Here is a 57,671-nt window from a genome sequence, read left to right as displayed (position 1 = left end):
GATAAGACGTCTCGGACGGGGTCATTCGCGGGAGCATCGCAGCCAGATCTTCAGGACGTAGGAGGGATTGTTGAACTCGTCCCAGCCGTTGCGAGGTCAACCGATCAGACAAGATTGCGGTCACTTTTTCCCTGAGTTGTGGGTTCCCCACAGACGCTGTTAACAACTCTTCTCCAGATCTCTGATAAAGAGTGACCGCATGAAGTTCTACGGGAGTGACGGTCCACCAACGCGGAAGCGTGGCGCCTACCAAAAGCTCTGGCACTAAGTCCTTCCAGATTAGAGCTTGAACGTTTTCTGGAGAAAGAAAGTCCTGCTCTGTTGTTGCGAGTGCGTAAGAGAGATCTACCAGCGATCCGACTAGATAGGCTCCGCCGCCAGCGGGCGCTCCGATGCCCAACAACATAGGGGCGCTCCAGAGGCGGTTCGGACTCTGGATTGAAAGGCCAAGAAAGTCATGCGATCGAACAAAGAGCGGATTATGGTGAAGCATTTGCGCGCCGGGAGGTTCATAGTAGGCATAGTTCAAACCGACCAGCGTGTCCCGCAGAAATGGAGTGAGCTGGCCACGAGCTGTTTCAAGCTGTGCGGGCGAAGCATGCTCCTTGATGACTTTCGTCAAATCTGTTCGTACCTGCAGTTCCGCGTGATGAGCAGTGTAGTTTGGAGGTGCCCAACTGATTTTCTCGCTATTAGTAAAGATAGGGCGCGGCAGGTCGAATTCGTGGAGCTCGGCTGCAAGTGGAAGCAGGGCGTCACCATTGCCTTTCCCATCAGCAACTTGTTTGAGGCCATCACTAAGGGAAAATAGCGTGTCAAGGGAAACCAGACGCTGGTCTTCCAAAACCGAGTTGATCCTCGCGGCTAAGGCGGCGTGTTCGCGTTGACCGTCCGGGGTTGCCTGATGCGGGCCTGCAAGTAGCTCAACGAGCTGTTCTTGGGAGAAGTCCGCCTTCGCCCCGGCGGCCTGCAGAAGTTCCTGAAGGGATTTTCGCGTGTCATCGAACAGTTGGGTGGAGGAAGAGATCGTAGCGAACGGTTCGATTACTTTTTGCCACGACGTATTCAGTTCGCTCTCTGGAATTTGTCCTTGGCGGGCTAAGATCTGCCAAAGTCCAACGTTCGCCTGAAAAGCTCCGAGGGCATTACCGCGCAGAGTTTGGTTGGAAATCTTGTCGATCACGTCCGCTGCATTCACGAAGAGGCCGATGCCTGCATCGTTCAAAGCTGGAAACTCGGCGAAAACCAGATACCAGCTGTTGAGCTTTGAAAACCGATCGGCGAGCTGTCTCACTGTTTCGGGCGAAAGACGATTGTCTGGCCGTCGTCCGCGGTCTAATTCACTCATCGTGAGATAAATTTGGAGCGGTCCGCTATCGCTGTCCATCGAGGAAAGGGCGGTCATCGTTTCAAGCAACTGTTCCGGACGATCCCAGCTCCGGGCACGTTTGACCCAATTGTGAACAATTTTAGAGTCGGACTTTTGGAGGAGAATCTCCTTCCATACCTCTAGGTTTCCCGGCACGTGAGGTTCACCGTTGGACTCCCATTGAACGCGGTTGAATAGCACAAGAAGACCGGGCGCCCTGGGAAAGACTCCCTTGACGGCATTAGTGCCAGAAGCTGCTTTCCAAAAGACGTTGTAAAGCTCTTTCAGTCGTGGAGGTTCCGTAAGATGCATTTGCTGAGTCTGACTAACTCGCGACAAGGCATCGAAGTAGGCGGCGAGCCAGCCGTTATCCCTCACAAGCAAGTTAGTGACGAAATCACCAGGCGACTCTGGACTAGCGCCAACTAGTTCCTTCCAACCAGCTTGTGCACCTGCTCCACCGGGGACTGTGACCTGTCCAGAGCGAATAGATATCTGGCTCCCATAAAAGTCCAAAACGCTGGCAGAGGGAAGCAGTTTCCTAAGTCCTGGCGAGTCTTTTAATGCGCTGCTTGTCTGTTCGTCCGTTTTAGCTAGTGCCCAATAGAGCCGGGCTACGGAAGGATCACCCAACAGCGCATCTACGAGACTTCCCGACCTAGCCCTAGAGTTTTGGCTGAGCCCAACCCAATCGCCTTCATGGAACAGGGCTGGAACCCGAGATGCCGGATACGGGTACGTGAAGGGAATCCCCTTCTGGAGATCTTCCTCGAGCTCGACCAGAGGAAAGCCTGAATCGATCGTAAGAAAGGCTCTCTCCGGGTTTGCGGTCTCTAACGTGAAGTTTTTCTGGCCACACCCCTCTCGCAGTCGGTAACCGAGAATTTGAACCAGAGTACCCGCGTCGTCACAGCCGGCTACTCGAATCGTGCTGCTTGAGCCGGCCAGAACTTGAAGTTCTCTCGCCTGGGCCACGTAGCGATCAACCAATATCAGGAATTCGGTTGGAGTATTTTGCTGATAGCCACGAAGGTAGACGTTTCGAGCTAACAAGGGCAGCACATCATCTTTGGAGACCTTTTGACTGACGCCGGCCATTCGGAGAAAAGATCGGAGAGGACCGGGGATGATTACACTATCCTTTTGGATCGCCGTGGAGTTTGTCGCGAGAGGCTGGGAGTTCGCCGAGGCAGGCAATAAAGCGCCCTTGGCCACATTGCAAGGGAGGATCATGTAACAAATACAAAGATATAGCCCGGCCGCTAGAGGAACGTGTGACAGACAGAACGGAGACTTCATCACTGGACACCTTCTAAGAACCGTGAAGATCTATGGCGCCGATCACTGCGAATGCAAAGCCCAGTCAAGTAAAGGAACTGACATGAGTTGATAGCTGAGAACCGGGAATCTACCACGAACCGCGCATGATTCGCAAATACGCGAGTTGGCGGCACTTGTCTTCTCCGGATCGGAGCAGTCACCCTATCCGGTTGTGCCTCAACACCTTTGATCGCGAAGATTTATGGCTTGCGGTGTTTGGAGGGTACTCTACAACTCCCCGCAGACATTTGCCAGAGTGGAACACATAAATTTCCAAAAAATCTGGTCCGAGTCGCCGCTCCGCTAAGTCTGTTGGCCGGCTAGGGTTGTGTTCTCTCGCAAGGCATTGGGCACTGCTTCATTAGTTACCTGCAACCGCTCGCCACGGTGACGAACGGTTGCAGACAGTCTTGACCATCCTTAGACACGCTTATAGTCGGCCTTTTACCCGACTACTCGCTAACAGAGACTGTCAGAGGTTTTGCGATTTGGATCGTCATCTTCTGTTGGGTGTCTTGCGACGAGTCGCCTAACGTGAGATCGTATGCTCCCGCATCTGCCCGCCAGCTTGAAGTTTTGACGTCGAAGTAACTGAAGCTGCGAGGTTCAAGACTAAACGAGACATGTTTGGTCTCCCCTGGTTGCAGAACGACCCGTTCAAATCCCCTTAGTTCTTTTACAGGACGGTCGACGGTGGGCGAGACTTGTCCAACGTAAAGCTGGGCCACGGTTGCTCCTGAACGATTTCCTGTGTTTGTGACATCGCACGTTACAGTAATGTGGCCATCGATCAGCGGCGTGGTCTTTAGTTTGCTGAACGAGAAGGTCGTATAGGAGAGGCCGAATCCAAAAGGATATTGGAGCTCTACGTGGTTATGCTCGTAACCGCGATAACCCACGAAGATTCCCTCTCGGTAGACGATCTTATTTGTGCCGGGGTCCGGATAGTAGCTCGAGTAACTCGGATTATCCGTAATCCTCTTTTCCCAGCTAATGGGCAGGTGGCCGGACGGATTGTCTTGCCCAAAGAGAAGTCGGGCCGCTGCGGTGCCACCCTCTTCCCCGGCGTACCAAGTCTCGAAGATTCCCTGAACCTTATCTTTCCAGTTCGAAACATCGACGCTGCCGCCAGAGGTGATGAAGACGATTGTCTTCTTCCCGACGGCTGCGATTTGTTGGATAAGCTGCTCCTGGCCGACGGGAAGCTCGAAGGTGCGATCTCCTCCTTCAGATTCGGACGATGCGTTGAAACCAACCGCAAGGATGACCGTGTCCGCGTGAGAGGCCATCTCGAGGGCATCCTTCTCTACGACCGTGCTAAGAGGAGCGATGCCGACGCGCATGCCGGAGACGGATCCGATCTGCTGAGAAAGCTGTTCCAGAACCACTTTGTGTGGAGCGGGGGGCAAGTCCAAAGTGGTCTGGTTGAGGATGTACTTTGGGACTACGGAGCTATCGAAGACGACTACATCATCGACCAGGAGTCGATATTTCCCGTCGGTCTGGACAAAGATAGCAAACTTGTCGGCATCGGTAGGTGTGTAATACCCGGTCCAGCGGCTGCTTGTGGTGTTTCGTACGTAAGGGGAGGCGCTCCTGTGCGAAGTGAGGGCGTTCAGCTCCTGCTCTTCGGGCTCTCGGCGCGTGGAACCGGCGGTGAGCATCGCCGTTTCCGTAACCGTGCCCGTAACTTCTCCTTCAAGATTCGCCTTTGCGAAGGTGATGTGCGTGACCCCTGGAGTTGTGCCCTGCGCATCGGTCGTAAAGCGCGTCAGACGAGACATCTGGTTAACGCTACGGAGACCACGAGCGTACAGAACTTTGGTTTGGAGCCCGACGTAGTTACTGACGCCGACCAAGAGATTCGTATTTGCAAAACTGACGACCTCGCCGCTGCCGCCTCCGGTAGTGATGGTCTGGTTTGCTGTCGGTCCAATGACTGCGATCGTCTTGAGAGTATTTTTGTCGAGAGGAAGAGCGTTGTCGTTCTTAAGCAGGACAGCACCTTCAAGCGCACCCTGCAACGACGCTGCGCGGCCGTCGAGATTGTAGCGCGGTATGTTGGTGTCCAGTTGTGGTCTATCGAGCCAGCCAAAGTCGATCGCAACGCGTAGAATTCGACGCACCTTCTCATCGATCTCGGCCTCGGTAATGGCGCCGTCTTTCAGTAGCGGGAGCAATTTATCTTTGGAGTAGTAGACGCCAAAGGGCATCTCGAGATCGAGACCACCTTTGACGTCCGCCGCACTATCGTAGGTTGAGACCCAGTCCGACATGATGACGCCGGGAAAGTGCCATTGATCTTTCGCAACGTCGATGTTAAGACGCCGGTTCTGCGTCATGTGTTCACCATTTGTGATGTTGTAGGAGTCCATGATAGCGCCGACCTTTGCGGTCTTAACGGCAGCCTCAAAGACGGGCATGTAAATCTCCCGTAAGGTCCGTTCGTCGATGACTGAGTCTGAATCGTGGCGTAGATACTCGGAGTTGTTGCCTAGATAGTGTTTGACGGTTGCTGAAACACCCTCCTGCTGCACGCCCTGGATATAACCGACGGCAATTGCGCTGGCGAGGAAAGGATCTTCGCCAAAGTATTCGAAGTTGCGGCCGTTCATCGGAGCCCGATAGATGTTTACGCCCGGGCCCAGGAGAAATGCCGCGCCACGAGAGCGTGAATCGCGGCCGAGTTGCTGGCCGATGCTCACGGCAAGCGTCCTGTCCCACGAAGCTGCGAGACCGATGCCTGCGGCATAAGCAATCGTTGGTGCTGGAATATGCGCGCCCACAGGACCGTCCGCCATTTGGAAGTAGGGAATGCCTAACCGCGGCACAGCATGAGTTCGGAAGGGGGTGTCGCCGCCGATTAGATCGATCTTTTCATCGAGCGTCATCTTCGCAAGAAGATCGTTCACGCGTTTGTCCACAGCTTGGGGGTTGTTGCCAACGAACTGTGCGAGGCCAGGGATACTCGTCAGAAGTAGCGCGCCGACCACGATGGCGCGGTATGTCAGAGCAGGACATTTTCGCATGAACATTTAGAAGAACTCCGGTCTAAGTGATAGTTACCCGCAGAATCTTAAGAATTCCTACAGGAAGGGAAACATCTGATATTTCCTCCTGAGAAGTATATCGATAGGTGCTTCGGTCGAAATTCGCTGCGCACTATCCAAAGAACCAATCTGAGTTCACCTTTGCCGTATTGATCTTCGCGCGCCCTTAAAGTCGCCTTAGAAACTAAGTCTTCTGCTCAAATTTAGCTTTAGCCCGAGTTGAATCTAAGACAGGTCGCAGGTCTTCTTAGATTCCGGCACATGAGTATTTGTGAACCAATCGGGGCCGAATGCTACCATCCGGCTATGTCCACGAATGAAGCGGTCGCATTGGTCGAGGCTCGGGGCTTGGTGAAGGAGTATGGGAGGGGACACCGAGTAGTGGACGACGTTTCGTTTGTGATCAGGCAGGGAGAGACTTTGGGATTGGTTGGTGAATCCGGTTCAGGAAAGAGCACTGTCGCACGCCTTTTGTTACGGCTGGTAGAACCTACTGCTGGTGAGGTGTGGTATAGAGAGCAGGATTTACTGTCCGCGACTTCACGCGAGACGCGAGGAATGCGGCGACGCATGCAGATTGTATTTCAGGACCCCTACGCGGCGTTGAATCCACGGATGCGGGTGAAGCAGATTCTCGCCGAGCCATTTGAGATTCATAGGGAGAAACCACTTGAAGGTCTGGCTTCGCGCTTGAAAGAGATGTTGTGGACGGTTGGTTTGGACGAGTCGGCGCTTGAACGGTTTCCCCATGAATTCAGTGGCGGGCAGCGACAGAGAATTAATATTGCGCGTGCGTTGGCGCTCAGACCCGAGTTTGTGGTGTTGGATGAGCCGGTGAGTGCGCTGGATGTAAGCGTGGGAGCTCAAGTTGTGAATTTGCTGCGGGACTTACAAAGAGAATATGGACTGACCTATTTATTCATCTCGCATTCCATGCCCCTGGTGCGATATTTATGCGACAGGGTGGCGGTAATGCAGCGCGGGCGCCTGGTGGAGTTGGGGGTGTGCGAACAGGTTTGCGATACGCCGCGACACGAATATACGCGTCGGCTGATTGCGGCGACTCCGGAGATGCCAACAGCAGTGTGAAACCACCGTGAAACCTAAGAGATGTCTGACTACAACTCAGACGGTCGACCCGGACTCGATACAATGGAAGATGGATGATCTCGAGTCTTGGTTCACATTGGAATTACGTTTGGCTCGTCACGGCGTCTTTTATCGCTGGTGTGATGAATGCGATGGCGGGAGGCGGATCGTTTGTATCCTTTCCGGCTATGCTGGCAATCGGAGTGGCCCCTATTCAGGCAAATGCGACAAATACGGTCGCGCTATGGCCCGGACAACTAACCTCGGTCGCCGCATTACGCGAAGATCTAAAACGGGATCTTTTGCCGGTTGTATGTGCGGCTTCGGTTCTCGGCGGTGTAAGCGGCGCTGTTGTACTGCTCCATACTAGGCAAATAACGTTTCTACATATGGTGCCGTGGCTTCTGCTGGTCGCTTCCCTGTTGTTTGGAATCAGCGGTCCGGTGTCGCAATGGCTGCGGAAACGATCAACTGAGCCTCATGTCAAGAGAGCACCTGCTCTGGCGCCGTTGTTTTTTGTTCTACTGCCAGTGTGCTTTTACATCGGCTACTTTGGTGCTGGAGCTGGCTTTTTGATTATGAGCGCGCTGGCGTTGTTTGGAGTAGAGGAGATGAACGCACTGAACTCGCTCAAGGTGCTTGCCGCGTGTTTGTCTAACTTCTGCGCCGTGGTCACGTTTTTATTCAGCGGCGCAATAATCTGGCGTTACTGCCTAATCTCAATGATATTCGCCGGCGTTGGCGGATATGTTGGGGCACAATATGCCCGGCGAATGAATCCGAATGTGCTACGTACCATCGTTGTGATTACCGGATGCGTGATGGCTGCTTATTTCTTCTGGAGAGTTGGCCGATGGACGGCGTAAGGGTGAAGGTATCTGAAGACGTAGTGACGATATGGGAACCGCAGAGGGAGAACGCGCTATGAGTCATGAGGGAATTCGTATTGTCAGCGCGGAGCGGGCGCGCCGGGAAGACGCGGAGCACGAAGAGATGCCTACAAGCTCGGTAAGTCCAAAAAAGGTACGGGTGAAGAAGACCGACGGGACTGGCGTCGAGATCGAGTGGCATGACGGGCACAAGAGCGTGTGGAACTTCGTGTGGTTGCGGAATGCGTGTCCATGCGCTACATGCCACGAGGACCGTGAGAAGACGGGCAGGCTGCCGGGGGAGGCGAGGGCAAAAGATCAGACTTTACTGAAAATGTATGAGGCTCCAGCGAGACCGTTGGAGGTGACGCCGGTAGGTAAGTATGCGCTACGGTTCAAGTGGAACGATGGACACGAAAGTGGAATTTACTCCTGGGAGTATCTCCGGCGGGTGTGTCGTTGCGATATCTGCATGACGAAGCAAAAATTGGAAGACGGTGCATGAGATTTCCAACGCAGATAGAGCAGTTGCGGATCCTGCGTAATGGATGCGTGCTATTCAACCAAATCGGATCGCATTGCGAGGCTGGGCTCGTCCTATGGACCGGAATTGTGGCTAGTTTGAAATGCGAATGCGCATCATCGTTAGCGTCATACTATATCAATTGTGCGATTCTGCCGTAGAAGCTCTTCGGTCGTCCAACTTTAGCATCACAAGCGCCTCATCAACTGTATCTGCGACAAGAAGGAGCTCGCGGTTCTTCGGCTTGAGCATCCCTTCTTCTACGCAGTGGTCAAGGAAGGTGAGAAGCTTGTCGTAGAAACCATGTGTATTCAGTAAGAGAATGGGCTTCGTGTGGAGCTTGAGGGTGTGCCAAGCGAGGACTTCGAAGAGTTCCTCGAATGTGCCGAAGCCTCCCGGCAACGCGATGAACGCGTCGGCTTTTTCTCCGATGAGCGCCTTTCGCGTGTGCATGGTGCTCGTGACGTGAAGTTCGGTGATGCCATGATGTGCCACTTCGAGATCTACCAGAACCTCAGGAATGACGCCTATCACTCTGCCGTCAGCGATTAAGGCCGCCTCGGCAACGGCCTGCATTAGACCGACATTGGCGCCTCCATAGATGACGCCGATATTGCGGATGGCGAGTGCGTGACCCAGATTCTCGGCGGCGGTTCGATAGACAGTATGAAGACCATTGGAGGACGCACAGAAGACTGCGACGTTGCGAATCATACGATGAGGATATCAAGGGGTGTAGCGCTGTAGATCCCTATGACGGACGTGAACGACGTTAATTGGGAGCCGTCGGCCGACCGGGATCTTGCGTGAACGCGGTCGGCCTTCAAGGGCAATGGTCTAAGACTTCTTAGCGGATTGCGATTGTAGCGCCGCTATGGTCCTTAATTACTTCTTCAATAAGCGATCCTACCGCATGGTTTGGAGTAGCACTGTTGGCGACGATGCGTGTTCCTACTGGAACCTCGAGGTTAACTAGCTTGCCGGGCTCAAGCGTCATAGGCTTATCGCCGACCAGGATCTGCAAAGAAGAAGCGGTGTCGTTGCGAAGGTTCAGTTTAACGTTATTGGTCTTCGTCTTGCCAAACATCGCATGAACAGGAGATGAGATGCTTGCAGGAGCAGCGTATATGGCCGGAACTGCAAGGAGAGAGGTAGCGACGACTGCGACGGTCAAGAGGTTGTGACGTTTCATACTACGCTCCGTTACTTCAAGATTTCGACTGAAGTTCTCTGCCATGGATCAGGGAGCCCGTCGTGAATTGAGTTACGCAAGTTGGACGAAGCTAGTTCCCCAAAAAATCATTTTGATCTGCGAATTAATGTTGCAGTCTTAATCAAAATTTGGCGCTGTCCATGAGTGGACAAGCTGTTCGCAAATGAACAATAAAAGCAGGGGTTTTGGCCATTTTCTAGAACGCGCGGAGAGCCTGTCTCGGAAGAGCTTAAAATAGATATTGGAGTGTATGAAGTTGAGTCGACTTTTAGAAAATATGAATCCTCAGCAACAGGAGGGAATCCGGTCCGTGGATGGACCTGTGCTTTTGTTGGCGGGCGCCGGATCTGGCAAGACCCGCGTCATTACGCATCGCATCGCTTATCTCATTCAGGAGCGCGGTGTGCCCGCTGATGCCATTCTCGCTGTGACTTTCACGAATAAGGCCGCCAAAGAGATGGCTGAGCGAGTGGACAAGATCTTGGGCCACGGCAGCCTCACGAAACCGATGCTGGCTACGTTTCACAGCTTCTGTGTGCGTGTATTACGACGGGACATAGAAGCGCTGCGCGTGGGAGCGGTTGGTCTGACCAAAACCTTTGCGATCTACGATGAGACCGATCAGCAGGCAGTCGTAAAGCAAGCATTGAAGCGTCTGGCGATTGATGACAAGTCCCTAAAGCCGAGAGTGGCGCTTGGGCGAATTTCGTGGGCAAAGAATCACATGATCGACCCGCAGGAGTATTTCCTTGCGAGCACCAATCCCATGGAAGAGAAGATCGCTCACATCTTTGAGATTTATAAGAAGGAATTATTTAAAGCGAATGCGCTGGACTTTGACGATCTACTCCTGGAAACCGTCCGGCTCCTGAAGTCGTCTGGAGAGACGAGAGAAAGGTATAACCGCCGCTACAAATACCTTTTGATCGATGAGTATCAGGACACGAACCGACCACAATATGAGCTGATGAAGCTACTGGCTGGTCCTGACGCAAACGTCTGTGTGGTGGGCGATGAGGACCAGTCAATCTACAGCTGGCGTGGCGCAGACATAAAAAACATCTTGGAGTTTGAGAAGGATTTTCCTGAGACAAAGACGATACGACTTGAACAGAACTATCGTTCAACGCAGGTAATTTTGGAAGGCGCGGGCGCAGTTGTGGCGCAGAATACGCAGCGCAAAGGTAAAAATCTCTTCACCACGCGAGAGGGTGGCAGTCTGATTGGCTACTACGAAGCTCCTGATGGTGAGAATGAAGCGCTGTTTATTGCCGATCGAGTCCAGCGATATCTGAGGGAAGCCGGCGGACAGGTCGATTTGCCAAGATGTGCGGTCTTATATCGAACGAACTCTCAGTCGCGCCTCGTTGAAGAGGCATTGCGACGTTACCAGATTCAGTACCACATGGTGGGAGGATTCAGCTTTTATGACCGCGCCGAGGTGAAGGACATTCTGAGCTACATGAAGCTGGTGCAGAATGTGCACGACTCAGTCGCGCTGGCGCGAGTTGTGAACTCTCCGCCTCGCGGAATTGGCAAAACGACCATGGAGACGTTAGAGAGAATGGCCCTATCGAGCGGGATGAGCACTTGGGACGCGATAGGGCACACCATTGAAGATAAGCTGCTACCTGCGCGCGCGTTGCAGTCCTTGAGTGGATTCAGACGTCTGATTGAGGATGCACGGGCAATGTTGGGGCCCGATTTTGCGGAGAAGCTAGCTTCGGATCTCGCGCCGGCCAATGACGCTTCCCTGCTCTCGGAGACAGTTGAAGACGCCGAAGCAGATGTTTCTTTTGGTTTTGGAGAAGAGAATTCCGGATTTGAACCCGAGGACACGAGAGCGAATAGTTTCGATACTAGCTTCAACTTCGGGTTCGACTTTGGCCCTAGCGAAGAGATTTCCACGATTGCAGCCGAAAACTCTTCAGACTCGAACGCTGCCCACGGAATCGACTCAGCGAGTTTTAATCCATTCGCGCCCGTAGTCCTCAAACGATCCGCAAGTACGACAGTGGAGAGGGCCGCAGAGATCAAAATGGCGGACGAAAAGCCAGCGTTTCGTAAACCGGGTGATGCAGCGACCCTACCAGAACTCATCAAGTTCCTGAACGACCGAAGTGGATACATTCGAGCGCTCGAAGAAGAAGCTACCCCAGAGTCCTTTTCGCGAATCGAGAATTTGAAGGAACTCGCAAACGCAGCGCAGGATGCACAGGAGCGCGGCGAGACGCTACATGAGTTTTTGGATCACGCAGCGTTGGTGAGTGATGCAGATAGCTACAGTGAAGAGGCGAGAGTAACGCTAATGACTTTGCACGCGGCCAAAGGTTTGGAGTTTCCGCTGGTTTTTTTGACCGGTATGGAAGAGGGGCTTTTCCCGCACTCCCGGACTCTGACGGATCCAACTGGGCTCGAGGAAGAACGTCGGCTTTGCTATGTCGGAATGACGAGGGCGATGGATACGCTGATCATGACCCGAGCTAGATATAGACGACGATATGGAAGCGATATGCCGGAAGCGAGCATCGCTTCACGATTTCTGGAAGAGATTCCGAGCAAACTTGTGGAGGATTTGGGAAGTCCGCCCGCGCGACCACAGTTTTCCGGATCGGATTATGGTTCAGCTTACGGTGGCGCGTATGCGACTCCCTACCCCAAGGCGAACAAGTTCGGCCGTCCTAACGGCGAAGAGAACGAGCGGCATTACAGCTATGAAGATGAGGACCAAAGCGGTGAGCGAGCCCGGACGCAGGCTTCTGGGCTTCCTGGAGTGAACAACCGGGCGAGATACAGCGATAGAACCGCGGCCCCAGGGCAGTCGATGGACAACATTGCCAGCTTCTTCGCCGCACGCGGAAAGAAGATCTCGCGTCCGAAGTTAGAGGTTCAGGAACAGACTGGAAAGACTGGATTGAAGCAGGGTTCGCGGGTCAGGCATCCCAAATACGGCGAAGGAATTGTGTTTCGTCGCGAAGGCGATGGGGATGACGCGAAGATTACAGTACAATTTCAACAGCACGGCGTAAAGAAGCTGGTGGAGAAGTTTGCCCAGCTGGAGCGCCTCTAAAGTTTCGAAAATCGCAGTTAGAGAAAGATTGGCAAAGATACATGGCAAATACCAAGAACATCACGGACACACAAGAGCGCAAGAAGGTAAAGCGCGCAGCACGTAAAGCCGCACCAGCAAAAGGTCCGCGCACCGGTGCCCGTGGCGAGAACAAGCAGAAGGTCAAGAAGGCAGCTCGTGGTCAGAGCAAGCGGTAACTGATTTCTTCTTGGAGCCGCCCGGAGGCGCCGTTTCTGCCCCACCCGGAAGATCAGTACTTCTTAAATCGCATTGTGTAGTCGGAAACGCCCCGCACCAATCATCCGTAACCAGGAGCGAGCGCGCTGGCCAGGCAAATCTTTGCAACCAAGTCGATCGACAAACTGATCTCAGAATCGGAGAGGCCGGAGCACGCGTTGAAGAAAACGCTTGGTCCGGTCTCATTGACTGCACTGGGTATTGGGGCGGTCATCGGTTCAGGCATTTTTACAGTAGTAGGGACCGCAATTGCGGGTGAGAAGTTTGTCACCACTTCGGTTCTGCGAGCGCCGGTATTGGACTATCTGATTCACCACTCAGCGCTGGCGGGGCGGCCCGGCGCAGGGCCTGCACTTGCGATCTCGCTGGTGCTGGTTGCGATCGTCTGCGGTCTCACTGGACTCTGCTATGCGGAGTTAGCGTCTATGATCCCGATCGCGGGATCGGCTTACACGTATACCTATGCAACGTTGGGTGAGCTTGTCGCTTGGATCATCGGATGGGATCTGATTCTGGAGTATGCGGGCAGTAACATGGCCGTGTCTGTTGGGTTCGCCGCGCATATGGTGGATCTGCTGGACTGGTTTGGTTTCCATCCGGCGCTGCGTTGGATCTCTCCTGCCTTTCTTCCTGGTGGATTGCAGGACCTTCAGGGCCACGACTTGTATCCACCGGGCTGGCACTTCGGCTTCGACTGGCCGGCGTTTCTGGTGGTCATGCTGCTCACTGTCGTGTTGGTGCGCGGGATTCGCGAGTCGGCGAGGACCAATAACATCATGGTGCTCCTGAAGCTCGCAGCGATTCTGCTGTTCATCTTCGCTGGCGCTCACTTCATCAAACCGACGCTCTATCATCCTTACTCGCCAAACGGCTGGTCGGGAATTCTGACAGGTGGTTCGATCATCTTCTTTACGTACATCGGATTCGATTCGGTGTCGACCGCGGCAGAAGAGTGCAGAGATCCCCAGAAGGATGTTCCGATCGGAATCATTGCGACGCTGGTGGTCTGCACGATTCTGTATATCGGGGTGGCGACGATTCTGACTGGGTTGGTGCCGTGGCAGAGCATGGTGGATGATGCAGCTCCAGTGGTGAATGCGCTGAAGAAGCTGTCGTTGCAGCCCGGAGGACATAGTCTGCACTGGGTGCGGCTGGCGGTTCTGCTGGGCGCGATGATGGGAATGATCTCGTCGATCCTGGTGTTTCAGCTGGGGCAGTCTCGGGTTTGGTTCGCCATGTCGCGTGATCGGCTGCTGCCTGGGATCTTCGGGAAGGTGCATTCGCGGTTCCGGACTCCAGCGGTTGCGACTTGGGTCGCTGGAATCGTGGTCGGAGTTCCTGCGGGGTTGTTCGATATCGGGACGCTGACGGATCTGTCGAACATCGGGACGCTGTTCGCGTTTGCTCTGGTTTCGATTGGGGTGATTATCCTGCGGTATCGAGAACCGGAGAGAAGAAGGCGCTTTCGGGTTCCGTTTGGGCCTGTGATTCCGGTGCTTTCGGTGGTGTTCTGCGTGCTGCTGATGATGGGATTGCCGATAATCACATGGATGCGGTTCTTCGTGTGGCTTGGAATTGGGTTGTTGATCTACTTCTTCTACAGCCGAAAGCGGAGTGAGTTTTACGTACCGAAAGTTTAGCTGGGTCTGCGCAACGAGACTTGTAACAAGTCTAGGATAGATAGATGGCGCGCAAACAGACGAAACAAGACGCTGAATTAGACGTAGTTGAATGGCTGCGAAAGCTGCCGAAGGTCGAGCTGCATCTGCATCTCGAAGGAACGATTCAGCTCGATACGTTGCTGGAGTTGAGCAAGCGGCATGATGCGGAACCGTTGACGGTTGAGGAAGCTAAGAAGCTCTATATTTACGAGAATTTTCTTGGATTCATGGACTCGTTCAAGGCGGTTTCGGCTCGTTTGAAGAGGCCGGCGGACTATGAGCTGATTACTTACAACATGATTCGGGACCTGGCGGCGCAGGGGGTGGTGCATGCCGAGGTGTATATCTCGTTCGGGATTATCTATTACTGGAAGAATCAGGAAGTCGAACCGTACGCCGAGGCGATGGAGCGCGGGCGGGTGCGGGGCGAGAAGGATTTCGGGACGACCGTCTATTGGCTGATCGATGCGGTGCGGCACTTTGGGGCGGAGGAGGCGGTGAAGGTGTTTCGGAAGGCGGCTGAGTTGCGGAAGCTGTATCCGAGCATTGTTGGGATTGGTATCGGTGGGGATGAGGCGCGGGGGAGTGCAGATATTTTCAAGGAGTCGTATGCGGAGGCAAAGGCGGCGGGGTTGCGGCTGACGGCTCACGCGGGCGAGACGATCGGGCCGGAGAGTATCTGGGCGGCGATCAACATCGGAGCGGAGCGGGTTGGGCATGCTCTTTCGGCTCAGCATGACGCGGAGTTGCTCGAGGTGCTGGCAGAGAGACAGATTCCGCTGGAGCTGAATGTGACCAGCAACATTCGGACTGGCTGTTGCAAAAGCTTTGACGAACATCCGGTGAAGGACTACTTCGAATCGGGTCTGATGGTGACGATCAACTCGGACGATCCTCCGATGTTCGGGAGCAATCTGCTGGAGGAGTACGTGCTGGTGCAGAGCCGGTTCGAGTTTTCGCTGGAGCAGATGCGAGAGCTGGCGGCGAATGCGGTGGAGGCGAGCTTTCTGCCACCAGAGCGGAAGTTGGATCTGCTGCGTCGTGTGGAACAGTACGGGCACTGATTTCCGGGAACTACCCCCCCCCCCCTGGTATGCCTCGTCTAAAGTCTTTAGATTAAACGACTTAGCGGGTACCATTCCCCGCAAAAACGTCATTCCAAAGGGGTTACGTCCAAATTCGTCCAAGCAAAGGGGTTACGGGTGGTTTGCTCCTTTCAAAATAAGAGAGCCCCGGTTTAGACCGGGGCTCTCTTTGTGCACTGTATTCATTATAGCGGTTGGGGCATAACTGATACGCCACGCGAATCTGCTGGATTGGCGCTGGTTTGGGGACTTTGGGGCTTGACAAGATCTTAGACATCGATGAAAAACATCAACTCGTCGTCGGTTCTCATCGTCCTCAATCAGGTGATGTCGTTCAGTTCCCGAGCAAACGGCAGAACGCTTGGCAGGTTCCACAAGCGCGTTTTGGCCGACCCACAGGCTAGTGAGTTTCATGTCTTCGGAGCTAACGAATTGTTCGACGAATGCCGATGAAAATGCCCTCTCGAGGCTGCTGAAGGTAAATAAGCGTATAACTGGTCCACCTGCACATTTTGAATTGTGTTCGAGGAGCGTAGCGACTTGGACATGCAGAGATTGCGGCAGGAGACTCAAGCCGACCACGATAACGTCGAGGGCGCCGTTCCCCTGATGCACGAAGGGTTGAACACAGCCGAGTATGTTGAGTGTCTCCAACGTATTTACGGAGTAGTCGCAGCGTGGGAGGAGCGAGCTGCCGAAGTCGCACCCGATTGGCTCCAGTCGATACTGCTGGTACGGCAGAGATCCTCTCTCCTCCGGCGAGACCTGGCATGGTTCGGCGCAGGTGAGAAAGATGAGCGGCGGCCTACGCTGCCGGAGATGAACGATCTTCCCAGCCTCTTCGGAACCATGTATGTCATGGAAGGATCAACTTTGGGTGGACAGTTTATCGCTCGCCACGTCGAAGCGGCACTTCATCTCACCGAAGGCCGGGGTAACTCTTATTTTCGCGGTCACGGCGTTCAAACCGGGCCATTGTGGAAGGAGTTCTGTGACATGTTGAAGCTACGAATAACGGACGAACAGACAGGCGCCGTGGTGATTTCCGCGAAGGCAATGTTTAGCACTTTTGGAACGTGGATGCATAGGAAATCGGCAGTGGATGGAAGCTAGCCTTTTAGGCGACGTAGTGATTCCCGACGGCATCGGTCGGAGTGGTCAGAGCTGCGCAGACGAGGCAATCCGTATCCCGGGGAGTATTCAGCGTCATGGCTTTCTCCTCTTGCTGGATGATCTCGATGAACGTGTCGTAGGTGCGAGTAAAAACACCGAGGAGTTCCTCGAAGTTCCACTAGCACTGATCCTTGGCGCGCTGCTCCAAACCGTACTCGAGCGCGAGATTCTGGGAGCTCTGAACGCCCTGATTCGCTCCAGCAATGACACAGGTCTCCTAACCTACCTGGGCTCGTTTCAAATGCGTGGAAGATTCTTCAGCGTCGTGGCCCATCGTGTCAACGGCGAGCGAATCCTTGAATTTGAAGTGACGGACCGGCTTGTCAATCCTGAGATGACCAATCAGGTTTTCACAAACTTTGTCAGCAAGCTCAGTAACCTTCGCAGCGAAACAGAGCTTTGCCAGGCGATCACAGCACAGATCAAGGACCTGACTGGCTTCAGTCGCGTTCTCCTCTATCGTTTCGATGAGGCTGGCCATGGGACTGTCCTGTGCGAGCAAAATGATGGAACTCTTCCCAGCTATCTGGATCTCAGATTTCCATCTTCGGATATTCCGCAACAGGCTCGCGATTTATACCTCCTCAATACTGTGCGGATTATTCCGGATGCATCGTATGTTCCTTCTCCCCTGCATCGGCTCGGTACGCGGCCGATAGGGCCGTTGGATCTTTCCATCTCGATCCTTCGCAGTGTGTCTCCCGTCCACCTGGAGTACATGCGCAATATGGGCACGATGTCTTCGATGTCGGTCTCGATCATCTGCGAAGGAAAGCTTTGGGGGCTTATTAGCGGGCATCATCGGGAACCGCATATGGTGCCTTACCTGATCCGCAGCGCCTGCGATCTGTTGACGAGGCTGGTCGCTACGCAATTGACGAGCCTTTCCACTTCAGCACGTTTGCATCAGATGGTGCACTTCCATGCGGTACAGCGTCGAATTTTGGCCCAAATGGCAGGCGAGAGTAACTACCTGGCAGCCATGGCGGACCAGATGGCGGATCTGATCCAGATCGCCAATGCGGAGGGTGCAGCACTTGTGGTGGATGGGCAAATAAGGGTTTTCGGGATTACTCCAGCGCACCACGATCTAAAAAAGCTGGCAGAGTGGATGGACAGCAAACCAGAGCTGGAAGTATTCGAAAGCCGGTATCTCGGCAGCCGGATCGATTGGGCATCGGAGTTCAGTGAGGTTGCCAGCGGTCTGCTGGCCATTCGAATATCTCATGTCCGCCAAAGCTATCTCATGTGGTTTCGGCCGGAGGTAGTACGAACTGTGCGGTGGGCCGGGGAACCTGGAAAGATTCAGGATAAGAATCAAAAGCTCAATCCCAGAAAATCATTCGAAATCTGGAGCGAGCTTGTCCGTGGCAGAAGCAAGCCCTGGACTCAAGTTGAGGTTGAATCGGCCACCGAGTTTCGCGGGGCGATCATGACGATCAGTCTGAAACGGGCGGAAGAAGCTGTGCAACTTGGCGAGGCACGATTTTTGCAATTGACCAATGCTCTGCCTCATCCAGTCTGGACGGCAGATGATGATGGGCGACTGACCTATGTGAATCAAAAATGGATTGAACAGGGTTTTGGCAGCCAAGGTCGCTGGTATGAGCAGGAGCGTCTGACGGCAGAAGACCAGCATCGCTCCGGCAAGCTTTGGACGGTCGCCGTCACGGAGGGGATTCCCTTTGAGCTGGAAGTGCGATTCCATCCACCATCTGACGATGCAGATCGATGGAACCTGGTTCGCGCGATCCCGTACCTTCGCTCCGATGGCACGCGAGCGGGCTGGGCAGGCACCTGCATCGATCTGACCGACCGGCGGCAACGGGAAGCTGCACTGCGCATGACAGAAAAACTTGCCCTTACGGGAAGAATGACCAGCGTGGTCGCACATGAGATCAACAATCCGCTGGAGGCCATCATTAACCTTTTGTATCTGCTAAACGATCGAGTCAAGGAAGACGAGACCGCTCGCGGATACATTGAGTCGGCAGAAAGTGAGTTGCAGAGAATTTCAGGAATTACGAAGCAGACACTTCGATGGTCCAAGGAGAGCGTCCAAAAACCACAGTCTCGAACCGCAGGGTATCTTTTCAAAGACACGCTGCAACTTTTCGCCGGCAAAATAAGAAACCGCGGAGTGAATATTCTGATGGAAGGCGGCGAAGAGGTATTTGTTTACGGCGCGCTCGGGCAAATATCCCAAGCGATGGCGAATTTGATATCGAATGCGATTCAAGCTGTTGCTGAGGGTGGGCAAATCGGGCTCAGTGCCAGGGAAGATGAGGGCATGACGGAGATCAAAGTCCGGGATAACGGGCACGGCATGAACGATGAAGCGTTGCGACATCTCTTCGAGCCTTTTTACAGCACGAAAGGAGACCTCGGAAACGGTCTTGGCCTCTACATCTCCCACGAGATTGTGGAGCGTCACGGCGGAAGCCTGATTGTGAAGAGCCAGGTCGGTGTCGGGACCGAGATTCGAGTCCGCTTACCGAAACCGCCTCGCACTGTTCCCGCGGATTAGGTGTGGAGCACAACGTGAGCGGCGAACCAGGACTCCTCAGTTCATCGAAACGTTGCAGTCATGTGATTTCTGGTTGATTTGTGGCGAGGAGTTTTTCTACTTCGGCGTGGAGGCGGGCGGTGATGGCGGCTTCGGTTGCGTCGGGGGGGAAGTAGATGGGTTGGCCTACGCGGATTTGAAGGGTGCCGGAGCGGAACCAGCGGCGTTTGCGGGTTTTGAGTTCGCCGAGGCCGCGGAGCGCGATGGGGAGGACCGGGACAGAGGATTGCTTGACGAGCAGGCCGATGCCGGGACGGAAGGGGGCGAGAGTGCCGTCGGGTGAGCGGGTGCCTTCGGGGAAGATGAAGACGTTCAGGCCTCGGTCGAGTGCCTCGCCTGCGTGGGCGAAGCTGCGTTGGAAGTCTCGGCGGCGTGGGAGGGGGAAGACGTTGAAGAGTGCGGTGATGAGCAGCCATGCCGGCGGGCCGAGTGGGTTGAGCCAGCGTGGTTGCCGGTTTTGGCCACGGCGCAGGTCTTCGAGCATCTCGCCAGACATGGCTGCCGCGGTGTGGGAGCGGAGGGCTCGAGGTAGAGCGTAGAGGAGGAGTGGCAGGTCGTAGGTGGTGACGTGGTTCGCGATGATTAACATGGGGCCGGTTGCGGCGAGAGGCTTCGCTGCTGCTTCGGGCTGGGGTGATTCGACGAGTGGTGTTGCGAACAGCCATACCAGAGGAAGCGCGATGCACTCTACAAAGGCGGCGCGGAGGAAGCTAATGGGGCGTGACCACGGCCAGTGGGGGTAAATGTGGGTTGAGGGCGGTGGGAGTTCTGATCTGAGTTGGTGGTGGTGTTCGGGGGTCTGCGCGTTAGAGGTGTTCGGGTTTGGCGTGGTTGCTGATGGAAGGGTGATGTCTTCTGAGTAGTCAGGGTGTGTGATCAGGTGACGGAGTTGGTTGAGGGTTTCGACGTTGTCGAACTCGGTGGGGTTGAGGGTGGCGCCGAGGCGTTCTTCGAGCGCGGCCATAAGCTGTACGCGGCCGAGGCTGTCGAGGCGTAGGTCTTCGGCGAGGCGTAGGTCTTGGTTTTGAGCTTGCGTGGTGGGGAGGCCCTCGCCGGTGATGCGGGCGATGAGAGTGAGGAGCCAATCGGTGCCTGCGCTGGCGGAGGATCTTCCATCGTTCGCTTCCCTGCTCGCCAGCCAGGTGGTGACGGCTGCGCGTTTGATTTTGCCGGTGGAGGTTCGAGGGAGATCGGGTTCGGGCCAGACGGCCAGGCGGCGGATGCGTTGGAACTCGGCAAGGCGGGTGTTTGCGCTTTGCAGGATAGCGGGAGCGCGGTCAGGTGTGCCGCGGAGGGCCAGGACTGCGCAGGGTTCGGGGCCTGTTGGGGTTTCGATGGGCACGACGGCGCAGGCTGCGACTTCTGACTCGGGCTCGAAGGCGGCCTCTAAGTCTTCGGGGTGGAGGTTGACGCCGGTGGCGGTGACAATGGTCTCGCTTTTGCGGCCGAGGAAACGGAGTTCTCCGGTGGGCTGGGCTTCGGCGAGGTCGCCGGTGGCCAGCCACTCGTCGGTGCGTTGCTGGAGGGCGCCGCCGGACCAGGTGGCGGGGGAGATCATGGGGCCGCGGACGAGGACTTCTCCGTCGGGCTGGAGTTTGACCTCGCGACCGGGGAGGGGTTTGCCCATGGTTCCGCGGGCTACTTTGAAGGGGTGGTTGAGGGTGATGAGGGCAGAGGTTTCGGTCATGCCGTAGCCCTGCACGAGGACGAAGCCTAGGGCGTTCCAGAACTGCTCGATTGGGCCAGGGAGGGCGCCGCCGCCGGTGACGAAGGCCCAGAACTTGAAGCCGAAGGCGGAGTGGATGTCGCGGAAGCGCCACCAGCGTTTTTGTGCGGAGATGCCTTGGGCCGCAGCGAGACGTGCGGGGAGGTTTGGGTGTTCGGCTTCGAGATGGGTTTTGAGGAGGGCGAGGACGCGGGGTACTCCGGCGAGGACGGGGATGCGTTCGCGGCGGATGGTTTCGATGAGGCGCGGGGCGGTGAGGCGGGTTTCGAAATGGACCTCGGCGGCGAAGATGGAGGGAACCCAGAGGCCCATCATCTGGCCGAAGACGTGGCTGAGGGGGAGGGTGTGGAGGAAGCGCAGGGGGTGGACGATGCGCTCGTAACGCATGTAGGGCTGGGCGGCGAGGCGGATGGGCTCGAAGCTGGAGAGGATGTTGCCGTGGGTGTGGACGATGCCTTTGGGGTCGCCGGTGGTGCCGGAGGTGAAGAGGATTTGGAGGGGCGTGTCGTGGGAGAGGGTGGGGATGGGGCCGGCTTGATCGGTGGGTAGGGTAGCGGGCCAGTCTTCGAAGGCTAGTTTTGGCCAGTCGGCCGGGAGGGTTTGGAGGAGGGTGGCGTCGCCGACTATTAACGAGGGGCGTACATCGGATGCGATCCGAGTGGCGAACTCGGGAGTGCCGTAGGCGTCGAGCGGGACAGCGATGACTCCGCGGAGGATGCAGGCGTGGAAGGCGGCGACCCACTCGGCGCTGTTTTGCGCCCAGAGGATGAGGCGGTCGCCGGACTGAAGGTTGCGCGTGGTGAGGAGCGCGGCGAAGCGGCCAGCTTGGGTGGCTAGTTCTTTGTAGGTGGTGACCCGGCGCCGGTTTCCGGTGTGCTGGACAACTGCTTTTTGGTGGCCGAAGCTGCGGAAGTCGTCGAGCAGAGTGGCCAGATGGGGGCGGATGGGCATAGCAGTCGGCTAGTTCAAGATAACCTACTGCGGTTAAGTGCGCCCTTCGCGGGCGGCGGTCACTTCGTGACTTGTATACCCCTTCGGTTGGCGCTCCCGTTGGTCGCGAGGAGATATCTTGCCGACCATCGGGAGGCCCAGGCGAAGCCTGGTATACATGTCACGAAGTGACCGCGCCACGCGTAGTGGGCCCGTCCGGCAGGACTAGCGCCCTGGGGGGGCCGGGACCATGACTGCGCTGGGATCGACCTTGGGGATGCCGAAGTGGCCGCTGAGATGGACGAGGTCGAGGGGACGGAGTTCGCAGGCGATCTGGATGACGCTCATGTCACGTGGGGAGCGGGTGAGGACGGTCACGCCGGTGATGTCGGCGCCGGCGAAGTGTAGCCAGAGATCCGTGACGGTGTTGCGGGGTTGAGCTGTATTGGCGGAGTTCTGGTTGGCGTTGACGAGATGCTTCCAGCCGGCGGCGTTGTAGGAGGCGATGATGGCGTCCATGTTCTCAGGGGTGTAGAACGCTGGACGGGGATAGCGGTAGTTGTCGACAGAGATACCAGTGAGCGCGGCGGGAGCACGATTGGCATCCATACCGTTCGACTCTAGAAGGTTTTGGGCGATCTGGATCATGCTGCGATCGAAGCTGAATGAGGTGTGAGTCGCGGGCTGGTCGGCAAGGTTCATGAGCGCGCCCTGAATGTCGAGGGGAGGAGGCGGGGGCGGTGGACCGGCGGGGGGCTGTGCGATGGCGGCAGCTGTGGATAGGACAAGGGCGAAGAGGACGGGACGCAGTTTCATGGATGTCTCCCTGATTGATTGGACCCGGATTTTTGTGGGGAGTTCTCCCCTGGATGCATTATTTGCCTTTGGCGCTCGGGGTGGCAAGTTTCGCTTTGTGCGAGTGATGTCCTGCCGGACGGGCCCACTACGCGTGGAGCGGTCACTTCGTGACTTGTGTACCCTGCCTCCCGTTGGTCGGCTACTCTACTGTGGTGGGCGGGGGGAGAAGTAGCCTTTTTGGGCGCGGACTTTATAGCGTGGATCGTTGGCCTGGAGGTAGATGGTTCGGAAGGAGCCGTCCATCTTGAGGTCTGTGGGGCGGTAGACGAGATGGTACTGGCTGCGAAGCTCCTCTTCGATGTTGCGGAAGCCGACGGCTACATCTTCAAGCTTGACGGGGTAGAAGGCCTGGCCGCCGGTGGCGTCGGAGATGGCTTTGAGGACGTCATCACCCTTGTCTTTGCTGGGGCTGATGTTGGTGCTGATGGTGTAGACGATGGTGTCGGCGCGCTGACACATCTTGATGGCGTCGGACTCCTGGACGCGGGAGTAGTTGTCGTCGCCGTCGGAGACGAGGATGAGGGCGCGGCGGACGGCTCCGGTCTCCTGGAGGGGAAGCATCTGGTCTTTGCAGGTTTTGTAGAGTGCGTCGAATAGAGCGGTTCCGCCGCCGGGACGGAGTTTGCGGATGCCCTGGTTGAGGAGGTCGACGTTGTTAGTGAAGTCCTGGGCTACGTCGGTTTCGATGTCGAATCCCTCGACGAAGGCACGGTCGTTGAGGTGAAGGATCTGGAGGAGGAACTCGATGGCGGAGTCCTGCTCGAACTGGAAGCGCTGGCGGATGGAACTGGAGGTGTCGAGCATGATGCCGACACGCAGGGGGAGATTGGTCTGCTGAGTGAAGCGGAGGACGGCGAGAGGGGGACGGCCGTCGTCGAGGAGGCCGAAGTTTTCGCGCTTGAGGCCGGTGATGAATTTACCGTGTTTGTCGATGACGGTGAAGATGAGATTGACTTCATTGACCTGGACCTGGAGGGTGGTGACGGGCTCGTCGATCTGCGGGGCATTCGGAGAGGCAGTTTGGCCGGTCTGAGTGGGAGCTTGAGCAGGGGTTTGAGCGGTCGGTGCAGCCGGCCGCTGGGGGGCTGGAGAGGCGCTGGTTGGAGGTGCAGGGCTTGCCGGGGCGGATGCAGGGCCTGACGTGTTCTGGGCGACTTCGGAGGAGGATGGCGTGGCGGGATCGCTGGAAGGTGCGAAGAGGCGGTGCATCCAGCCGGGCCTTTGGGTTGGGGCGGTCTGCGCCTGAAGAGGCGCCGCGGCGAAGGGCAGAAGGAGTAGAGCGGATAGTAGGGACGCGGGGAGTCTGGCGCTTGAGACTTGATTCATTCGGTTGGGTGCGGTCACTCGGATGATTCTACTCAATTGTGGACGAATTCGCGCGAATTGCTTGCAAAAACGACTCAAGTTCGACAGGGAGCGGAGCCGCGAGATCCAGGGGTTTGTTGGTCTGCGGATGGGTGAAGGAGAGGTGCGCGGCGTGGAGAAAGTTTCGCTCAAGGTTGAGAGTGGGGTCGAGGCCGGAGATTGCGTGGGGAGCACCGTAAAGGGTGTCGCCGACGACGGGATGGCCGAGGGATTGGGCATGGACGCGGATCTGGTGCGTGCGGCCGGTCTCGATTCGAACTTCGACTATGGTGAAGGGGCCGTAGGCAGTGGTTAGACGTTCGAGAACGTGGAAGTGAGAGACGGCGGTGCGGCCATCGGCGCGGCGCGTGGTCATGCGGGTGCGGCGGATGATATCGCGGGCGATGGGGAGGTTGACGGTGGTGTCGTCTTTTTTGACGTGGCCAAGGAGGAGAGCTACGTAGGTCTTAGTGACCTGGCGGCGGGAGAACATGTCGCCGAGTTTGCGGTGGGTGCTGTCGTCTTTGGCGACGAGGATGAGGCCGCTGGTGAGCTTGTCGAGGCGGTGGACGATGCCGGGGCGGAGGTCGCCGCCGACGTCGGAGAGTTTGGCGAAGTGGAAGAGGAGCGCGTTGACGAGGGTGCCACGATTGCGGGCGTCGTCGGTGGTGCCGGCTCCGGCGTGGACCATCATGCCCGCGGGTTTGTTGATTACGGCAAGGTACTTGTCTTCGTGGAGGATGTCGAGTGGGATGTCCTCTGGGACGGCGTGGAGTGGTGCGGGCTGGGGCGAGCCTTCGATCTCGATGGATTCGCCGCCGTGGAGTTTTTGTTTAGGCTTGGCGGGGTTGCCGTCGACGCGCACCTGGCCGGCTTCGATGAGGAGCTGGACGCGGGCGCGGCTGATGTCGGGCAGGGCCTGGGCGAGGTAGAGATCGAGGCGGAGGTTGGCGGCGGCTGGGTCGGCGGTGAAGGTGCGGACCGCGTCGGAGTCTTCTTCGACTTCGTCGAATTCGAGGACGGGGATCGGTGGCGGGGTGACCTCTTCTACGCCGCGAGTGGCGCGGTACTCGTGTTTTACGGTGCGGCGACGCTGGCCCTTGGGGAGCATGTTCTTAGACGGCATGGGTGACCAGCTTTCCTGGCAGCAGTACGATGACGGCCGCTACTACGATCATACCGAGTGCGATCCACTGGATGGGGTCGAGCGCGGTGTAGAGAGTGCTGGTGGTGTAAGGGTAGGGCTGGCGGAAGAAGGTGAGAAGGAACTGAATGGTGCCTGCGGCGGCGAGGGTGGTTGCTATGGTGTTGTTGGGTTGGCTGCTGTGCTTGAGTTCGCGTAAGAGGATGAGGGTGAGGAGCGCGGCGGCGATGGCGGCGTAGAGCGCCACGGGGTGAAGACGGGTGTGGTCGGGTGGGATACTGAGGCCCCAGGGGAGGGTGGTGGGGAGACCGGCGTCGCTGCCTTCGGCGAAGTGGCCGAGTGCGAGGAAGGCCCAGATGAGAGTGGCGCAGGGGCTCCAGGCGTTGAGGGTTTCGAGGATGGGGAGATGGCGGATGCGAAGGTAGATCAGCGTGGCGAGGATGGTGAGAAAGATTCCCGTGGTGGTGAGGGATGGCAGCGTGAGAAGAAGGATGGGGTATGTGAGGAAGTTGTGGAGGTTGGCGGCGATGATCAGGAGGCGGGAGAGGACGAAGGCTGAGAGGAGAGTGAAGAGGCCGGCGTTCCAGAGCTTGTCTGGGTTGAGACCGACGATGGCGGCGGTGCGCAGGCTGAGGGTGAGGGCGGCCATGAGGCCAAGGGCGGCGAGGACGCCGAAGGTGGGAAGAAGGAGATGGCCGGAGTGGATGAGGTAGGGGTACACGTTGGGGCTTTGATACAGGGCCCTTCGGGCGTTCAGGATGATGAACTCTTAGAGTTGCCTGTTCGCTTTGCTCGACGTCATCGTCGTGAAGGAGTTCTGCCTAGAGAAAAAAGAAGACCGACCCACTGGGCCGTACGTCGAAGCGCTGGTGAACCCGTCCTAAGACGGCGGGACCCTGCCGTGGCTCTTTAGGCGTTCCTGACTGGAGGACTGCACACCGAACCATGTCTACGAGCCAGGCCCCTGTTCAATGAATGTTGGTTCAACCAGCGTTGTTCGCGTACCTGCTTTGCAGGCCGGTGTTCTTGAGTTCGATGCTATCGGGATGCGATGAGATTCGCAACCCCGGGGTTGGAGCGCTTCGTTAGGTCAGCTTTTAGTTGCGGCGGTGTGGACTAGCCGACTTTGCGGTCTTCGAGGAGTTCGTCGAGGAGGTGGGATAGATCGCCGGCGCGGGAGCGGACGGATTGCTGCGAATTTTGAAGGGTGCCGGCAAGGTTGTCGCTGCGATCGCGGGCACAGCAGAGCTCGTCGGCGATGTTGAGCGCGGCGAGGACAGCTACGCGGAGGCTGTCAACGGTGTTTCCGTGGGCGGAGACGGCGCGCATCTTGGCGTCGACGATGGAGGCGAGGCGCTCGATGTAGGCGGGATCGGTGCCGCGGAGGTGATAGATCTGGTCGTAGATTTCGACCGCGATGGACTGGTTCTGCGTGGGCTCGGCGGCCGCCGGAGTGGTTGCTTGCGGGGCTTCGAGGGTCTGGTCTGCAGTCTGGGCCATCGGGTCTCCTTGAGTGAAGTTAGAGGAGTTCGTCCATCTGCTGGAGCATCTTTTCGACGCGCTGGCGGACGGATTCACGCTCTTTGGTGAGGGTGGTAAGTTCGGATTCGACCATGGTGGAGAGGGTTTGCTGTTCGGCTAGCTGGGCGCGGAGGTTGGCTACTTCGGCTTCGGCGGTGGCGCGGGCTTCGCGCTCGCGCTTTACGACTTCGACGGCACGGAGGACTTTTTGTTCGAGGGCCTGGAACTCGTCGGCACTGATGCTTGGGGAGATGGTGGAGGAGCTCATATTGATTTCAGTATAGACGCGGAAGACGTGGATTTTTGCTGGGGAAAAGTGGGGTGGAATCTATGTGGGTGCGTGTTTTTCGCGGATTAATTTTTGTTTGGTGGTGGAGTGGCCGTTATTTGAAGGGGTTTCGCCATTTTGTGTGGTTTTGATGTGGTGAATTTGTGGTGCAGCTGTGGTGATTTGCGTGGTGGATGTGGTGTTTTGGCGGCCATGTTTTCGACCGCAAAAAAATGTGACAGGTTTTTGAGATTTATTTGAGGTGTCTGGAAAGTGAACAGACAACGGCAAATACAGGGATCCTTCGCTGCGCTCAGGATGACGACAGTTGGGGAGACATCGAGAATGACTACGACGAAGGAGATGCCGCGCCGTCGCGGATAGTGCCTCCGAGTGCGGTGAGGGCGGCGATGATGCGGGACCACCAGTCTGTGAGCTCTTCGTCGCGGAGGGTGCGGTCGTTGGATTGGAAGACGGTGCGGAGGAGGAGCGAGTAGACGCCGGGGAACTTTTTCTGGTCGCGCCAGACCTCTACGGGCTTGAGGCTTTGGAGTTCGGGGATCGCTAGGGCGTGGATGGCGGAGGAGACCGCTTGCCACTGAGTGGCGTCGGGGAAGACAAAGGAGAAGTCGCGCTCGACGGCCTGGTAACGGGAGAGATCGTGGGCGGTGATTTTTCTGAGTGGCAGGTCGTAGAGAGTGGCGAGGTCGAGTTGAGCGAGATAGATGGGCTGGCGGAGTTTGCGGGCTTCGCGTTGCGTGTGGGCGACCTCACCGAAGTAGGCGATGGGTTGGTTGTTCAAGAGCGCTGTCGCGCTGCGGCCGGGTTGTAGCCAGGCGGGAGCTTCGGGGGTGAACGTGAGTGCGTTGGGACCGCCGGGCAGGGTGAAGAGAGAAAGCAGGGACTCGATGGCGCCCTTGAGTTCGAAGAATGGGGCGTCTTCGGCGGAGTAGAGGTTGGAGTATTTTGCCGCGGCGGCGGTGAGGCCGAGGGAGAGCTGCGGGGTCTCGTGGACGTCGGAGATGAAGGTGCCGTCGGCGGGGATGGTGCCGGTGAAGATCTGGCCCTGCTCGAAGAGGCGGACTTCGCGGACGTCGCGGTTGAGGTTATGCGCGAGCATGGCGACCATGCCAGGGATGAGCGAGGGGCGCAGGAGAGAGGCCTCTTCGGAGAGGGGGTTCTCCATGGGGACGGTTCCCTTCCCCTGAGTCTTGGTCTCGTTGCTTTGTGGATAGAAGAGGTCGGCGTCGGGCTGGGCGGCGAAGGTGCTGGAGACGGATTCGCTGAAGCCGAGGGCGAGGAGGCGGGTGCGGACGGCGGCTTCTTTGGCCTCGGTGGGTTGCGTGATGACGATGCCAGGTGCGGGGAGGGTGTTGGCAAAGCGGTTGTAGCCGTAGACGCGGGCGACTTCTTCGATGAGGTCAATCTCGCGCTCGAGATCGAGACGCCAGGAGGGGAGTTTGGTGGAGTAGACGGCTTGATCCTGACGCAGGCCGTGTAGGAGGAGATCGCAGCCGAGGGAGGTGAGGTACTGGGCGACGATCTCGGAGGTGATGCCGGCGGGGTCGAGGGTGGTGCCGAGGTGGCGTTTGACCTGGGCGACGGAGAGTTCGATGGGAGGACGCGAGGCGGTGCGAGCTTCGACTTCGGGATCGATGAGGTCGATGAGTTCGCCTTCGGGTTTGCCACCGTTCTCGAGGATGAGTTGGGCGACGAGGGCGTTCGCGACGGGGGCGGCGTTGAAGTCGGCGCCGCGCTCAAAGCGGTGGGAGGCGTCGGTGTGGAGGCCGTGGCGGCGGGAGGAGCGGCGGACGCTTGCCTGATCGAACCATGCTGCTTCGATGAGGATGTTTTTTGTTTCGGGGGTGATCATGGAGTCCCAGCCGCCCATGACTCCGGCGAGACCGAGGGCTTTCTCTTCGTCGGCTACTACAAGGTCATCAGTTTCGAGGGTGCGGTCGGTGCCGTCGAGGAGTTTTAGTTTTTCTCCTTTGTGGGCGAGGCGAACGACGATGCCGCCTTCTATCTTGTCGAGGTCGAAGGCGTGGGTGGGATGGCCCATGCCGAGGAGAACGAAGTTGCTGGCGTCGACGGCGTTCGAGATTTGTTTCTGGCCGAGGAGCGTGAAGTACTCGGCGACTTTGCCTGTGCTGGCAGCGATGGTTACGTTGCGGACTACTTGCGCGGTGAAGCGGCCGCAGAGGCCTTTGGCTTCGGGGGCGATTCGGACGGAGAAGGGCTCGTCGACGAGCGAGCCGATGGGGAGTTTGATGTTGAGGGGCGCGAGGGGCAGGTTGTAGATGGTGGCGGCCTCGCGGGCAATGCCGTAGTGGTTCATGGCGTCGACGCGATTGGTGGTGATGTCCATCTCGTAGAGGTGGCCGTTGTTCGGGCCGAGCGCGTGGATGCCTTCTACAGCGATGCCGCGAAGGGTGAGATCTTCGGCGAGCTTGTGATCATCGACCGGGATGTTGGGGACGTAAGTGCGCAGCCAAGCGGTGAGAATATTCATGATGGACGGCTTCTAGTCTAAATGTTTAGGGAACTTTGAGCCTTCGGGAGAAGAAGTGTGGTGGGCGCGTGTGGGCTAAACTCTTCGCATGAATTGGCTTGGGCCAGCAAAGCGGATTGAACTTGTCGAACAGGGCGATGTGCTGCTGATTAAGGCCGCAGGGGCAAAAAGTGCAGTCAATCTGCTACTGCCGCTATTTGCGTGCGGGTGGACGTATTTTGTCTGGCGAGATAAGCACTGGGTCCTATTGTTCTTCGGTTTGTTCTTTTTTGGTTCATCCGTTTGGATGCTGTTTCGGAGCAAGGATGGAGAGTTGCGGGTCACTGACGCTGGCATCATGGCTACCGGCAATCGCGGTGGATGGATTGACGAATCAGTTCAGTTTCGATGGATAGATATAAGCGGCTTGGAGTTTCGTCAGGGTGAGGATGAGCCGGGTGGGCTGTTATGCAAGAACCGGGAGATGGAGTTCCACCTGCATTGTGGCGGGGCTAAGTAGAGAGCAGACTGAAGAGGTGATTGCAGCCATCTACAGACGCTTTCCCTATGTTGTGATGGCCGAGAATAACGATGGGTGGTCATTGTTTGGGAATGGTTCAGGATTGACAACTCTGGGTTGTCGAAGCCGAAAGAATGATTGGTTGAAAGTATGATGGCTGGGTGGTTTGGAGGCTTTGCGGATGTGGCGAGTTGCGGCGGCGTTTGTGATGGTGGCGGGTTGTGGTGCGATTTGGGCGCAGAGTTCGAGGTGGCCGGCGGGAGCAGAGCATGCGGTGGTGACACTTTGGCCGAAGGGTGCTCCGGGGATGACTACGACGACAGGGCCGGAGGCAGATACTACGACGGCGGAGGGCGAAAAAATTGCTGGGCAGCCGGTGGTGCGGCTGGGGAATGTGTCGGTGCCGACGATTACGGTGTATGAGGCGAAGGGGGTGGGAGATGGCGCGGCGGTGGTGGTGTTTCCTGGCGGCGGGTACAGCATTCTGGCGATGGATCTTGAGGGGACCGAGGTTTGCGATTGGCTGACGTCGCGGGGAGTGGCTTGTTTTCTGTTGAAGTATCGCGTGCCGGGGACTGGGCCTTATCCGAAGTCGGATGAGGCGTTGCAGGATGCGCAGAGAGCGGTGGGGATGGTGCGGGCTCGAGCTGCGGAGTGGAAGATCGATCCGAAGAAGGTGGGTGTGCTGGGGTTTTCGGCGGGTGCGCATTTGGCTGCGGCGGTGAGTACGCACTATGCGAAGCGGCTTTATCCACGGGTGGATGCGGCGGATGAGGTGAGTTGCAGGCCGGACTTTGCGGTGGTGGCGTATCCGGGGTATCTGGCGATTGCGGAGAAGGGGATGGAGTTCAATCCGGATATTCCTGTGACGAAGGAGACACCGCCGACGTTTCTAGTGCAGGCGGAGGACGACTATACAGCGCGTGTGGAGAATGCCGTGGAATATTTTCTGGCTTTGAAGCGTGCGGGTGTGCCGACGGAGTTGCATATCTACGCCGAAGGTGGGCACGGGTATGGGCTGCGACGGACGAAGCTGCCGGTGACGGGGTGGCCGGATCTGGTGGATGTGTGGATGAAGACGATTGGGGTGACGTCGGGGGCGCACTAGGGTCGGGCGTGTGTTTTCTTCTGACTGAGACGAACATTCCGTTTGCGTGTTGCGTACTGCGATGAGTGTTCCGAATTCATTCGAGGAGAAGCGGCGATGAGGAAGTTTTCTGTCTTGTTGATGATGGTTGCGTTGAGCGGGGCGTGTGGGGCGCAGGCGGTTCCGGCGCTGGGGGATATCAAGAGTCAGGAGGAGTTGACGAAGGCGATTACGACGCTCGATAAGGAGTTGTTCGATGCGTATAACAGCTGCGATATCGACAAGCTGGGGACGCTGGTGGTGGACGATCTGGAGTTTTATCACGACAAGACTGGGTTGGCGGTGGGCAAGCAGCTGTTTCTGGATGCGATCAAAAATAATATCTGCGGGAAGGTGACGCGGAAACTGGTGGAGGGGTCGCTGGAGGTGTACCCGCTGAAAGATTATGGCGCGGTGGAGATTGGTGTGCACCGGTTTTATCATCCGGGGACGCAGGACCATGGGGATGTTGGCGAGGCGAAGTTTATTACCCTGTGGCAGTACAAGGATGGCGCGTGGAAGGTTTCTCGCGTGATCAGCTACGACCATCACGGGGCGAAGTGACTGCATTCAAACGGCGGTGGGTAGGAATTTGTGGCGGTGACGTGTGGGGTCGGATATGCTGGTCAGTACTCCGGATAACCAAATTCTGCCGAACGAGGATAGAGAATGCTTCGCTTGCTTCTTCACTGGATTCTGAACGCGGTGGCTCTGTTGGTGGTTGCACATTTTGTGCAGGGTTTTGATGTGAGCAACTTTGTCTCGGCGCTGATTGCTGTGGTGGTGATTGGGTTGTTCAACGCAACGCTGGGTTTGTTTTTGAAGATTATTACGCTGCCGTTGGGGATTCTAACGTTTGGGATTTTCTTCCTTGTCGTGAATGCGGTGATTTTGTGGTTCTCGAGCAAGTTTGTTCCGGGGTTTGCGGTGACTACGTTCAAGGCGGCGTTTCTTGGGGCGTTGGCGCTGGCGGTGCTGCATCTGCTGTTTGGATTTTTTGGGTCAGCGATGAAGAAGCGGGTTTAGATTCTGATGATTTGTGGAGTAGCGCGTGAGGGAATTTTTGAACCGTCCAGTGGTGGTGTTTGTCGTAGCATTTTTTCTGTTGTGGCTGGCGGCATGGGCGGGCGCGCTGCGGGGGCAGCGTCGGCGTGATTTTACCGAAGCGGTTCGGACGGACTTCGGGGTGATTCTTGCGGCTACGCTGACGCTGCTGGGGTTGATTATTGGTTTCAGCTTTTCGATGGCGACGGCGCGGTATGACCTGCGCAAGTCGTACGAAGAGTCTGAGGCGAATGCGATTGGGACTGAATACGTGCGAGCGGACCTACTTCCGGCGGCGGAGGGAGCGCAGGTGCGTTCGCTGCTGAAGCAATATACGGATCTGCGGATCCGGTTTTATAAGACGCAAGACGCTGAGGATCTTCGTCAGATAAATGCGGAGACGGCGCGAATGCAGAATGAGCTTTGGGCTGCGGCTTCGAAGCCTGCGAATGCACAACCTTCGCCGGTGATCGCGCTGGCGGTGGGTGGAATGAATGATGTGCTGAACTCGCAGGGGTACACGCAGGCCGCTTGGTGGAACCAGATTCCGGCGGGGGCGTGGTGCCTGATGTTTGTGATTGCGATTTTTTCCAATGGGCTGCTGGGGTATGGGGCTCGACAGTTGGAGCCGAGGTTATTTATGGTGCTGCCGGTGGTGGTGGCGGTGGCGTTCTTTTTGATTGCGGATATTGATAGTCCGCGGGGCGGAGTGATTCGGGTGCAGCCGCAGAATCTGATTAGTTTGCGGGCTGGGTTGGGCAGTAGGTAGTGGAGAGTGGCCACGTTCTGAACGAGTGCTCTTAGTGTCGTAGCGTTCGTCGGCAGTTACGCGTTGCCGCAGATTGTGCGGATGGTGTCGGCGTAGCTCAATGGGTTTGAGGCTAGTTCGAAGCAGACGGAGGCGTGGCCGTCGGGCAGATCGAGGACTAGCTGGTAGAAGTTTCCGTAGCCGACTAAAACAAACTTTGCGCCGCCGCAGTCGAGGTTGCCGCGTTGGCGCGCGAGGGTTAGGAGAGCTGGGTTGATGAATAGCTCTTCGAAGCGGTCGGATTCTGAGGCGGAGGCGCTGGAGAGAGCGGAACGTTGACGGGATGTCAGGTTACCTTGTTGGTAGAGAGCGACGTAACGGATGTTGGGGGTGACGGCGAATATTTTTTCTATGGTGTCGGGGGCGGACGGCATGAGCGATTTTATCGCTGGGTACGAAGCGACGGACGGTGAGGCTGTCCGTCGCTTCGGTTGGGGTGATTTGTTTCCATTTTGAATGGACGACTGCAGGAGCAACACTAACTACAAAAGCAGATCCCCTTCGGGGATGACAACAAGAACAGTAACTACAACCGCAGATCCCCTTCGGGGATGACAACAAAAGAACAGGCAACGCCGTCAACAAATCCAGAGATCTTTGCCCTTCGGCTACGCTCAGGGTCAGGATAACGACCTTGGAGAGAGAGCGAAAGCTGTTGACTCTACCAGGGGTCGAGGCCGAGGAGTTTGCGGCCTAGTGGGGTTAGTTCGGCGGTTTTGTATTTGGTGCGCTCCCACTCGCGGGGATCGCCGGGGAAGGCGAAGCCCTCGGGGGCGCGGCGTTCGCGCCAGGATTCGATGCGGCGTTGGCGGATCTCCTGGTTGCCTCCGTCGGCAGGTGGCGTCGGAGTCATCGAGATGTATTGCGCGACGCGGGCCTTGTCTTCTGAGGTGTTGGGGCGGATGCCGTGGGTTAGGAGGCTGTTGAAGATGAGGAGGTCGCCGGCTTTCATGAGGACGGGTTTTAGTTCGTAGCCGGTGATGTCGGGTTTGAAGCCGTCGCGGTCGGCGGGCTGGGTCTTCTTCCAAGCTTCGAAGTTGCGGAAGATCTCGGGGACGCACTGGAAGCCGCCGGTGGATTCGTCGGTGTCGACGAGGGAGAGGACGCCTTGGACGTTGACGGGAAGCGGGTCGAGGGTGGTGTCGACGTCGTTGTGGATGAAGCCCGCGAAGGCGCGGCCGCTGCGGTTGGGGGTGTTGAGGTTGGCGCGGTCGATGGTGACCCAGAGGCGCTCGTCGTCCCATATGTCGACGAAGGCGTCGTAGACGCGGGGCTCCTGGCGGTTGTCCCAGAGAACCTGGTGGTTGTAGACCTCGACCATGCCACTGTTGTTTAGCTCCTTCATGGCGTGGTTGCGGAGCTGGGCGGCGTTCCATGTGGAGACCTCGTTGGGGTCCATCTCCTGGAACTCCCAGAGGAAGTTGCGGGTGCGCTCGACGTTGGCGGAGGGGACGGCCTGGCGGACGACGACGTAGCCGAAGGTCTGCCAGTGATCGAAGTCGGCTTGCGAGAGGACGCGGAGGGGGAGCTTTTTCTTGATCTCGCGGAGGGGCTGGCGGGCGACTTCGATGTTGAGGCTGTTTTCGCCGGGCTTGCCGACGACGTTGTGTTCGAGGACTGCGGTTTGGGTTCTCATTTTCGGTTCCGATCCTTTGCCTGATTGCTTACGAGAGAACTTTAGAGCGGGGTGAGGGGGAGTTGTTGGCTTTGGGTGCCAATTACTGGTACTGGAATCTCACCTGGGCGGGTGGGATGGCTATAATTGCGTCGGCTTTGCCTGGACTGCGGAAGAGTAAAGCAAAAGCAGATCCCCTTCGGGGATGACAACAAGAAATGCAACTGCAACAGCAGATGCGGGGGGTCTCTCCACTGCGCCATGCGATGAGACCGCATGGCTTCGGTCGAGATGGACGATCTTTTAGGTTAATGAGATTTTGAAGGGTGCGGGATGAAGCCTTTTCTGGAGCACATCAAGACGTCGAAGGATTCTTCGTGGGTGTTGTTTGATCGGCGTCTGCCTGCGATTCCGTTTGAGTGGCACTACAACAGCGAGTATGAATTGACGCTGACGCTGAATAGTCGTGGGCAGAGGTTTGTGGGGGACAACATCTCGCGGTATGACGATGGGGATCTGGTGCTGATCGGGCCGAAGATTCCGCATACGTGGTGCTCGAACGAGGATGTTTGTAAGGAGCGGGAGCATCAGGCGCTGGTGCTTTGGTTCAGCGATGCGTTTGTGAAAGGGATGATCGATCCGCATGTGGAGCTGAAGCCGATTCGGCGGCTGCTGGAGCGGTCTTCGCGAGCGTTGACGTTTTCTGAGCCGGTGCGGGAGAAGGCGCGGGAGATTATCTCCGCGATGGTTGAGCAGGGCGCGGGGGCACGGTTGACTGGGCTGCTGAATGTTTTGTTGTTGCTCGCGGAGGATGTGGGGAGTGAGCCGCTGGCTTCCGAGGCGAATCAGAGCGAGAGTTTTGCGGAGGCTACTGAGGAGCGGATTGGGAAGGTGATCTCGCATCTGCATAAGCACTATCGTGACGAGATGGTGGTGGAGAAGCTGGTGAAGGTTGGGGCGTTGAGCCGGAGCTCGCTGCATCGGCTGTTCAAGCGGCAGACGCGGATGACGATGGGGATGTACGTGGCGCACCTGCGGGTGGGGCACGCTTGTGCTTTGTTGCTGAATAGTGAGAAGCCGATTGCGGTGATTGCTGATGAGGTGGGGTATGGGAATCTGGCTAATTTTAATCGGCAGTTCAAGGGGCTGAAGGGGCAGACGCCTCGCGAGTTTCGAAGGGCGTTTCAGCGTTAGAAGACTTTGTCCTGCCGGACGGGCCGCCTGCGCGGCGGGCGGTCACTTCGTGACTTGTGTACCCCTTCGGCTGGCGCTTCCGTTGGTCGCGAACAATACCTTTGCCGACCATCGGGAGGTCTCGGGCGAAGCCGGTATACAAGTCACGAAGTGACCGCCGCCCGCGCAGGGCTCAAGCGAATTGCTCTAAGAAGCGCATGTCGCCGGAGTAGAAATGGCCTATGTCGGAGACGCCGTGGAGCATCATGGCAATGCGCTCGACCCCCATGCCGAAGGCGAAGCCGGTGATCTTTTCCGGGTTGTAGGCGTCGTCTGATGGGTTTACTTTTCGACGCTCGGCGGTGACGGCGGCGAAGACCGCGGGGTCGACCATTCCGCAGCCTAGCAGCTCGATCCAGCCGGAGTGTTTGCACTTGCGACAGCCTTTGCCTCCGCAGAAGATGCAGGAGATTTGGACGTCGGCACTGGGTTCAGTGAAGGGGAAGAAGCTCGGGAAGAAGCGGGTTTTTACATCGGAACCGAAGAGAGCTTTCATGGCATGGTCCAGCGTGCCCTTGAGGTCGGAGAAGGTGATGTTGGTGTCGACGCAGAGGCCTTCGATCTGATGGAAGATGGGAGAGTGGGTGGCGTCGGCTGCGTCGTTGCGGTGGACCTTGCCGGGGATGACGATGCGGATGGGTGGGGCCTGCGCGATCATGGTGCGGATCTGGACCGGGCTGGTGTGGGTGCGCATGAGGAGGCGGTCACGGCTGGGGCGGGACTGCTGGCTGGCGATGACGAGGGTGTCCTGCGTGTCGCGTGCCGGGTGGTTTTCGGGGAAGTTGAGGGCTTCGAAGTTGTAGAAGTCGGACTCGACCTGGGGGCCGAGGTTGGTGCTGTAGCCGAGATGATGGAAGACGGAGACGATCTCGTGCATGGTCTTCAGGAGCGGGTGGGGGATGCCGGGGGTGCGGAGGGTGCCGGGGAGGGTGATGTCGATTCCCTGCACTGTTGTTTTAGAAGAACCGGCGGCGGGGGCTTCGAGGGCAGCTTCGATCTGCTCTTTGAGCTGATTGAAACGGATGCCGAGAGCTCTTTTGGCTTCGGGGGGTGCGGATTTGAGCCACGCTTCGCTGATGAGCTTGAGGCGTCCCTGCTTGCGGCCGAGCCAGTGGAGGCGGAAGGCCTCGGGGTCGCTGAGGGAGGCGGTTTCGCGGCGGACCTGTTCGGCGAGGGCAGCGAAGGCGGTGTCGAGTGAGGCGTCGTCGAAGTGCTGTAATGCTGTGATTTCGTCGGACATTTCCTATTCAGAGTAAATGAAAGACTGACCGTAGAGTGGTTGCGATCGAGGGACGCGACGGTATTGTTAGGGAGTATGAAGAATGGCCCTGATGCCTGGCTTTGCCTTGAGCGATCAGGGCCGTATAGGGTGTTCCACTAGACGACTGACTGGCTGGGTTGGCCGGTGGCTGTGGGGTTTAGCGGTTTGTTTGTAATTGGCGTTGATTTTATGAGGATGGGACCGGATTTGGTCTCTTTTCGCCAGATGCGAATCATCTCAAGCGTCTCGGCCTGGGTTATCTTGGCCAGCTTTGTGAGCGGATCGCCGGCCTTGGCGTTCATCGGACGGACGATGGTTGCCTGGTTGATCCCGGGACGAATCCTGAGGAAGACTCCGCCGACTTCTCTTCGGTTTGGAGTTGGCAGCGTGGTCGCCATTCTAAGTTCGCCGTTTGGCTTCATGTTGTCGAGCGCGTATACGGCGCAGTTTCCATCTTTGAGGAGTTCACGAACCAGATCCTTTACGAGCTCGGATTGATTCGCGTGGAACTCGATACCATGCACATTGGGCATTTTGCATGCCCCCCTTTCTGACTACTGAGGCAATGCTATCGAGGGGCGCATAAGTAGTTCGTAAATGGCGACTTGGACGCTGCTCAGGCGTGCATGGAAAGGGTTTGAAGGGCGGATCCTGGCCGAATCTGTTCGGAACGTATCTTCTTAGTCCTGTTCGCCGAAGACCTTGGCGTAGGTCTTTCCGTAAGGGTAAAAGCGATGGGTTTCTCCGCGTTGCCAGGCGGCTTTGTGCTCGGCGTCGGTGATGTCCCAGTCGGGGCGGATTTTTTTTGTGACGGCGCGGAGATCCTGGCGGAGCTCTTCGAGGGTGGGACGGCCCCAGAACCAATAGCCGTTGTAGATCTTGAAGACGACTAATCCGGGTTCGAGCACGAGGGTGTAGGGGATCATGGGATTGTGGGCGGGGTCGGTGTATTCGGCGATGTCGAGATCTTTCTGAATGTGGCGGCCGGCGTCGGAGAGGAAGGTCCAGTGGGCGCCGAGTCCGGTGCGGTATTCGTTGGTCTCGGAGATGTTGTCGGTACTGATGGTGACGAGGCGGGTGTAGGCCACCTCCATCTCGGGGTGGAGTTGGCGGAGGAGCTCGGCCTGTCGGCGATCTTTCGGACAGAAACCTCCGCGGCTCAAGATGAGCACCATGGGATGTTGTCCCTGCAGGTCGGAAAGTTTGCGGCGGGTTGCGGTGTGGTCGCTTAGTTCGTAGTCGGGAAAGATGGCTCCGGGAACGATGTCTGCACGCATGGAATGGCTCCTGCTTCCATGATGCGCTTGGGAGGCTGTGGAAGGAGAGTTCTTTGACGCGGATGAATGGATTTTGATCTGAGCGCGGGAGTTAGAGCGCGGACAGGACGATGAGGACGACGAGGGCGCCCATGAAGAGACTGCGGCGGTCGGTGATGGCATAGACGACGGGGTCTTCGTCGAGTTCGCCTCGGGAGGCCTTGAGCCAGAGGTTGCTGATCCAGAGGAGAAGGAGCGGGACGAGGAGCCAGAGGCGGTTGGTGTGGTGGTAGAGCTCGGCGGCGTCGAGGTTTGAGATGTAAAGGGTGAGGACGACGACCGACGCGTAGCCGCTGGCGGTGCCGAAGCTGCGAAGTTGTTCGATGTCGGCGACGTGGTAGCCGCGGCCACCGGCCTTGACGCCGCCACGCTCGCGGAGGTTTTCGAGCTCGGCGAAGCGTTTGACGAAGGCAAGCGAGAGGAAGAAGAAGATGCTGAAGCCGGCGAGCCAGGTGGAGATGGCTACTCCGGTGGCGGCTGAACCGGCGATGATGCGGACGGTGTAGAGGCCGGAGAGGACGATGACGTCTACGAGGACGGAGCGTTTGAGACGAAGCGAGTAAGCGAGGGTTGTGACGAGGTAGATGCCGAGCCAGAGAAGGAAGTGGTAGGGGCGAGCGAGGCTGTAGCCGGGCGAAATGGTCGTGATGACACGGGGTACGAGAAGGGCGAGAACCAGCGAGGACGCGAGAAAGAGCACTACGACGGCGATGCCGGAGAGTGCGGAGAGGTCTCCGGAGGCGAAAGGGCGGCGTCGCTTGCGGGGGTGCTGGCGGTCGGCTTCGAGGTCGAGGAGGTCGTTGACGATGTAGGTGGCGGAGGCGCAGAGGCCGAAGCTGAGGAAGGCCAGGGCGGCTCCGGCGAGCAGGCCGGGGGCCCAGGCGTGGGCGAGGAGAAGAGGGAGAAAGATGAGGGCGTTTTTGGCCCATTGGTGGAGACGGATGGCTTTGGGCCAAGCTTTGAAGGGGGAGACGGTCTCGTCGAAGGAACGGGCTGGGGTGAGGCGGGCTTTGCGGAGGGCTGCACGGAGGCCGGGGGTGGGATTGGCGACCATGGGCTCCTTGCAGTTTTGGAGCAGGGAGAGGTCTGGCGTGGCGTTGCCTATGTAGGAGAAGTTGTCGCCGAACTGGGACCGAAAGGCGGCTAGTTTGTTTTTGCCGGCGAGGTTGAGCTGGCCATCGGAGGCGAGGACGCCGGTGAAGAGTCTCAGGTGGTCGGCGACACGGTTGGCGGTGTTGGCGTCGGCGGCGGTGGCGAGGTAGATGGGACGGCCGATGGCGTGCTGTTGCTCAAGATATTGAAGGAGTTCGCGGTTGTAGGGGAGATGAGCGACGTCGAGCTTGACGGTGGCGGCGAGGTGGCGTTTGAGGGCGGCCTTCCCCTGGAGGAGCCATGAGGGGAGTTTCAGGAGGGCTGCCGGGTGGTGGCGGGCGACGGCAAGCGCGGAGTCGTGCAGGGTGTCGGACTTGACGAGGGTGCCGTCTAGGTCGACGCAGAGCACTGGCAGGGCGGCAGTGTCGATTGCGGGGGCCGGGAGAGGCAAAAGTGTCCTTCCTTACGTCTAACTAGAATATTAGGAACAAAGTGCACGGTGTTGCGTAGTTCCCATTATGGCCACCACGAGATGAAGGGCTTCGCTAACTAACGTCATTATCATTTATTCTTAGATATCTGGCACCGTAATCAATTTGTTCGTGCAGTGAATTTTCCCGAGAGAGCAGAGACCATCACATGCTGTCAGCACAGATTAGCGAAAAAGAGCGACACGATGGGGTAACGACGGCTGAGTCGCAGAAGACGCTGCGACAGCCCGAGCCGTTGCCCGAGGAGCCAAAAGGCTCGGGCGCGCGGAAGTGGATTGTGGTTCTGCTGATTGCGGCGGCGGTGGGGGCGGCGATCTGGAAGATCCGCCGGAATACGAAGGAGCAGAACGGCGTCCAGATGATGATGGCGGCGCAGGCGGAAAGGCCGACGCCGGTGCAGGTGTCGTCGGTGCAGCAGAAGACGATGCCGATCTTTCTGACGGCGCTTGGCACGGTGACGGCGTACAACACGGTGACGATCAAGTCCCGTGTGGATGGGGAGTTGATGCAGGTGCCGGTGCGCGAAGGGCAGGCGGTCAAGCAGGGACAGGTGCTGGCTGAGATCGATCCGAAGCCTTACCAGGCGGCGCTGGAGCAGGCGCAGGGACAGCTGGTGAAAGACCAGGCGAACGCGGTGAATGCTCGCGCTGAGGCTGCGAGGTATGAGGCGTTGCTTTCTGCGGGGGTCGTTTCGAAGGAGAGCCAGCAGGCGCAGGCTTCGACGGCGGGGCAGGCGGAGGGTTCGATCGCCTCTGATCGTGCGGCGATTGAGGCTGCGAAGGTGAATTTGGGATATACGAAGATTCTGTCGCCGATCAATGGCGTGGTTGGGTTGCGGCAGGTGGATGCTGGAAATATCGTGCATGCGTCCGATACGACCGGGTTGCTGGTGGTGACTCAGTTGCAGCCGATTGCGGTGATCTTTACTCTACCCGAGGACCAGTTGCCTCAGGTGTTGAAGCGGACTCGCGCGGGCGACAAGCTGGTGGTGGAGGCGTATGACCGCGCAGCCGCAACGCATCTGGCGACCGGAAGCCTGCTGACCGTCGATAACGAGATTGATACGACGACCGGAATGGTGAAGGCGAAGGCCGTGTTTGAGAACAAAGATGGCGCGCTGTTTCCGAACCAGTTTGTGAATGTTCGCTTAATTCTGCAGGAGAAGCGGAATGCTGTCGTGATTCCAGCTTCGGCGCTGCAGACGGGGACGCAGGGGAACTTTGTTTATTTGTTGAAGGAAGGACAGCCTCCGGCTGATCCGCTGGCGAAGAAAGACGCCGATGGACCAATGATCGAGCTGCCTGAGAATAAGACGAATTTTTATGTCGAAGCGCAGACGGTGAATGTGGAACTGACCGAGGGGACGCAGGTGATCCTGAACGGCGGCGTGAAGCCAGGCGATCAGATCGTGGTGGACGGACAGGAGAAGTTGAAGAACGGGAGTAAGGTGTTTCCGAAGACTGCTCCTGTGAAGAGCGGAGATGCGACGACTGCGGAGTTGGGAACGACGAGCAATGTGAGGCAGGGTTCGTGAGTCCTTCGAAACCATTTATTCTCAGGCCGGTGGCCACCTCGCTGTTGATGGTGGCCATTTTGCTTGCGGGGTTTGTCGCGTATGAGCAGCTGCCGGTGTCTGCGCTGCCGCAGGTGGACTATCCGACGATCCAGGTGCAGACGTTTTATCCGGGGGCAAGCCCGGAGGTGATGGCGTCGTCGGTGACGGCACCACTCGAGCGACAGTTCGGGCAGATCCCGGGGCTGAGCCAGATGACTTCGTCGAGCTCGGGCGGCGGCAGCGTGATTACGTTGCAGTTCGACTTGGCGGAGTCGATTGATATTGCGCAGCAAGATGTGCAGGCTGCGATCAATGCTGCGTTTACGTATCTGCCGAAAGACCTGCCGAATCCGCCGGTGTACAGCAAAGTAAACCCGGCGGATGCGCCGATCATGACGCTGGCGTTGACCAGCGATACGCTTCCGCTTTCGAAGGTGGAAGACCTGGCGGATACGGTGATCGCGCAGAAGATTTCGCAGCTTTCGGGCGTGGGGCTGGTGTCGATCAACGGTGGGCAGAAGCCTGCGGTGCGGATCCAGGCGAATCCGACGGCGCTGGCGAACTATGGGCTGAGCCTCGAAGATATTCGTGCGGCGATTGGCACGACCAATGTGGATCAGGCTAAGGGCAATCTCAATGGGCCGAGCCAGACCTACACGATTGGTGCGAACGATCAGCTGCCTTCGAGTACCGCTTACAACAATGTGATTATTGCGTACCGGAATGGATCGCCGGTGCGACTGTCGGATGTTGCGAATGCGGTCGATAGTGCGGAGAACCTTTTCCAGGCTGCCTGGATGGGGACCGCGGCGCAGGCTCGCTCGAATGGACAACTGGCGCGCGAGGCGGTGTTGAAGCCGGCGGTGATTGTGAACATCCAGCGGCAGCCGGGGGCGAACATCATCGGCGTGGTGGATGAGGTGCAGAAGATTCTGCCGCAGCTGCGGTCGTCGATGCCGGCGACGGTGACGCTGCAGGTGCTGACGGACCGGACGAATACGATTCGGGCTTCAGTGAAGGACGTGCAGTTTTCGCTGGTGCTGACCATTGGGCTGGTCGTGATGGTGATCTTCCTGTTCCTGCGGTCGATTGCGGCGACGATTATTCCTTCGGTGGCGGTGCCGCTGTCGATTGTCGGGACGTTTGGGGTGATGTACCTGCTTGGGTATAGCCTGAATAATCTTTCGCTGATGGCGTTGACAATCTCGACGGGGTTTGTGGTCGATGACGCGATTGTGATGATTGAGAACATCGCGCGTTACCTCGAACAGGGGGATTCGCCGCTTGAGGCCGCATTGAAGGGCTCAGAGCAGATTGGGTTCACGATCGTTTCGCTGACGGTGAGCCTGATTGCGGTGCTGATTCCGTTGCTGTTCATGGGCGATATTGTGGGCCGACTGTTCCGCGAGTTTGCTGTAACACTCGCGGTTACAATTTTGGTTTCGGCGCTGGTGTCGTTGACGTTGACGCCGATGATGTCGGCGAAGCTGTTGAAGCATACGCCGGAGAGTGAGCAGAGCAAGTTCTACAAGAAGAGCGAGGAGTTCTTCGAGTACGTCATTGCGAAGTATGCGGTTGGTGTGCGGTTCGTTTTGCGGCACCAGGGGGCAACGCTTCTGGTGACCCTGGCTACGTTTGGGCTGACGGTTTATTTGTTTTTGATTGTGCCGAAGGGATTCTTCCCGGTGCAGGATACGGGCGTGCTGCTTGGGATTACTGAGGCTCCTCAGACTGTCAGCTTCAATGCGATGAGCTCACGGCAGCAGGCACTGGCGAGGATCATTCTTCAGGACAAGGATGTAGAGAGCGTTTCGTCGTTCATTGGCATCGATGGGACGAACTCTACGTTGAATAGTGGACGCATACAAATTAACCTGAAGGATCGTGAGCAGAGGAGTTCGACGGCGCTGGAGGTGATTCAGCGGTTGGAGCCGAAGGTTGCGACGGTGGATGGGATTCAGTGCTTCCTGCAGCCGCTGCAGGACCTGACGGTGGAAGATCGTGTTAGCCGTACGCAATATCAGTATTCGCTCGAGGATGCGAACGTCGATGAGCTGGCGATGTGGACCGACAGAATGGTCAACAGGCTGAAACAGATTCCGATTCTCAGCGACGTTGCCAGCGATGAGCAGTTGAGCGGATTAGAGGCGCAGCTTGTAATCGATCGGGATACTGCGTCGCGACTGGGGATTACACCGCAGAACATCGACGACACGCTGGATGATGCGTTTGCGCAGCGGCAGGTTTCGACGATCTTCACACAGCAGAATCAGTATCACGTGGTGTTGGAGGTGGCTCCGAAGTATCAGCGGAATCCGGCGGCGCTCGGGAACATTTACGTGAAGAGCTCGAACGGGACGCAGGTTCCTTTGTCCGCGTTTACTCATTTTGAGGAGAGACAGACAGCGCTGGTGATCAACCACCAGGGCCAGTTCCCTGCTGTGACGATTTCGTTCAACCTTGCGCCGGGCAAGTCGATTGGCGATGCTGTGAACGCGGTGAACAAGGTCAAGGCGGAGCTGAATATGCCGCCGAGTGTGAAGGGCGAGTTCCAGGGATCGGCGAGGGCGTTCGAAGCTTCGATTGCGAATGAGCCGTTGCTGATTCTGGCGGCGTTGATCGTGGTTTATATCGTGCTGGGTGTGTTGTACGAGAGCTATATTCACCCGATCACGATCTTGTCGACGCTGCCTTCGGCGGGCGTAGGCGCGATTCTGGCGCTGCTTTTGTTTCATGTGGATCTGAGCGTGATTGCGCTGATCGGAATTATTTTGCTGATCGGCATTGTGAAGAAGAACGCGATTATGATGATCGACTTTGCATTGGAGGCTGAGCGGGAACAGGGGATGACGCCGACGGAAGCGATCTACCAGGCGTGTCTGCTGCGGTTTCGGCCGATCATGATGACGACGATGGCGGCGCTCCTGGGCGGGTTGCCGCTGGCACTGGGTACAGGCACGGGAAGCGAGCTGCGACGGCCGTTGGGCATCACGATTGTGGGCGGACTGATTGTGTCGCAGGTGTTGACGTTGTTTACTACGCCGGTGGTTTATCTGTTCTTCGATCGAATTGCGCGCAGGTATCGAAAGGCTCAGAAGGATGTGGAGTTGCATGCGATGTCGGCGGATTGATGGTTAGGGACTAGGGAGCTATGCATTTTTCAGCACCATTTATTCGGCGGCCGGTAGCGACATTTCTGTTGTCGCTGGCGGTGATTCTGGCGGGCGCAGTGGCTTATACCCTGCTGCCGGTGGCCAGTCTGCCTCAGGTGGAGTTTCCGGTGATCTCGGTGGGTGCGAGTTTGCCCGGCGCCGATCCGGAGACGATGGCTTCGTCGGTGGCGACGCCCTTGGAGCGCCAGTTCTCGAAGATCGCGGGTGTCAATGAGATGACGTCGTCGTCTTCGACCGGCACGGCCTCTATTGTGCTGCAGTTCGATCTGACGCGTGATGTGAATGGGGCGGCACGTGATGTGCAGGCTGCGATCAATGCGGCGCGGAGTCAGTTGCCAGCAAACCTGCCGAGTAATCCGGGGTATTACAAGGTGAATCCTGCGGACTCGCCGATTATGATTCTGGCGCTGACCTCGGACACGATGAATATTCCGCAGTTGTACGACGCCTGCGACAGCATTCTTGCGCAGAAGATCGCACAGATTCCGGGCGTGGGGCAGACTTTCTGCGGAGGCAGCTCGAAGCCGTCGGTGCGGATCGAGGCGAATCCGTTACAACTGGCGCACTACGGCGTGGGGTTGGAGGCGGTACGGGCTGCGATCGGCACAGTGAATGTGAATCAGCCGAAGGGATATCTGCAGGACGATACGCGCCGGTGGAGTGTTAGTGCGACGGATCAGTTATTTGGCGCGGCGGCGTATGCTCCGTTGATAGTTGCAACGGACAGGGGGCCGGTGAGTTCGGCTGCAGCAAGCTCGGGGCTGCCTGCTTCAGTGGCGAGCGCGTTGACGAACAATCCGCAGGCTGTGAGTGGGGGGACGGGTTCGACCACTACGAATACCGCGACCACCGCCGCTTCGACAGGTACGAGCAGTCCGGTTGCGGCTCCGACGGCGAGTGCGTCGACAGGGATGACGGCGGGGCCAGGAACTGCGCATGGCATCGTCCGGATCGAGGACATCGCGAAGGTAGTGGATAGCGTTGAGGACGTCCATGGCACCGGAGTGTTTAACGGCAAGCCCGCGATCCTTGTGATCGTGTTCAAGACCTCGACGGCGAACGTAATCGAGACCGTGGATAACGTGAAGAAGATGCTGCCGTTGCTGGAGGCTTCGATTCCTCCGGCGATTTCGGTGCATGTTGCGTTGGACCGCACGACTACGATTCGCGCGTCTGTGAAGGATGTGACGCGGACGCTGGTGATCTCGATTTTGCTCGTGATCCTGGTGGTGTTTCTGTTCCTGCGTGAAGTGCGCTCGACTTTGATTCCGACGGTCGCGGTGCCTTTGAGCCTGCTAGGAACGTTTGCGGTGATGTATCTGCTGGGATATACGCTGGACAATCTTTCGTTGATGGCGCTGACGATCTCGACGGGGTTTGTGGTCGATGACGCGATTGTGGTGATCGAGAATATCAGCCGTCATCTTGAAGCTGGAATGTCGCCGTACCAGGCTGCGATGTTGGGGTCGAAGGAGATTGGGTTTACGGTAGTGTCGATGAGCACGTCGCTGATTGCGGTGTTCATTCCGATCCTGCTGATGGGTGGAATTGTGGGGAGGCTGTTTCGCGAGTTTGCGGTAACGCTGTCGGTGGCAATTATGGTGTCACTGGTGGTGTCGCTGACGACTACGCCGATGTTGAGCGCGAAGTTTCTGGAGCCGCACAACTGGCGGAAGCATGGATGGTTTTATCGTGCGGGAGAGCGGGCGCTGGAGTGGCTGGCTGCGGAGTATGAGCTGGGACTGCGGTGGGTGTTGAAGCACCAGAAGCTGGTGCTGACGATTACTGTGCTGACGTTTGTGCTCAACGTCTATCTCTACATTTTGGTGCCGAAGGGTTTCTTTCCCGAGCAGGACGCGGGTCGCATTGGCGGACAAGTGCAGGGCCAGCAGGATGTTTCGTTTCCCGAGTTGAAGAAGAAGGTGTTGGCGCTGGCGGCGATTGCGGAAAAAGATCCGGGAGTGGAGGATGTGACGGCCTTTGCGGGCGGACGCGGGAACGTCAACTCGGGCTTTATGTTTATGTCGCTGAAGCCGGATGCGGAGCGGAGGAAGACGGGAGACACGGCGCAGGTAATCGTAGACCGGCTGCGACCGCAGATGACCAGCGTTCCGGGCGCGGTTATGTATCTGCAGGCGTTTCAGGATCTGCGTATCGGTGGGCGGAACACGGCGACGGAGTACCAGTACACGCTGACGGCGGACAATCTGAAGGAGCTGAACGAGTGGGGGCCGAAGCTGGAGGCTGCGATGAACCAGCTGCCTCAGATCAAAGACGTCGCGACGGACGAGCAGCAGGAGGGGTTGCGCGGGCAGTTGGTGATCGACCGGGCTACGGCGAGCCGTCTGGGAGTTTCGCCGCTGACGATCGATTCGACGCTGTCGGATGCGTTTGCGCAGGCACAGGTTTCGACGACGTACATGCCGCTGAATCAGTACCACGTGGTGTTGGAGGTCCCGCCGGAGTTTCAGGAAGATCCTGATGCTCTGAAGAATATCTATGTGAAAAGTACGACGGGAGCGATGGTGCCGCTGTCGGCGGTGACGCACTTTGAGACGCAGAGAATTCCATTGGCGGTGAATCACCAGTCGCAATCGCCGGCTACAACGTTGTCGTTCAATCTGGCGCCGGGGGCTTCGCTGAGTGAGGCGACGCAGGCGATTCAGCAGGCGCGGGTGGATATCGGAATGCCTTCGGCGATCCATGGTGGTTTTGCGGGATCTGCGCAGGCTTTCAAGGACTCGCTGAAGAGTGAGCCATGGCTGATTTTGCTGGCGTTGGTGGCGGTTTATCTTGTGCTCGGGATTTTGTATGAGAGCTTTATTCATCCGTTGACGATTCTGTCGACGCTGCCTTCGGCGGGCGTGGGTGCGATTGTGGCGCTGCTGCTGTTCAAGGTGGATCTGAGCGTGATCGCGATGATCGGGATCATTCTGCTGATCGGAATTGTGAAGAAGAACGCGATTATGATGATCGACTTCGCACTGGTAGCAGAACGGCAACATGGGAAGACACCGCAGGAGGCGATCTTCGAGGCTTGTATGCTGCGGTTTCGGCCGATCATGATGACGACGATGGCGGCGATGCTGGGTGGGTTGCCACTCGCGCTGGGACGCGGAGCTGGGAGTGAGACGCGGCGGCCGCTGGGAATCACTATCGTGGGAGGATTGATTGTGTCGCAGGCGCTGACGCTGTTTACTACGCCAGTGGTTTATCTTTTCTTTGATCGTGTGAGGGGCAGGTTTGCACGGATGGGACGGAGGCGACGGGCTGGGCGGCGTGTGGCTGAGGTTGTGGCTGGGGATTAGCTCTTGTCCGACATTTCGAAGACCCTATAGGACAAGCAACGGCGTGCTGCGCGCACGGCGCGATCTGCCATCGAGGCTGACGCGCCTTCGGCGCCTTCTCGCGGCGAGAAAACAGGCAACGACCGACTGGCCGTTGCCTGTGGAATGACTTTATTCGGATTAGACCAATGCGGCTTCGGGGACTACTGTGTCCGTGGAGCGGCGGTGTTCAAGGTAGTTGGTCTGGACTGCGAAGAGTGGCGTCGGGGGAAAGTACGAGTTTTCGAAGTACTGGGCGAGCATGCGGTGAGTGTTGAAGAAGCTGCCGTTGATGGCAATGCAATGCTGCTGCATGCGCGACCAGGCCCCGGGATTCGCGTACATGGGGGCAACGGACTTTTCAAGCTTTTCATAGAGGCTGGCGGCTTCGGCGGCTTCGTCTTCGCCGTTTTCAATGGCCCAGCCGGTGCTGTTTTCGGCACAACCTTCGATCCACCAACCGTCGAGGATGGAGAGCGAAGGAACACCGTTGAGGGCGGCCTTCATGCCAGAGGTGCCGGAGGCCTCGTAGGGGCGTCGGGGGGTGTTGACCCAGACATCGACGCCCTGAGTGAGCAGAGCGCCTAGCTCCCAGTCATAGTTTTCGATGTAGTAGATCTTGAGAGCTGAGGAGTTGAGTTTGGCTGCGGAGGCAAAGACGTCGCGAATGAGACCTTTGCCGGCGCTGTCGGCAGGGTGGGCTTTGCCGGCGTAGAGAATCTGCAGGCCGCCGATCTTTTCCGCGATTTCGACGAGACGTTTGGGGTCGTGGAGGAGAAGGCTGGCGCGTTTGTAGGTGGCGACGCGGCGGGCGAAACCAAGGGTCAGGACGTTGGGGTTGAAGTGATGACCGGCGCGTTTCGCGATAGTGCTGAAGAGGCGAAGCTTGCCTTTGTTGTGAGCAGCTGCGATGCGGGCCGGATCGATGCCGTAGACCGAGCGGAAGTATTGGTTGTCAGTGCGCCAGTTGGGGATCTCGCCGTCGAGAAGCTCTTGAAAATGGGGCGAGAGCCAGGTGGCGGCGTGAACGCCGTTGGTAATGGAGTAAACCTTGTACCCGGGGAACATCTGCTGAGAGACCTTGCCGTGCTGCATGGCGACGCCGTTGACGAAGCGCGAGAAACGCAGGGCGATATAGGTCATGTTCATGAGGCTGTTGTGAAGACAGCCGAACTGTTCGATGGCGGCGCCGCGGTCGTGACCTAGAACCTGATACATCTGATCCACGCCGAACTGGTCGTGGCCGGCGGGCACTGGGGTATGAGTGGTGAAGACGCACTGCTGACGGACGAATTCGATATCGGCTTCGGTTGCGTCTTTGAGGGGGATGCCGGCGAGGTGATCTTCGAGAAGGCCGATGGCAAGAAGGGCCGCATGGCCCTCGTTCATGTGATAGACCTTGGGCTTACAGGCTAGGGCTTCGAGAAGAGCTACGCCGCCGAGACCTAGAACGGTCTCCTGACAGAGGCGGTAGTAGGTGTCGCCGCCGTAGAGGTGGTCAGTGAGGCGACGGTCCCAGGGGTCGTTGCCTTCGACGTCGGTGTCGAGGAGGAAGACGGGGATGATGTGGCCGGTGACACCTACGACGTCGAAGCGCCAGGCGCGAACGAGGACCTGACGGCTCTGCAGGGTGAGGGCGATGATTCGATTGGCACTGGGAAGGGTCGTATCGGGCGACCAGGGAACGTCGGCTTCTGTCTGCTGGCCTACGTCAGAGAGTTTCTGGCGGAAGTAGCCGCGGCGATGGACGAGCGAAATCGCGACCATGGGGGCGGCAGTGTCGGCTGCGGAGCGAAGGGTGTCGCCGGCGAGCATGCCGAGGCCACCGGAGTAAGTGGGTACGGCGGGAGATAGAGCTATCTCCATGGAGAAATAGGCGATAGTACGGGTGGAGAGATCGGGTGTCGAAGGAGCGGTGAGAGCGGAGGGAAGAGTCATGCGTTGGTGGATCCTTTTCTCATCCGATTTTGCATCTCGTACGTCGATGGCCCGAGTTGCGATGCCACAACTTCTATCGGCGGGGAGATGCGCTGCGCGAGATCCGTGACAGAAATCGTTGGAGCTTCGAATTTAGGTGATTCTACCAAAGGGATCTCCATCAAAAGATGGAACTCCGGTTAGGTTACGTTGGTTCTATTGGGGTATTGACCGGTAACCGTGCCTGCGGCGGTCTCAAGGCGTTGCCACAAGTGGTCTAACCAAAGGAGATGCTCGGGCTTCATCAGTACGGATCGGAGACAGGTCACATTTATTTCGGTGTTTTTGGGGGAGGTATCTTTCCATGTATCTTGTGGAAAAAATCGCGCCGGAAGTTTGGCCAGAGCAATATGGAGATCGATTTTGGCGGCTTCGTCGAAGATGGACTGCGCGAGGACCGAGGAAGCCTCGGGGGTGGGAGCGTTGGCCGCCCAGAAGACGATGTCTAGCTGAGGCTGGCTTGATGGGGTGAGAAATTGACTGCTTCCGGTCAGGCGTCGGTGAAGTTCGAGCGCCGCGGCATGGCCGGACTCGAGGCCTCGGGCGAATACGCCTCCGGGGGTGTAGGGGAGAAGTTGTTGGGTCGCCCAGAGAGCTACGGCGGAGGCGCCTGCACGGGAGCACTCGAGGGAGATCTCGCCGAGATGGAGGTCTTTTGAGGAGAAGTAGGTGTAGGGGGAGTCGTGTTTGTAGAAGCGGCCGACGGTGGGGTCGCGGAAGAGGATGGAGCCGCAGCCGTAGGGTTGGAGGCCGTGCTTGTGGGGGTCGATGACGATGGAGTCCGCGTCGGGGATGGCGTCGAACGCGGCGCGAGTCTCGGGGGAGAGGTTGGAGGCGAGAGTGAAGTAGCCGCCGTAGGCTGCATCGACGTGGATGCGGAACTCGTACTTTTTCTGGAGAGTCAGGACGTGATCGAGCGGATCGACCGAACCGATCGCGGTTGTGCCTAAGGTGACGACCACGGTGCCGATATTTTTAGTTGCGAGGAGTTGCTCGAGAGCGGCGAGGTCCATGCGGCCGCGAGCGTCGGAGGGAATGGTGACGAAGGGCAGGCCGAGGACGCTCGAGATGCGGCTGTGAGTGTAGTGGGCCTGATCGGAGGCGGCGATTGCTTTGCCCGGCATGAGCTGGCCAGCGACCCAGAGGGCTTCGAGGTTCGCGAAGGTGCCGCCGCTTGAGAGGTGGCCGAGATGCTGGGGCCAGTGAAACATCTTTGCGATGGCGGCTACGGCCTCGATCTCCATCGCAGAGCTGGCGCGACCGCCGTCGAGGGCGTGATTGTTCGGATTGACCGACATGGCAAGCGCGTAGGCGGCGCGAGCGATGGGGTGGGGCGGCTTCAGCATCTGTCCGGCGTAGAGAGGATGGGCGTAGGGATAGTTGTCGTGCAGGCGCTCGGCGACCTGATGGAGGATCGCAGAGGCTGATTCGCCTAGCTGGGGTGCGGGGTTTGGTGGGAGGTGGGCAGAGCCTTCGTCAAGGTACTGCTGGGCGGCAGTAAGGAGTTTCAGGAAGTCATCGGCTGGCATGGTTAGTAAATCTCGTGGGTGACAAAACCAAGCTTGATGATGAAGCCGACGATCATGGCGAGGACAAAGGCAACGGTCGTCCAGAGAGCGAGCGAGCGAAGGCGTTTGGTGAGCGCCTCAATAAGAATAATGAGCGCGAAGAGGACTGTCATGAGGATCAGGCCATCTGCGACAAAGTAGCGCGTAGTGGTGGGCGTGGTTACTGTGAGGCCCCAATGCAGATTGAACGGATGGGCGAAGCTGCCGATGGCGAAGGCGAAGAGGAGCAGAAGGAATTGGAGGATGGCACCAATTATTTTTTTCATGGATTGGCTCTGGGATTGAGTTTAGCTCGGGCGTTCAAGATACGAAGAAATTCAGGATCAACACACAACTGTTGCTGTGATCTGTCGAACATCACATTGTCTCTTGTGATCTCTCAAGGCAGCTTGGACTCGAAGAGATCGTAGCGATGTTCGAGTTCCCATTGTTGAGCAGCCTTTTCGCTGGATTGGAGAAAGCTCAGGCAGTTCGGGGTGGGATTGGCGGCTCCAAGCGGCTGTCCGGCACAGGCAGAGACGGTTTTGGTAAATGCATCAGGCTGTTGCCAGAGGCTGGGTCCGGGGAGAAAACTATGCTCGAGGCTCGTGCGGGCGGATTGCTTGAGGTCGAAGTAGGAGAGATTGAACTCCATTGCGGCGCGTGTGTACTCGTTGGTGAGATCGATGCGGGAGACGCCCTCGTCGTCGGTGGAGAGAGCGATGGGAACGCCAGCGGCACGGTACAACGGCAGCGGGTGCCATGGCGTAGTGACGCCGAGGATGACATCGTTCGAGGTGAGATTGATCTCAACCATGATGTGCCGGTCTGCTAATTCCTTCAGCAACGCTTGAGGCTCGTTCTCATACATGACGTCGACGCCGTGACCGATGCGTTCGGCGTGGCCGAGGTCAACGGCCTCGCGGATGTGGAAGCGAAGACCATCGGGAGCGACGAGGCCTGGGGCGATCTCACCGGCGTGGAGGGAGATGTGAACCTTCGGGTAGACGCTGTGAAGGTAGTCGAGCATAAGCATCTGGCGGTGATATTCGGACATGGAGAGGTAGGCGTCTTCGGGTTGCACGAAGTTGAGGCCGACGACGCGAGGGTCTACCGAAGCGACTTCGAAGGCAAGCAGAGTTTGTGCGAAGACATGTTGCGGGGGGAAGGCGCGGAGAACCTGGTAGAGAAAGCGAACTTTGACGGAACAGGCAGCTCGAGCACTGGGTTGACCGCAGTTTTCGATGCGATCTCGTGCGTCGAGGGCGTCGTCCAATTGTTTGCGATCGACGGCTACCTCGTCGCGGAGGCCTGCGTTGAGGAGTGTGTCGCGAAGATGACTGAGATCTTCGCGGCTGGTACCGGTAGCGTCGCCGGTGCGATTTTGCGCTGGATCGGCAGGTGTGGAGGGCCACTCAATGTTGGAGACGATCCTGGAGAGGTCGGTGAAGATAGGGGTCTCCATGACCTCCAGGTATTGCTCGTTCTGCGACGCGGCACGGGTGGCGACTTCGTCGAGCCACTCTCCTGTATGAGATTTGTTGAGACTGCGAAAACGGTCGAAGGTGGCGAAGAACTGATCGTGTCCGCTGACGCCCGCGCTGGGCACAAAGGCACGCATGGAGAAGGAATCGACGAGAGCATCGTAGAGCTTCTGGTCTTTGAAGGCATCCTCGGCGCGAACATTGCCTTCACCACAGACGGGCTGCGGCGGGATGCTTCGGGTGGTGGCATCTGGTTTGAAGAAACTGTGCGTGGCGGGGTTGACGCAGAGAATATCAGCCGCTCCGTCTTTGATGTAGGTCTCAGCATAGACCGCGCCTGCGAGATGCATGTGCAGGTCTGCGCCCTTTGGCATGCGAGTAAGAAAGGCGTTGAGCTGGAGTGGGCTTTCCCTTGCGGCGTTGAAAGCCTTGATGGCTCTCTGTTCGCGCGGCGTGGCGGCCGCGGCGGTTGCCTTCATAGTGGCCGGTGCGGATAATGTCGCTGCGACTTGCGCGTGAGCGGCAATAACGAGACAGAAAAGAAGTGATGCAGGCGTAAGGCTTCGGGAACAAAGGAGCATGGGCATCCTAGCGTTTAGTTTCAAGTAATGAGAAAGGATAGCGCGAGCGGGGAGAGTTGGCGGTACAGCTAGGGGTTGCTATACTTAGAATGCATTTGCGTTGCCGGCTCCCGCCAGCGATGGGCTCCCCTGAAAAGCCGGGGCGACAGATGTAGTATCAGCGCACGGTGGTTCTTGGCGATCCCCGATAGAAGGCGTTGAATGCCAAGGCCAGATAGCTCAGTGGTAGAGCGCGGCCCTGAAAAGGCCGGCGTCGGCGGTTCGATCCCGTCTCTGGCCACCATTTTATAATCAATAACTTAGATAAGCCAGATATTCGCTCGGTGTATAGCTAGTGCGAAGAAACGTCGAGCACGATCGAACCGACGCCACTGCCTCGCGCATATGTGCGATGCGCTTCCTGAATGTCAGCCAGCGCAAACACCGCCTTGATGGGCACCCGGATACGGCCCTCTGCAAGCCAGCGAAAAAGGAGCGCCAGATCTGAGGCAAAGTGTTTGGAGCCTCGGTTCAAGCCGAAGAACGTGGTCCGCTTACCCGACCAGAAAACCAGATTGCGGGCAAACAGCTTAAGGACCATGGGCACCGGTGACGTCCGGGGAACGTTCGTCAGAGCAGGCAAGTTCTGGCCATAGCCCACCAGGATGCCGCCCTTGCGCAAGATGGAATAGCTCTCATCAAAGCTCTGATATCCAAGCGGATCGAACACAGAATCCACGCCCCCTAGACGCCGCATTTCTCGAATCCATTCTTTTTGTTTGTAGTCGAACACCACGGCTGCGCTTGCACTTAGTTCCGCATGCTTGCTAGCCGAAGCGGTTCCGAACACTTCCGCGCCTCGCAATTGCGCCAGATGGAGGAGCGCCATGCCTACCGCACCGCTGAGCCCATGAACGAAGATGCGCTGGCCGCGCGTTACCTTGGCACTGTGTTCGAGCATGCCGTAGGCAGTCGTCCAGTCCAGGATGAGCGCAGTGGCTTGCCGGAGGTCCACACCCTCCGGGACAGGTAATACAAACTTCTCCGGGACGTTCATCCGCTCTGCCTGCGCTCCATATTTGGTGAGGCAACCGACGATGGTTCCCGGCGCAAATTTCGTGCAGCCCGCACCATTCTCCAGCACCTTGCCGACCATGCTGTAGCCCGGCGTCAGGGGTGGCTTCTTCTGAAGCGGATACGTGCCGCGTCGCATATTGACGTCGGAACCTGCGACCACGGAATGTAGTACTTCCACCTGCACCTCACCTGCCTGCGGACTCGCAATTTTTGCCTCGATAACCTGCAGAACACTTTCGTCTCCGAAGCGGGGAACAAGTACTTTTCTGATCGTGGTATCCACTGTCTGTCTCTCCATTGCGTATCACTTCTTTGTCATTCTGGATAACGTCCAAATCGTTAAGGAGCGGCTGGCTTTATCGACCGAATCTATAGGATGCACGGCGTCTAACTCGTATAGTCCAGATACAACACGAATAGACCGAATACTGCGATCATTGCTGCTGACAGCGACGCTAATTTTCCATTTCTTCCGGCTTTAGTCGACACGTTCATCGCCGAGCGCCAGTACGTGGCAGCGCCTGCGACGACGAGAACGAGTTCCACGCATGCGGCCGCTTGTGGATGATTCCAAAGTCCGAAGCCAAAACGTGTAAGGTTGCCCAAATTTCGGGGAAGCACAGGCATGTCAGGGCGATGAACAACCAAATCGAGCACCCAGTGAGAAGCGCTGACCAGGGAGATCACTATTGCAACTCTCCTGCCGTGATTACGCAGGAATATCGCGCCCAGCGCCGCAGACAGCGCCAGCATGCCGACAATAGAGTGCGTGTAGTCCGCGTGAATGATCAAGCCGCCGTACCCCGGGTGAATAGGCTGCACCGACTCCCGATGAGCAAGGAGGAGCGGAACGAAGACGACGTCAAGCCACACTGTCGCGAGCATTAACGCCCAAAGAGGCGTCGATTTCTCACGAGATTTGACGATTGCGGCGAAACCAAAATGGCCAGCTACCATTTGCCGACCTCCTGCTGTTTCGTAGAGGGCCAAGGGAGGCGACGATCCACCAGCCCGACTACTACAACGAACAGAACAACTCCAGCGATGAACGACATGTTCAATCTCCTATAAATCTTGTTCTCGGTAACGAACGAGTTTATGACTTACACTGTAAGCTTACGGGGCAAGAGCGTCAAGCCTTACAATGTAAGCAATGGCCTACCCCAAACTTCTTTCGTCAGGAGAGATCCTGAAAACGGCGGTGCACCTGGTGGAACATGGAGATGCCGACGGGCTCTCGTTGAGAGCCGTTGCGGCGAAACTTGGCGTCAAGGCACCGAGTTTGTATCGCTACTTCCCGGACAAGGGAGCGTTGGAAGTTGCGGTAGCCGAAGAAATACTGACCATCATGCTAGGCGAGTTCCGGACTGCGTCCGCAACCGCTGATACGGCCAAAATGTTTCGAAGAATGACGGATGCCTATCTGCGCTTTGCGCGTGAACGATTTCCGCTCTACGCGTTCGTCATGCAGAACCGCCATCCTGAGAGATATGGCGCAGGAGCTGGTAAAGCCGTCTGGAACCTTCTGCTGGAGGCCGCAAGCGGCGTCTCCGGGCAGCCGGACGATACCGCTGCTGCTGTCGCTACCTGGGCCTTCCTGCATGGGTACGCCACTCTTGAACACTCCGGCGCGTTCGGGCCATCCGGGCCCAAAGGCGGATTGGAACGAGGCGTAGAAGCGTTCCTGAGCAACTTTAGAAGTCGCGCCCGGTCCGTTCGAAAAGAACGGACCGCGCGAGCGGACGTTCCACAGCGAAGGAAGAAGCCATGAACTAACACTAAATCCCAATGTATCGGTTTATTTACTAACGTAGGCCGCTACTCGTAGCTGTCTGGATCTGCCGCGCATAGAAAAGAATCAGTCTGCCTTGCGAGGTATTTGAACCGACTTTAGAAACGCCACAGGTGTGGCTTCAGTTGGTCGGTATAAACATGGGTGTGCCCTTGTCCTTGACCAGGAACACGACGAACTTTGCGGGCTTTGTTTGACTTGGGTTGCGACCGACGACGTGGATATCATCAGGTCCCTCGTAAAAACTCTGTCCAGCAGTCAGAGTCATCTCTTTCACGCCTCTCACCTGCATCACGATGGAGCCTTCCAGCACATAAATAAAACTGTGTGCATTGTGGCGATGCACGGGGTCCGAGGCGCCCGACGGATAGTCTACGGTGATCATCAAACCTTCCTTGTCTGGAATATCTGACAGATCTTTCGACATGACTTCCGTCACCTTGGCTTGCTCGGCACTCAGACAGTTGGGAGCGAGCCATGCCAGACACAAAAGAATTTTTGCGAGTTTCATAGTGAATCTCCTCCTTGCTTATCTCTGTTATTTGTTCTGAGATGAAGCCGAGTTCTGGCTGAACTCGGCTTCTGTCTTAGTGGGCGGTGGTTGCCACACTCGCTGTAGGAACAGGCGTGACGCCCCCAACCGATTTCGCCGACTGGACGAACCAGTCTTGGAAACGCACTTCACCAAGCCTGGCATCTTTGCCAGGGACGAGCGTTCGATCGTCGACTTCGACCCCGAAGTAGCCAGCAGCAGCGTCCGCAACGACAGTACGCGGATCGCTCCGGAAGCGGAGGCCCTGACGAATGAATTCATCGAGGTGGAATTGTTCCGGACCAGCTACTTCGACGATTCCGTTCACCGGAGCGCCGATGGCAGCCCGTCCAACTGCTGCGGCCACATCTTCTGCAGCCATGGGTTGGATCAGCACAGGCGCCAGTCGGACGGTCGTGCCGTCGCTCGAAGAATCGGCGATGTTTTTGACAAACTCGAAGAACTGAGTCGCATGAACAATCGAATAAGGAATGGAGGACCCTGCGATCAGTTTCTCCTGAGCGAGCTTCGCACGGAAGTATCCGCGAATCGTCTTTGGCCCATCTGATGGCCTTTTTTGGGCGAGACGATCCGTTCCCACGACAGACAACGCAACGTGGTGCCGAACGCCCGCG

Annotated in this window: 46 protein-coding genes, 1 tRNA gene and 1 other RNA gene (2 of these 48 cut by a window edge); 20 read left to right on the top strand and 28 right to left on the bottom strand. The window is 57.6% G+C overall.

All coding sequences use genetic code 11. The features are described from left to right. On the bottom strand, positions 1 to 2,467 hold the 5' portion of the coding sequence (locus HDF14_RS11785) for a hypothetical protein (protein WP_183976825.1). The gene continues 497 nt to the left of window position 1, outside the view; the window shows 2,467 of its 2,964 coding nt (coding positions 1-2,467); it begins with the start codon at positions 2,465 to 2,467; the stop codon falls past the left edge of the window. Between the two features lie 674 nt (positions 2,468 to 3,141). After that, a complete protein-coding gene (locus tag HDF14_RS11780) occupies positions 3,142 to 5,724 on the bottom strand; it encodes a beta-glucosidase (RefSeq protein ID WP_183976823.1) in 2,583 nt (860 codons plus the stop codon). Positions 5,725 to 6,000: 276 nt separating this feature from the next. Between HDF14_RS11780 and HDF14_RS11775 the strand changes: the two genes are divergently transcribed. The 3 genes from HDF14_RS11775 (at position 6,001) to HDF14_RS11765 (ending at position 8,202) form a co-directional block, all read left to right on the top strand. Beyond that, on the top strand, positions 6,001 to 6,828 hold the full coding sequence (locus HDF14_RS11775) for an ATP-binding cassette domain-containing protein (RefSeq protein WP_313899550.1): 828 nt from the start codon (positions 6,001 to 6,003) through the stop codon (positions 6,826 to 6,828). A 74-nt stretch (positions 6,829 to 6,902) separates the two neighbouring features. Continuing rightward, positions 6,903 to 7,694, top strand: a complete 792-nt coding sequence (locus tag HDF14_RS11770; protein ID WP_183976819.1) for a sulfite exporter TauE/SafE family protein — start codon at positions 6,903 to 6,905, stop codon at positions 7,692 to 7,694. A 58-nt stretch (positions 7,695 to 7,752) separates the two neighbouring features. Further along, positions 7,753 to 8,202, top strand: a complete 450-nt coding sequence (locus HDF14_RS11765; RefSeq protein ID WP_183976817.1) for a DUF971 domain-containing protein — start codon at positions 7,753 to 7,755, stop codon at positions 8,200 to 8,202. A 156-nt stretch (positions 8,203 to 8,358) separates the two neighbouring features. Here the strand turns inward: HDF14_RS11765 and HDF14_RS11760 are convergent, their stop codons facing one another. Then, positions 8,359 to 8,934 (bottom strand): TIGR00730 family Rossman fold protein, encoded by a 576-nt coding sequence (locus HDF14_RS11760; RefSeq protein WP_183976815.1) that lies wholly within the window; start codon positions 8,932 to 8,934, stop codon positions 8,359 to 8,361. Positions 8,935 to 9,067: 133 nt separating this feature from the next. Continuing rightward, on the bottom strand, positions 9,068 to 9,412 hold the full coding sequence (locus tag HDF14_RS11755) for a hypothetical protein (protein WP_183976813.1): 345 nt from the start codon (positions 9,410 to 9,412) through the stop codon (positions 9,068 to 9,070). A gap of 298 nt (positions 9,413 to 9,710) precedes the next feature. On the opposite strand from HDF14_RS11755, the gene HDF14_RS11750 reads away from it, so the two are divergent. The 6 genes from HDF14_RS11750 (at position 9,711) to HDF14_RS11725 (ending at position 19,186) form a co-directional block, all read left to right on the top strand. Next, positions 9,711 to 12,503: an ATP-dependent helicase gene (locus HDF14_RS11750; protein WP_183977436.1), complete on the top strand. Its 2,793-nt coding sequence runs from the start codon at positions 9,711 to 9,713 to the stop codon at positions 12,501 to 12,503. 41 nt (positions 12,504 to 12,544) lie between these two features. Next, positions 12,545 to 12,700: a hypothetical protein gene (locus HDF14_RS11745; RefSeq protein ID WP_183976811.1), complete on the top strand. Its 156-nt coding sequence runs from the start codon at positions 12,545 to 12,547 to the stop codon at positions 12,698 to 12,700. Positions 12,701 to 12,898: 198 nt separating this feature from the next. Further along, positions 12,899 to 14,380, top strand: a complete 1,482-nt coding sequence (locus tag HDF14_RS11740) for an amino acid permease (RefSeq protein ID WP_183976809.1) — start codon at positions 12,899 to 12,901, stop codon at positions 14,378 to 14,380. A gap of 44 nt (positions 14,381 to 14,424) precedes the next feature. Further along, a complete protein-coding gene (add, locus tag HDF14_RS11735; RefSeq protein WP_183976807.1) occupies positions 14,425 to 15,465 on the top strand; it encodes an adenosine deaminase in 1,041 nt (346 codons plus the stop codon). Between the two features lie 567 nt (positions 15,466 to 16,032). Then, a complete protein-coding gene (locus HDF14_RS11730) occupies positions 16,033 to 16,599 on the top strand; it encodes a biliverdin-producing heme oxygenase (RefSeq protein WP_183976805.1) in 567 nt (188 codons plus the stop codon). Next, positions 16,589 to 19,186 carry an ATP-binding protein gene (locus tag HDF14_RS11725; RefSeq protein ID WP_183976803.1) on the top strand — a complete coding sequence of 866 codons (2,598 nt, stop codon included), beginning with the start codon at positions 16,589 to 16,591 and terminating at the stop codon, positions 19,184 to 19,186. The genes HDF14_RS11730 and HDF14_RS11725 overlap by 11 nt, the downstream gene beginning before the upstream one ends. A gap of 58 nt (positions 19,187 to 19,244) precedes the next feature. Here the strand turns inward: HDF14_RS11725 and HDF14_RS11720 are convergent, their stop codons facing one another. From HDF14_RS11720 to pheT, 10 genes are all read right to left on the bottom strand, one after another. Further along, positions 19,245 to 21,902: an AMP-binding protein gene (locus HDF14_RS11720; RefSeq protein WP_221304659.1), complete on the bottom strand. Its 2,658-nt coding sequence runs from the start codon at positions 21,900 to 21,902 to the stop codon at positions 19,245 to 19,247. 204 nt (positions 21,903 to 22,106) lie between these two features. After that, a complete protein-coding gene (locus tag HDF14_RS11715; RefSeq protein ID WP_183976793.1) occupies positions 22,107 to 22,697 on the bottom strand; it encodes a hypothetical protein in 591 nt (196 codons plus the stop codon). A 186-nt stretch (positions 22,698 to 22,883) separates the two neighbouring features. Beyond that, positions 22,884 to 24,083: a VWA domain-containing protein gene (locus HDF14_RS11710; protein ID WP_313899549.1), complete on the bottom strand. Its 1,200-nt coding sequence runs from the start codon at positions 24,081 to 24,083 to the stop codon at positions 22,884 to 22,886. A 10-nt stretch (positions 24,084 to 24,093) separates the two neighbouring features. Then, positions 24,094 to 25,209, bottom strand: a complete 1,116-nt coding sequence (locus HDF14_RS11705; RefSeq protein ID WP_183976791.1) for an RluA family pseudouridine synthase — start codon at positions 25,207 to 25,209, stop codon at positions 24,094 to 24,096. Beyond that, positions 25,199 to 25,948, bottom strand: coding sequence for a prolipoprotein diacylglyceryl transferase family protein (locus HDF14_RS11700; RefSeq protein WP_183976789.1), 750 nt, complete (start codon positions 25,946 to 25,948; stop codon positions 25,199 to 25,201). The genes HDF14_RS11705 and HDF14_RS11700 overlap by 11 nt, the downstream gene beginning before the upstream one ends. 115 nt (positions 25,949 to 26,063) lie before the next feature. Then, positions 26,064 to 26,249: non-coding RNA, 6S RNA (gene ssrS, locus HDF14_RS27835), on the bottom strand. 94 nt (positions 26,250 to 26,343) lie between these two features. Next, positions 26,344 to 26,727, bottom strand: coding sequence for a cell division protein ZapA (locus tag HDF14_RS11695; protein ID WP_183976787.1), 384 nt, complete (start codon positions 26,725 to 26,727; stop codon positions 26,344 to 26,346). 19 nt (positions 26,728 to 26,746) lie between these two features. Then, entirely contained in the window at positions 26,747 to 27,016 is a 270-nt protein-coding gene (locus HDF14_RS11690; RefSeq protein ID WP_183976785.1) for a hypothetical protein, read from the bottom strand. Between the two features lie 60 nt (positions 27,017 to 27,076). Further along, the gene (locus HDF14_RS11685) at positions 27,077 to 27,307 is read right to left on the bottom strand and encodes a hypothetical protein (protein ID WP_183976783.1); all 231 of its coding nucleotides are present in this window, start codon (positions 27,305 to 27,307) and stop codon (positions 27,077 to 27,079) included. Positions 27,308 to 27,365: 58 nt separating this feature from the next. After that, the gene (gene pheT / locus HDF14_RS11680) at positions 27,366 to 29,528 is read right to left on the bottom strand and encodes a phenylalanine--tRNA ligase subunit beta (protein WP_183976780.1); all 2,163 of its coding nucleotides are present in this window, start codon (positions 29,526 to 29,528) and stop codon (positions 27,366 to 27,368) included. Positions 29,529 to 29,616: 88 nt separating this feature from the next. Here pheT and HDF14_RS11675 point away from each other — a divergent pair, with 88 nt between their 5' ends. From HDF14_RS11675 to HDF14_RS11655, 5 genes are all read left to right on the top strand, one after another. Next, entirely contained in the window at positions 29,617 to 30,027 is a 411-nt protein-coding gene (locus tag HDF14_RS11675; RefSeq protein ID WP_183976778.1) for a hypothetical protein, read from the top strand. Positions 30,028 to 30,208: 181 nt separating this feature from the next. Then, the gene (locus HDF14_RS11670) at positions 30,209 to 31,135 is read left to right on the top strand and encodes an alpha/beta hydrolase (protein WP_260698209.1); all 927 of its coding nucleotides are present in this window, start codon (positions 30,209 to 30,211) and stop codon (positions 31,133 to 31,135) included. A 96-nt stretch (positions 31,136 to 31,231) separates the two neighbouring features. Next, positions 31,232 to 31,717: a nuclear transport factor 2 family protein gene (locus HDF14_RS11665; RefSeq protein ID WP_183976776.1), complete on the top strand. Its 486-nt coding sequence runs from the start codon at positions 31,232 to 31,234 to the stop codon at positions 31,715 to 31,717. A 105-nt stretch (positions 31,718 to 31,822) separates the two neighbouring features. Further along, positions 31,823 to 32,179 (top strand): phage holin family protein, encoded by a 357-nt coding sequence (locus HDF14_RS11660; protein WP_183976774.1) that lies wholly within the window; start codon positions 31,823 to 31,825, stop codon positions 32,177 to 32,179. 25 nt (positions 32,180 to 32,204) lie between these two features. After that, positions 32,205 to 32,966, top strand: coding sequence for a hypothetical protein (locus tag HDF14_RS11655; RefSeq protein ID WP_183976771.1), 762 nt, complete (start codon positions 32,205 to 32,207; stop codon positions 32,964 to 32,966). A gap of 56 nt (positions 32,967 to 33,022) precedes the next feature. Here the strand turns inward: HDF14_RS11655 and HDF14_RS11650 are convergent, their stop codons facing one another. Both HDF14_RS11650 and HDF14_RS11645 read right to left on the bottom strand, forming a co-directional pair. Then, on the bottom strand, positions 33,023 to 33,379 hold the full coding sequence (locus tag HDF14_RS11650; protein WP_183976769.1) for a hypothetical protein: 357 nt from the start codon (positions 33,377 to 33,379) through the stop codon (positions 33,023 to 33,025). A gap of 287 nt (positions 33,380 to 33,666) precedes the next feature. After that, the gene (locus HDF14_RS11645) at positions 33,667 to 34,641 is read right to left on the bottom strand and encodes a phytanoyl-CoA dioxygenase family protein (RefSeq protein ID WP_183976767.1); all 975 of its coding nucleotides are present in this window, start codon (positions 34,639 to 34,641) and stop codon (positions 33,667 to 33,669) included. A 312-nt stretch (positions 34,642 to 34,953) separates the two neighbouring features. Between HDF14_RS11645 and HDF14_RS11640 the strand changes: the two genes are divergently transcribed. Further along, positions 34,954 to 35,814 carry a helix-turn-helix domain-containing protein gene (locus tag HDF14_RS11640; RefSeq protein ID WP_221304658.1) on the top strand — a complete coding sequence of 287 codons (861 nt, stop codon included), beginning with the start codon at positions 34,954 to 34,956 and terminating at the stop codon, positions 35,812 to 35,814. 172 nt (positions 35,815 to 35,986) lie between these two features. Here HDF14_RS11640 and pheS read toward each other — a convergent pair whose 3' ends face one another. The 4 genes from pheS to HDF14_RS11620 form a co-directional block, all read right to left on the bottom strand. Next, positions 35,987 to 37,093, bottom strand: a complete 1,107-nt coding sequence (gene pheS, locus HDF14_RS11635; protein ID WP_183976765.1) for a phenylalanine--tRNA ligase subunit alpha — start codon at positions 37,091 to 37,093, stop codon at positions 35,987 to 35,989. A gap of 137 nt (positions 37,094 to 37,230) precedes the next feature. Beyond that, positions 37,231 to 37,647, bottom strand: coding sequence for a CRISPR-associated protein Cas5 (locus HDF14_RS11630; protein WP_260698208.1), 417 nt, complete (start codon positions 37,645 to 37,647; stop codon positions 37,231 to 37,233). Positions 37,648 to 37,794: 147 nt separating this feature from the next. Beyond that, complete coding sequence (locus HDF14_RS11625) at positions 37,795 to 38,391, bottom strand: redoxin domain-containing protein (protein WP_183976763.1); 597 nt, start codon at positions 38,389 to 38,391, stop codon at positions 37,795 to 37,797. Positions 38,392 to 38,482: 91 nt separating this feature from the next. Next, entirely contained in the window at positions 38,483 to 39,973 is a 1,491-nt protein-coding gene (locus HDF14_RS11620) for a UbiA family prenyltransferase (RefSeq protein ID WP_183976761.1), read from the bottom strand. A gap of 188 nt (positions 39,974 to 40,161) precedes the next feature. Between HDF14_RS11620 and HDF14_RS11615 the strand changes: the two genes are divergently transcribed. From HDF14_RS11615 to HDF14_RS11605, 3 genes are read left to right on the top strand one after another with little or no spacing between them, the layout of a single operon-like run. Next, positions 40,162 to 41,547: an efflux RND transporter periplasmic adaptor subunit gene (locus HDF14_RS11615; protein ID WP_221304657.1), complete on the top strand. Its 1,386-nt coding sequence runs from the start codon at positions 40,162 to 40,164 to the stop codon at positions 41,545 to 41,547. After that, a complete protein-coding gene (locus HDF14_RS11610; protein WP_183976759.1) occupies positions 41,544 to 44,699 on the top strand; it encodes a multidrug efflux RND transporter permease subunit in 3,156 nt (1,051 codons plus the stop codon). Before HDF14_RS11615 ends, HDF14_RS11610 begins: the two co-directional genes overlap by 4 nt. 20 nt (positions 44,700 to 44,719) lie before the next feature. Beyond that, positions 44,720 to 48,049 (top strand): efflux RND transporter permease subunit, encoded by a 3,330-nt coding sequence (locus tag HDF14_RS11605; protein ID WP_183976757.1) that lies wholly within the window; start codon positions 44,720 to 44,722, stop codon positions 48,047 to 48,049. 159 nt (positions 48,050 to 48,208) lie between these two features. On the opposite strand, the gene glgP is transcribed toward HDF14_RS11605, so the two are convergent. From glgP to HDF14_RS11585, 4 genes are all read right to left on the bottom strand, one after another. Continuing rightward, the gene (gene glgP, locus HDF14_RS11600; protein WP_183976754.1) at positions 48,209 to 50,005 is read right to left on the bottom strand and encodes an alpha-glucan family phosphorylase; all 1,797 of its coding nucleotides are present in this window, start codon (positions 50,003 to 50,005) and stop codon (positions 48,209 to 48,211) included. A gap of 179 nt (positions 50,006 to 50,184) precedes the next feature. Next, positions 50,185 to 51,573: a pyridoxal phosphate-dependent decarboxylase family protein gene (locus tag HDF14_RS11595; RefSeq protein ID WP_183976752.1), complete on the bottom strand. Its 1,389-nt coding sequence runs from the start codon at positions 51,571 to 51,573 to the stop codon at positions 50,185 to 50,187. Positions 51,574 to 51,575: 2 nt separating this feature from the next. Then, positions 51,576 to 51,878 carry a hypothetical protein gene (locus HDF14_RS11590; protein WP_183976750.1) on the bottom strand — a complete coding sequence of 101 codons (303 nt, stop codon included), beginning with the start codon at positions 51,876 to 51,878 and terminating at the stop codon, positions 51,576 to 51,578. Between the two features lie 113 nt (positions 51,879 to 51,991). Then, entirely contained in the window at positions 51,992 to 53,554 is a 1,563-nt protein-coding gene (locus HDF14_RS11585; protein WP_183976748.1) for an adenosine deaminase family protein, read from the bottom strand. A gap of 310 nt (positions 53,555 to 53,864) precedes the next feature. Here HDF14_RS11585 and HDF14_RS11580 point away from each other — a divergent pair. Beyond that, positions 53,865 to 53,939: transfer RNA gene (locus HDF14_RS11580), tRNA-Phe, on the top strand. 48 nt (positions 53,940 to 53,987) lie between these two features. On the opposite strand, the gene HDF14_RS11575 is transcribed toward HDF14_RS11580, so the two are convergent. After that, positions 53,988 to 54,995 (bottom strand): medium chain dehydrogenase/reductase family protein, encoded by a 1,008-nt coding sequence (locus tag HDF14_RS11575; RefSeq protein WP_183976746.1) that lies wholly within the window; start codon positions 54,993 to 54,995, stop codon positions 53,988 to 53,990. A 104-nt stretch (positions 54,996 to 55,099) separates the two neighbouring features. Beyond that, positions 55,100 to 55,669 (bottom strand): permease, encoded by a 570-nt coding sequence (locus HDF14_RS11570; RefSeq protein ID WP_183976744.1) that lies wholly within the window; start codon positions 55,667 to 55,669, stop codon positions 55,100 to 55,102. A gap of 196 nt (positions 55,670 to 55,865) precedes the next feature. On the opposite strand from HDF14_RS11570, the gene HDF14_RS11565 reads away from it, so the two are divergent. Continuing rightward, a complete protein-coding gene (locus tag HDF14_RS11565) occupies positions 55,866 to 56,483 on the top strand; it encodes a TetR/AcrR family transcriptional regulator (protein WP_183976742.1) in 618 nt (205 codons plus the stop codon). A gap of 142 nt (positions 56,484 to 56,625) precedes the next feature. Here HDF14_RS11565 and HDF14_RS11560 read toward each other — a convergent pair whose 3' ends face one another. Together HDF14_RS11560 and HDF14_RS11555 are read right to left on the bottom strand one after the other, a co-directional pair. Continuing rightward, positions 56,626 to 57,015 (bottom strand): cupin domain-containing protein, encoded by a 390-nt coding sequence (locus tag HDF14_RS11560; RefSeq protein ID WP_183976740.1) that lies wholly within the window; start codon positions 57,013 to 57,015, stop codon positions 56,626 to 56,628. A 76-nt stretch (positions 57,016 to 57,091) separates the two neighbouring features. Beyond that, positions 57,092 to 57,671, bottom strand: partial view of an SDR family oxidoreductase gene (locus HDF14_RS11555; RefSeq protein WP_183976738.1) — the 3' portion only. The gene runs 254 nt beyond the window's last position; only the last 580 of its 834 coding nucleotides appear in the window; its start codon lies beyond the right edge, outside the window; the stop codon is at positions 57,092 to 57,094.

Source organism: Tunturiibacter gelidiferens (genome assembly GCF_014201335.1).
Lineage (GTDB): Bacteria > Acidobacteriota > Terriglobia > Terriglobales > Acidobacteriaceae > Edaphobacter > Edaphobacter lichenicola_E.
Note: the sequence above shows the minus strand (reverse complement) of the source record. Positions and strands in the feature narration are given on the sequence as shown.

Coding starts and splice junctions, on each gene's coding strand:
- HDF14_RS11780 (WP_183976823.1), bottom strand. CDS start 5,724: ATGTTCATGCGAAAATGTCCTGCTCTGACATACCGCGCCATCGTGGTC.
- HDF14_RS11775 (WP_313899550.1), top strand. CDS start 6,001: ATGAGTATTTGTGAACCAATCGGGGCCGAATGCTACCATCCGGCTATG.
- HDF14_RS11770 (WP_183976819.1), top strand. CDS start 6,903: ATGATCTCGAGTCTTGGTTCACATTGGAATTACGTTTGGCTCGTCACG.
- HDF14_RS11765 (WP_183976817.1), top strand. CDS start 7,753: ATGAGTCATGAGGGAATTCGTATTGTCAGCGCGGAGCGGGCGCGCCGG.
- HDF14_RS11760 (WP_183976815.1), bottom strand. CDS start 8,934: ATGATTCGCAACGTCGCAGTCTTCTGTGCGTCCTCCAATGGTCTTCAT.
- HDF14_RS11755 (WP_183976813.1), bottom strand. CDS start 9,412: ATGAAACGTCACAACCTCTTGACCGTCGCAGTCGTCGCTACCTCTCTC.
- HDF14_RS11750 (WP_183977436.1), top strand. CDS start 9,711: ATGAATCCTCAGCAACAGGAGGGAATCCGGTCCGTGGATGGACCTGTG.
- HDF14_RS11745 (WP_183976811.1), top strand. CDS start 12,545: ATGGCAAATACCAAGAACATCACGGACACACAAGAGCGCAAGAAGGTA.
- add (WP_183976807.1), top strand. CDS start 14,425: ATGGCGCGCAAACAGACGAAACAAGACGCTGAATTAGACGTAGTTGAA.
- HDF14_RS11730 (WP_183976805.1), top strand. CDS start 16,033: ATGCAGAGATTGCGGCAGGAGACTCAAGCCGACCACGATAACGTCGAG.
- HDF14_RS11725 (WP_183976803.1), top strand. CDS start 16,589: ATGGAAGCTAGCCTTTTAGGCGACGTAGTGATTCCCGACGGCATCGGT.
- HDF14_RS11720 (WP_221304659.1), bottom strand. CDS start 21,902: ATGCCCATCCGCCCCCATCTGGCCACTCTGCTCGACGACTTCCGCAGC.
- HDF14_RS11715 (WP_183976793.1), bottom strand. CDS start 22,697: ATGAAACTGCGTCCCGTCCTCTTCGCCCTTGTCCTATCCACAGCTGCC.
- HDF14_RS11705 (WP_183976791.1), bottom strand. CDS start 25,209: ATGCCGTCTAAGAACATGCTCCCCAAGGGCCAGCGTCGCCGCACCGTA.
- HDF14_RS11695 (WP_183976787.1), bottom strand. CDS start 26,727: ATGGCCCAGACTGCAGACCAGACCCTCGAAGCCCCGCAAGCAACCACT.
- HDF14_RS11690 (WP_183976785.1), bottom strand. CDS start 27,016: ATGAGCTCCTCCACCATCTCCCCAAGCATCAGTGCCGACGAGTTCCAG.
- pheT (WP_183976780.1), bottom strand. CDS start 29,528: ATGAATATTCTCACCGCTTGGCTGCGCACTTACGTCCCCAACATCCCG.
- HDF14_RS11675 (WP_183976778.1), top strand. CDS start 29,617: ATGAATTGGCTTGGGCCAGCAAAGCGGATTGAACTTGTCGAACAGGGC.
- HDF14_RS11670 (WP_260698209.1), top strand. CDS start 30,209: ATGTGGCGAGTTGCGGCGGCGTTTGTGATGGTGGCGGGTTGTGGTGCG.
- HDF14_RS11665 (WP_183976776.1), top strand. CDS start 31,232: ATGAGGAAGTTTTCTGTCTTGTTGATGATGGTTGCGTTGAGCGGGGCG.
- HDF14_RS11660 (WP_183976774.1), top strand. CDS start 31,823: ATGCTTCGCTTGCTTCTTCACTGGATTCTGAACGCGGTGGCTCTGTTG.
- HDF14_RS11650 (WP_183976769.1), bottom strand. CDS start 33,379: ATGCCGTCCGCCCCCGACACCATAGAAAAAATATTCGCCGTCACCCCC.
- HDF14_RS11645 (WP_183976767.1), bottom strand. CDS start 34,641: ATGAGAACCCAAACCGCAGTCCTCGAACACAACGTCGTCGGCAAGCCC.
- HDF14_RS11640 (WP_221304658.1), top strand. CDS start 34,954: ATGAAGCCTTTTCTGGAGCACATCAAGACGTCGAAGGATTCTTCGTGG.
- pheS (WP_183976765.1), bottom strand. CDS start 37,093: ATGTCCGACGAAATCACAGCATTACAGCACTTCGACGACGCCTCACTC.
- HDF14_RS11630 (WP_260698208.1), bottom strand. CDS start 37,647: ATGCCCAATGTGCATGGTATCGAGTTCCACGCGAATCAATCCGAGCTC.
- HDF14_RS11625 (WP_183976763.1), bottom strand. CDS start 38,391: ATGCGTGCAGACATCGTTCCCGGAGCCATCTTTCCCGACTACGAACTA.
- HDF14_RS11615 (WP_221304657.1), top strand. CDS start 40,162: ATGCTGTCAGCACAGATTAGCGAAAAAGAGCGACACGATGGGGTAACG.
- HDF14_RS11605 (WP_183976757.1), top strand. CDS start 44,720: ATGCATTTTTCAGCACCATTTATTCGGCGGCCGGTAGCGACATTTCTG.
- glgP (WP_183976754.1), bottom strand. CDS start 50,005: ATGACTCTTCCCTCCGCTCTCACCGCTCCTTCGACACCCGATCTCTCC.
- HDF14_RS11595 (WP_183976752.1), bottom strand. CDS start 51,573: ATGCCAGCCGATGACTTCCTGAAACTCCTTACTGCCGCCCAGCAGTAC.
- HDF14_RS11590 (WP_183976750.1), bottom strand. CDS start 51,878: ATGAAAAAAATAATTGGTGCCATCCTCCAATTCCTTCTGCTCCTCTTC.
- HDF14_RS11585 (WP_183976748.1), bottom strand. CDS start 53,554: ATGAAGGCAACCGCCGCGGCCGCCACGCCGCGCGAACAGAGAGCCATC.
- HDF14_RS11570 (WP_183976744.1), bottom strand. CDS start 55,669: ATGGTAGCTGGCCATTTTGGTTTCGCCGCAATCGTCAAATCTCGTGAG.
- HDF14_RS11565 (WP_183976742.1), top strand. CDS start 55,866: ATGGCCTACCCCAAACTTCTTTCGTCAGGAGAGATCCTGAAAACGGCG.
- HDF14_RS11560 (WP_183976740.1), bottom strand. CDS start 57,015: ATGAAACTCGCAAAAATTCTTTTGTGTCTGGCATGGCTCGCTCCCAAC.